Annotated in this window: 49 protein-coding genes; 25 read left to right on the top strand and 24 right to left on the bottom strand. The window is 70.5% G+C overall.

Features of this window, described 5'->3' with window-relative positions:
* The first annotated feature begins 25 nt into the window (after positions 1-25).
* From JW613_RS33925 to JW613_RS33940, 4 genes are all read left to right on the top strand, one after another.
* Positions 26-928: a biotin--[acetyl-CoA-carboxylase] ligase gene (locus JW613_RS33925; protein ID WP_209214837.1), complete on the top strand. Its 903-nt coding sequence runs from the start codon at positions 26-28 to the stop codon at positions 926-928.
* Positions 929-1,093: 165 nt separating this feature from the next.
* The gene (locus JW613_RS33930) at positions 1,094-2,446 is read left to right on the top strand and encodes an adenylate/guanylate cyclase domain-containing protein (protein ID WP_209214839.1); all 1,353 of its coding nucleotides are present in this window, start codon (positions 1,094-1,096) and stop codon (positions 2,444-2,446) included.
* Between the two features lie 19 nt (positions 2,447-2,465).
* Positions 2,466-3,266, top strand: a complete 801-nt coding sequence (locus JW613_RS33935; protein ID WP_099883630.1) for an enoyl-CoA hydratase/isomerase family protein — start codon at positions 2,466-2,468, stop codon at positions 3,264-3,266.
* A gap of 119 nt (positions 3,267-3,385) precedes the next feature.
* Positions 3,386-4,630 (top strand): GGDEF domain-containing protein, encoded by a 1,245-nt coding sequence (locus JW613_RS33940; RefSeq protein WP_372448043.1) that lies wholly within the window; start codon positions 3,386-3,388, stop codon positions 4,628-4,630.
* A gap of 79 nt (positions 4,631-4,709) precedes the next feature.
* On the opposite strand, the gene JW613_RS33945 is transcribed toward JW613_RS33940, so the two are convergent.
* A complete protein-coding gene (locus JW613_RS33945) occupies positions 4,710-5,573 on the bottom strand; it encodes an alpha/beta fold hydrolase (RefSeq protein ID WP_209214848.1) in 864 nt (287 codons plus the stop codon).
* A complete protein-coding gene (locus JW613_RS33950) occupies positions 5,570-6,184 on the bottom strand; it encodes a TetR/AcrR family transcriptional regulator (RefSeq protein ID WP_209214946.1) in 615 nt (204 codons plus the stop codon). The genes JW613_RS33945 and JW613_RS33950 overlap by 4 nt, the downstream gene beginning before the upstream one ends.
* 141 nt (positions 6,185-6,325) lie before the next feature.
* On the opposite strand from JW613_RS33950, the gene hutH reads away from it, so the two are divergent.
* Together hutH and JW613_RS33960 are read left to right on the top strand one after the other, a co-directional pair.
* On the top strand, positions 6,326-7,879 hold the full coding sequence (gene hutH, locus JW613_RS33955; RefSeq protein ID WP_209214850.1) for a histidine ammonia-lyase: 1,554 nt from the start codon (positions 6,326-6,328) through the stop codon (positions 7,877-7,879).
* 628 nt (positions 7,880-8,507) lie between these two features.
* A complete protein-coding gene (locus tag JW613_RS33960) occupies positions 8,508-9,755 on the top strand; it encodes a L,D-transpeptidase (protein ID WP_209214852.1) in 1,248 nt (415 codons plus the stop codon).
* A 92-nt stretch (positions 9,756-9,847) separates the two neighbouring features.
* On the opposite strand, the gene JW613_RS33965 is transcribed toward JW613_RS33960, so the two are convergent.
* Positions 9,848-10,291 carry an acyl-CoA thioesterase gene (locus JW613_RS33965; RefSeq protein WP_209214854.1) on the bottom strand — a complete coding sequence of 148 codons (444 nt, stop codon included), beginning with the start codon at positions 10,289-10,291 and terminating at the stop codon, positions 9,848-9,850.
* Positions 10,292-10,446: 155 nt separating this feature from the next.
* Here JW613_RS33965 and JW613_RS33970 point away from each other — a divergent pair, with 155 nt between their 5' ends.
* Complete coding sequence (locus JW613_RS33970; RefSeq protein WP_099883641.1) at positions 10,447-10,797, top strand: DUF1330 domain-containing protein; 351 nt, start codon at positions 10,447-10,449, stop codon at positions 10,795-10,797.
* Between the two features lie 16 nt (positions 10,798-10,813).
* Here the strand turns inward: JW613_RS33970 and JW613_RS33975 are convergent, their stop codons facing one another.
* The gene (locus JW613_RS33975; protein ID WP_209214862.1) at positions 10,814-11,248 is read right to left on the bottom strand and encodes a YybH family protein; all 435 of its coding nucleotides are present in this window, start codon (positions 11,246-11,248) and stop codon (positions 10,814-10,816) included.
* A gap of 77 nt (positions 11,249-11,325) precedes the next feature.
* Here JW613_RS33975 and JW613_RS33980 point away from each other — a divergent pair, with 77 nt between their 5' ends.
* On the top strand, positions 11,326-11,724 hold the full coding sequence (locus tag JW613_RS33980; RefSeq protein WP_209214864.1) for a winged helix-turn-helix transcriptional regulator: 399 nt from the start codon (positions 11,326-11,328) through the stop codon (positions 11,722-11,724).
* Positions 11,725-11,763: 39 nt separating this feature from the next.
* Here the strand turns inward: JW613_RS33980 and JW613_RS33985 are convergent, their stop codons facing one another.
* The gene (locus JW613_RS33985; RefSeq protein WP_209214866.1) at positions 11,764-12,654 is read right to left on the bottom strand and encodes a phosphorothioated DNA-binding restriction endonuclease; all 891 of its coding nucleotides are present in this window, start codon (positions 12,652-12,654) and stop codon (positions 11,764-11,766) included.
* Between the two features lie 89 nt (positions 12,655-12,743).
* Between JW613_RS33985 and JW613_RS33990 the strand changes: the two genes are divergently transcribed.
* Positions 12,744-14,249: a hypothetical protein gene (locus JW613_RS33990; protein WP_209214868.1), complete on the top strand. Its 1,506-nt coding sequence runs from the start codon at positions 12,744-12,746 to the stop codon at positions 14,247-14,249.
* On the opposite strand, the gene JW613_RS33995 is transcribed toward JW613_RS33990, so the two are convergent.
* A complete protein-coding gene (locus tag JW613_RS33995; RefSeq protein ID WP_209214869.1) occupies positions 14,209-14,802 on the bottom strand; it encodes a TetR/AcrR family transcriptional regulator in 594 nt (197 codons plus the stop codon). The two genes, JW613_RS33990 and JW613_RS33995, sit on opposite strands and share 41 nt — an antisense overlap.
* 89 nt (positions 14,803-14,891) lie before the next feature.
* Here JW613_RS33995 and JW613_RS34000 point away from each other — a divergent pair, with 89 nt between their 5' ends.
* Together JW613_RS34000 and JW613_RS34005 are read left to right on the top strand one after the other, a co-directional pair.
* A complete protein-coding gene (locus JW613_RS34000) occupies positions 14,892-15,320 on the top strand; it encodes a nuclear transport factor 2 family protein (protein ID WP_209214871.1) in 429 nt (142 codons plus the stop codon).
* Positions 15,317-16,156: an NAD(P)H-binding protein gene (locus JW613_RS34005; protein WP_209214873.1), complete on the top strand. Its 840-nt coding sequence runs from the start codon at positions 15,317-15,319 to the stop codon at positions 16,154-16,156. The genes JW613_RS34000 and JW613_RS34005 overlap by 4 nt, the downstream gene beginning before the upstream one ends.
* Before the next feature lie 99 nt (positions 16,157-16,255).
* On the opposite strand, the gene gap is transcribed toward JW613_RS34005, so the two are convergent.
* Both gap and JW613_RS34015 read right to left on the bottom strand, forming a co-directional pair.
* A complete protein-coding gene (gene gap / locus JW613_RS34010) occupies positions 16,256-17,254 on the bottom strand; it encodes a type I glyceraldehyde-3-phosphate dehydrogenase (RefSeq protein WP_209214875.1) in 999 nt (332 codons plus the stop codon).
* A 138-nt stretch (positions 17,255-17,392) separates the two neighbouring features.
* Complete coding sequence (locus JW613_RS34015) at positions 17,393-18,349, bottom strand: GlxA family transcriptional regulator (RefSeq protein WP_209214877.1); 957 nt, start codon at positions 18,347-18,349, stop codon at positions 17,393-17,395.
* 210 nt (positions 18,350-18,559) lie between these two features.
* Here JW613_RS34015 and JW613_RS34020 point away from each other — a divergent pair, with 210 nt between their 5' ends.
* The gene (locus JW613_RS34020; RefSeq protein ID WP_209214879.1) at positions 18,560-18,937 is read left to right on the top strand and encodes a UTRA domain-containing protein; all 378 of its coding nucleotides are present in this window, start codon (positions 18,560-18,562) and stop codon (positions 18,935-18,937) included.
* 355 nt (positions 18,938-19,292) lie between these two features.
* Here JW613_RS34020 and JW613_RS34025 read toward each other — a convergent pair whose 3' ends face one another.
* Together JW613_RS34025 and JW613_RS34030 are read right to left on the bottom strand one after the other, a co-directional pair.
* Positions 19,293-20,141: a hypothetical protein gene (locus JW613_RS34025; protein WP_209214881.1), complete on the bottom strand. Its 849-nt coding sequence runs from the start codon at positions 20,139-20,141 to the stop codon at positions 19,293-19,295.
* A 149-nt stretch (positions 20,142-20,290) separates the two neighbouring features.
* Positions 20,291-21,157 carry a hypothetical protein gene (locus JW613_RS34030; protein ID WP_245226808.1) on the bottom strand — a complete coding sequence of 289 codons (867 nt, stop codon included), beginning with the start codon at positions 21,155-21,157 and terminating at the stop codon, positions 20,291-20,293.
* 469 nt (positions 21,158-21,626) lie between these two features.
* Between JW613_RS34030 and JW613_RS34035 the strand changes: the two genes are divergently transcribed.
* Together JW613_RS34035 and JW613_RS34040 are read left to right on the top strand one after the other, a co-directional pair.
* Positions 21,627-22,322 (top strand): DUF4145 domain-containing protein, encoded by a 696-nt coding sequence (locus JW613_RS34035; RefSeq protein ID WP_209214883.1) that lies wholly within the window; start codon positions 21,627-21,629, stop codon positions 22,320-22,322.
* Positions 22,323-24,431: 2,109 nt separating this feature from the next.
* Positions 24,432-25,712 (top strand): NsdA family TPR-like regulatory protein, encoded by a 1,281-nt coding sequence (locus JW613_RS34040; protein WP_245226810.1) that lies wholly within the window; start codon positions 24,432-24,434, stop codon positions 25,710-25,712.
* Between the two features lie 4 nt (positions 25,713-25,716).
* Here JW613_RS34040 and cutA read toward each other — a convergent pair whose 3' ends face one another.
* From cutA to mca, 6 genes are all read right to left on the bottom strand, one after another.
* Entirely contained in the window at positions 25,717-26,049 is a 333-nt protein-coding gene (gene cutA / locus JW613_RS34045) for a divalent-cation tolerance protein CutA (protein ID WP_209214885.1), read from the bottom strand.
* Positions 26,050-26,260: 211 nt separating this feature from the next.
* Positions 26,261-26,533 carry a hypothetical protein gene (locus JW613_RS34050; RefSeq protein WP_209214887.1) on the bottom strand — a complete coding sequence of 91 codons (273 nt, stop codon included), beginning with the start codon at positions 26,531-26,533 and terminating at the stop codon, positions 26,261-26,263.
* Positions 26,530-26,883: a DUF6247 family protein gene (locus JW613_RS34055; RefSeq protein WP_209214889.1), complete on the bottom strand. Its 354-nt coding sequence runs from the start codon at positions 26,881-26,883 to the stop codon at positions 26,530-26,532. The genes JW613_RS34050 and JW613_RS34055 overlap by 4 nt, the downstream gene beginning before the upstream one ends.
* A 92-nt stretch (positions 26,884-26,975) precedes the next feature.
* Positions 26,976-27,641: a peptide-methionine (S)-S-oxide reductase MsrA gene (msrA, locus tag JW613_RS34060; protein ID WP_209214901.1), complete on the bottom strand. Its 666-nt coding sequence runs from the start codon at positions 27,639-27,641 to the stop codon at positions 26,976-26,978.
* Positions 27,642-27,706: 65 nt separating this feature from the next.
* Positions 27,707-27,991: a hypothetical protein gene (locus JW613_RS34065; RefSeq protein ID WP_209214903.1), complete on the bottom strand. Its 285-nt coding sequence runs from the start codon at positions 27,989-27,991 to the stop codon at positions 27,707-27,709.
* Between the two features lie 4 nt (positions 27,992-27,995).
* Positions 27,996-28,874: a mycothiol conjugate amidase Mca gene (gene mca, locus JW613_RS34070; protein WP_209214905.1), complete on the bottom strand. Its 879-nt coding sequence runs from the start codon at positions 28,872-28,874 to the stop codon at positions 27,996-27,998.
* Positions 28,875-29,051: 177 nt separating this feature from the next.
* On the opposite strand from mca, the gene JW613_RS34075 reads away from it, so the two are divergent.
* Together JW613_RS34075 and greA are read left to right on the top strand one after the other, a co-directional pair.
* Positions 29,052-29,483: a DUF4307 domain-containing protein gene (locus tag JW613_RS34075; protein ID WP_209214907.1), complete on the top strand. Its 432-nt coding sequence runs from the start codon at positions 29,052-29,054 to the stop codon at positions 29,481-29,483.
* A 202-nt stretch (positions 29,484-29,685) separates the two neighbouring features.
* Positions 29,686-30,183, top strand: coding sequence for a transcription elongation factor GreA (greA, locus tag JW613_RS34080; RefSeq protein ID WP_209214909.1), 498 nt, complete (start codon positions 29,686-29,688; stop codon positions 30,181-30,183).
* Between the two features lie 128 nt (positions 30,184-30,311).
* Here greA and JW613_RS34085 read toward each other — a convergent pair whose 3' ends face one another.
* From JW613_RS34085 to ilvA, 3 genes are all read right to left on the bottom strand, one after another.
* Positions 30,312-31,172 carry an ABC transporter permease gene (locus tag JW613_RS34085; RefSeq protein WP_209214910.1) on the bottom strand — a complete coding sequence of 287 codons (861 nt, stop codon included), beginning with the start codon at positions 31,170-31,172 and terminating at the stop codon, positions 30,312-30,314.
* Positions 31,169-32,197, bottom strand: a complete 1,029-nt coding sequence (locus tag JW613_RS34090; RefSeq protein WP_209214912.1) for an ATP-binding cassette domain-containing protein — start codon at positions 32,195-32,197, stop codon at positions 31,169-31,171. Before JW613_RS34090 ends, JW613_RS34085 begins: the two co-directional genes overlap by 4 nt.
* A 254-nt stretch (positions 32,198-32,451) precedes the next feature.
* Complete coding sequence (gene ilvA / locus JW613_RS34095; protein WP_209214919.1) at positions 32,452-33,699, bottom strand: threonine ammonia-lyase; 1,248 nt, start codon at positions 33,697-33,699, stop codon at positions 32,452-32,454.
* 263 nt (positions 33,700-33,962) lie between these two features.
* Between ilvA and JW613_RS34100 the strand changes: the two genes are divergently transcribed.
* The 3 genes from JW613_RS34100 (at position 33,963) to JW613_RS34110 (ending at position 35,421) form a co-directional block, all read left to right on the top strand.
* Positions 33,963-34,547, top strand: a complete 585-nt coding sequence (locus tag JW613_RS34100; RefSeq protein WP_372448042.1) for a MarR family winged helix-turn-helix transcriptional regulator — start codon at positions 33,963-33,965, stop codon at positions 34,545-34,547.
* A gap of 75 nt (positions 34,548-34,622) precedes the next feature.
* Positions 34,623-35,180: a sigma factor-like helix-turn-helix DNA-binding protein gene (locus tag JW613_RS34105; RefSeq protein WP_209214921.1), complete on the top strand. Its 558-nt coding sequence runs from the start codon at positions 34,623-34,625 to the stop codon at positions 35,178-35,180.
* A complete protein-coding gene (locus tag JW613_RS34110; protein ID WP_209214923.1) occupies positions 35,167-35,421 on the top strand; it encodes a hypothetical protein in 255 nt (84 codons plus the stop codon). Before JW613_RS34105 ends, JW613_RS34110 begins: the two co-directional genes overlap by 14 nt.
* A gap of 28 nt (positions 35,422-35,449) precedes the next feature.
* On the opposite strand, the gene JW613_RS34115 is transcribed toward JW613_RS34110, so the two are convergent.
* Positions 35,450-36,652 (bottom strand): cystathionine gamma-synthase, encoded by a 1,203-nt coding sequence (locus JW613_RS34115; RefSeq protein WP_245226812.1) that lies wholly within the window; start codon positions 36,650-36,652, stop codon positions 35,450-35,452.
* 168 nt (positions 36,653-36,820) lie between these two features.
* On the opposite strand from JW613_RS34115, the gene JW613_RS34120 reads away from it, so the two are divergent.
* Entirely contained in the window at positions 36,821-38,023 is a 1,203-nt protein-coding gene (locus JW613_RS34120; protein WP_209214925.1) for a hypothetical protein, read from the top strand.
* Positions 38,024-38,091: 68 nt separating this feature from the next.
* On the opposite strand, the gene JW613_RS34125 is transcribed toward JW613_RS34120, so the two are convergent.
* On the bottom strand, positions 38,092-38,658 hold the full coding sequence (locus JW613_RS34125; RefSeq protein WP_209214927.1) for a Uma2 family endonuclease: 567 nt from the start codon (positions 38,656-38,658) through the stop codon (positions 38,092-38,094).
* A 199-nt stretch (positions 38,659-38,857) separates the two neighbouring features.
* On the opposite strand from JW613_RS34125, the gene JW613_RS34130 reads away from it, so the two are divergent.
* Entirely contained in the window at positions 38,858-40,882 is a 2,025-nt protein-coding gene (locus tag JW613_RS34130; RefSeq protein WP_209214929.1) for a thioredoxin domain-containing protein, read from the top strand.
* A 39-nt stretch (positions 40,883-40,921) separates the two neighbouring features.
* Here JW613_RS34130 and JW613_RS34135 read toward each other — a convergent pair whose 3' ends face one another.
* Positions 40,922-41,575 carry a TetR/AcrR family transcriptional regulator gene (locus JW613_RS34135; RefSeq protein WP_209214931.1) on the bottom strand — a complete coding sequence of 218 codons (654 nt, stop codon included), beginning with the start codon at positions 41,573-41,575 and terminating at the stop codon, positions 40,922-40,924.
* Positions 41,576-41,580: 5 nt separating this feature from the next.
* Entirely contained in the window at positions 41,581-43,101 is a 1,521-nt protein-coding gene (locus JW613_RS34140; protein WP_209214933.1) for an MFS transporter, read from the bottom strand.
* A gap of 261 nt (positions 43,102-43,362) precedes the next feature.
* Between JW613_RS34140 and JW613_RS34145 the strand changes: the two genes are divergently transcribed.
* Positions 43,363-44,574, top strand: a complete 1,212-nt coding sequence (locus tag JW613_RS34145; protein ID WP_209214935.1) for a pyridoxal phosphate-dependent aminotransferase — start codon at positions 43,363-43,365, stop codon at positions 44,572-44,574.
* Positions 44,575-44,670: 96 nt separating this feature from the next.
* Positions 44,671-45,084, top strand: coding sequence for an SCO4983 family protein (locus JW613_RS34150; protein WP_099883662.1), 414 nt, complete (start codon positions 44,671-44,673; stop codon positions 45,082-45,084).
* 116 nt (positions 45,085-45,200) lie between these two features.
* On the opposite strand, the gene JW613_RS34155 is transcribed toward JW613_RS34150, so the two are convergent.
* Positions 45,201-47,075, bottom strand: a complete 1,875-nt coding sequence (locus JW613_RS34155; RefSeq protein WP_209214942.1) for a phosphoenolpyruvate carboxykinase (GTP) — start codon at positions 47,073-47,075, stop codon at positions 45,201-45,203.
* A 276-nt stretch (positions 47,076-47,351) separates the two neighbouring features.
* Here JW613_RS34155 and trhA point away from each other — a divergent pair, with 276 nt between their 5' ends.
* Together trhA and JW613_RS34165 are read left to right on the top strand one after the other, a co-directional pair.
* The gene (gene trhA / locus JW613_RS34160; protein ID WP_245226814.1) at positions 47,352-48,170 is read left to right on the top strand and encodes a PAQR family membrane homeostasis protein TrhA; all 819 of its coding nucleotides are present in this window, start codon (positions 47,352-47,354) and stop codon (positions 48,168-48,170) included.
* A 25-nt stretch (positions 48,171-48,195) separates the two neighbouring features.
* A partial coding sequence (locus tag JW613_RS34165; protein ID WP_209214944.1) for a Uma2 family endonuclease occupies positions 48,196-48,563 on the top strand: 368 nt, incomplete at its 3' end.

Below are 48,563 nucleotides of genomic sequence, written 5' to 3' on the forward strand. Positions count from 1 at the left end.
ATGGTGGGGGTCATAGCCTGGCGGTATGACGTCCAATCGCTGGTCCGATCTCGACCGCCCCCCACTCAATCAGGCGGCCCTCCGCAAAGCCCTGCTCGGCGAGGGCTCGCTGTGGACCGATCTGGAGGTGGTCGAGTCGATCGGCTCGACCAACACGGAACTGGCCACCCGCGCCCGAGAGGGCGCATCCGCCCCCGGCAGCATCCTCGTCGCGGAGGAGCAGACGGCGGGCAAGGGCCGCCTCGACCGCGCCTGGACGGCCCCGCCCCGCTCGGGGCTGTTCTTCTCGATGCTGTTCCGGCCGGAGCCCCCGCCCGAGCGCTGGGGCTGGATTCCGCTCCTGGCGGGAGTGGCCACGGCGGGCGCCCTCGCCCGCTCGGCGGGTGTGGACACCGGCCTGAAGTGGCCCAACGACGTGCTGACCACCGGCAAGGGTGCCGGCGCCCCCGAGTGCGCCGGCAAGAACAAGGGCGACGCCCCCGAGGGCGGCGGCGAACGCAAGATCGGCGGCATCCTCGCGGAGCGCGTCGGTACGGACTCCGTGGTGCTCGGCATCGGCCTCAATGTCACTCTCCGCGAGGACGAGCTGCCGGTGCCCACCGCCGGTTCCCTCGCCCTCGCGGGCGCTCAGGGCACCGACCGGGATCCGCTGCTGCGCGCGGTGCTGCGCGCGGTGGAGGACTGGTACGGCCGCTGGACGGCGGCCGACGGCGACGCGACGGCGGGCGCGCTGCTGGACGCGTACGCGGCGGGCTGCGTGACGCTCGGCAGGACCGTACGGGCGTCGCTGCCCGGCGGGGGCGAGCTGGTGGGGGAGGCTGTCGCGGTGGACGGTGACGGCCGCCTGGTCATCGCCTCGGAACAGGGCGTACAGCATCCGGTCGCTGCCGGTGACATCGTCCATCTGCGCCCCGCAACCGGAGAGTGAGGTAGCGCACAACTGCCGTATGGTGGGCAATCGGCGGTGACATCGGGTGCCACCAGGCAGCGCTGTCCCGGCCGTGAGCAGGTTGAGCAAGAGGAACGGAAGGGCTGTGCGCAGGGACGACGCGAGGCCGCGACACCACGCCGCGGAGGGTGCGGGGAGCCCGCGGTGACCGTGGACGAACCGGGTGTGCCCGAACGCAGAGCGGCCTCCGACCCGGGAAGTGCCCCGGGGCCCTCGGCACCCGCCGACACCCAGGCAACCGCCGACACCCTGGCAACCGCGGACACGGCGGACGCCGCCGACACCGGGGGCGCCCTCGACACTCCCGCGGGCGACAGCCGCGGAGCGCCTGACCCCGCCACCCCGGAGCCCTCCGAACCGAACCCCACCCGGACCTCCCCCTCCGGCGGAGGCGCCGGCGGCGGCACCGCCGGAGGCGGAGGCGGTCTCGGGGGGCCGTTCGACGAGGGGAGCGGTCCGGGGGATCCGGAGGACGAGCCGGACCCCAGCGCGCTGCGTATCGAGGAGCTCATCCTGGGCTCGCAGCGGCAGTACACCCCGTTCCAGGCGGCCCGCGCGGCCGGGGTCTCCATGGAGCTGGCGTCCCGGTTCTGGCGGGCGATGGGCTTCGCCGACGTGGGGCAGGCCCGCGCGCTCACCGAGGCGGACGTACTGGCGCTGCGGCGGCTGTCGGGTCTGGTGGAGGCGGGGCTGCTGAGCGAGTCGATGGCCGTGCAGGTGGCCCGTTCCACCGGGCAGACCACGGCGCGCCTCGCGGACTGGCAGATCGACTCGTTCCTGATGGGGCTGACCGAGCCGCCCGAGCCGGGGATGACCCGCAATGAAGTCACTTTTCCGCTGGTGCAGTTGCTGCTGCCCGAGTTGGAGGAGTTCCTCGTCTATGTGTGGCGCCGGCAGCTGGCCGCCGCCACGGGGCGGGTCGTACAGGCGCAGGACGACGAGGAGATGGTCAACCGGCGGCAGGCCATCGGCTTCGCCGACCTGGTGGGCTTCACCCGGTTGACCCGGCGGCTGGAGGACGAGGAGCTGGGTGAGCTGGTCGAGGCGTTCGAGACCACGTCGGCCGACCTGGTCGCCGCGCACGGCGGGCGGCTGATCAAGGCGCTCGGGGACGAGATCCTCTATGTCGCCGAGGACGCGGGCACGGCGGCCGAGATCGGGCTGCGGCTGATCGAGACGATGGCGAACGACGAGACGATGCCCGAGCTGCGGGTCGGCATCGCTTTCGGGACGATGACGACCCGGATGGGTGATGTGTTCGGCAACACGGTCAACCTCGCCAGTCGGCTGACCTCGATAGCGCCCAAGGACACGGTGCTGGTGGACGGGGCCTTCCGTGCCGAGCTGACGGCCTCGGGCGCCGCGCCGGAGTCGGAGAAGGAGAGCGAGGACCTGTCGGGGTACCGGTTCGCGCTGCAGCCTCTCTACCAGCGGCCGGTGCGTGGGCTGGGTGTTGTGGAGCCGTGGCTGCTGCGGCGCCGTACTCAGAAGGGTTAGCGACCGTTATCGTACGGCCATGGATCACAGCGAGCAGACGTTCGGGGAGTGGGTACGGGTCCGCAAGGACGGGCACGTCGCGGAGCTGGTGATGGACCGGCACGGCGCCATGAACGCCGTGTCGACCGCGTTCGCGGGCGCGCTCGCCGACGCGTGTGCCGCGCTCGCCCGGGACGGTGAGGTGCGGGCCACCGTGCTGACCTCCACCCATGAGCGCGCGTTCTGTGTCGGTGCCGACCTCAAGGAGCGCAACTCCTTCAGCGACGCGGAGCTGGCCGCGCAGCGCCCGCAGGCCCGGGCGGCCTACACGGGGGTGCTGGAGCTGCCGATGCCCACCATTGCCGCGGTGCACGGTTTCGCGCTGGGCGGCGGGTACGAACTGGCGCTCTCCTGCGATCTGATCGTCGCCGACGCCACGGCCGTGGTGGGGCTGCCAGAGGTGTCGGTCGGTGTGGTGCCCGGCGGGGGCGGCACCCAGTTGCTGCCGCGCCGGGTGGGTGCGGCCCGCGCCGCCGAGCTGATCTTCACGGCGCGCCGGGTGGCGGCCGGTGAGGCGCACACGCTCGGGATGGTCGATGTGCTCACCGAGGCGGGCGAGGACCGTACGGAGGCGCTGGCGCTGGCGCAGCGTGTCGCCGCCAACTCGCCGGTCGGGCTGCGGGCCGCCAAGCGGGCGCTGCGCACCGGATGGGGCATGGATCTGCGTGCGGGGCTGGAGGTGGAGGAGGCCGCCTGGCGCACCGTCGCCTTCTCCCAGGACCGCGCGGAGGGGGTCGCCGCCTTCAACGAGAAGCGCACTCCCGACTGGCCGGGAAGGTGAGTGGGGGTCTCCCAGCGGGACGGCGGCTGTCTCCGTAGAGTGATGTTCTCCGTAGGGGTCCGTAGGGGGCTGCACGGCAGGACGGGGCGAAGCCTCCTAATCTTGGCGGTATGGGCGGAATGGGAGAGGGCGGAGACGACGCGGACGCGCGCCTCAGTGCCGTCGTCGGGCTGTCCCAGGCCATGGCGGCGGCGCAGACGGCCGCGCCGGCCACGGCCCGCCCGCATCCCTACGACGAGGACGAGCCGGAGGCCACGGCCGCGCTCTCCCACCGGGACATAGCCCACGCGGCCGCATGGGGCGCCTGCGAGGCGATGGGTGGCGCCTTCGCGTCCATATCCGTCTGGGAGCGGGCGCGCGGCAGGCTGCGGGTGCTGGTCAACGTGGGGGAGCGGACCGTGGAGGAGGCCGAGTTCCCCACCGACGAGTCGTACTCCGTGCGGGACTTCCCGCAGGTCGCCGAGTTGCTGCACGAGTGGTGGGCGGGCGGCGGCAGGCCGCAGGCGTGGGTGGAGGGGGACGGCCCGAGAGAGACCGCCGAGGCCGAGGGGGAGGCCGCACACAGCTATCGCCGGGTGGCGGCACTGCGCCGCAGGGGCCGCGGTTCGTGTGTGATCGCACCGATCGTGCTGCACGGGCGGGCCTGGGGCGAGCTGTATGTGGCGCGGTCCGCCCAGGTGCCCGCCTTCACCCGCGACGACGCCGACTTCGCCGCGGTGCTCGCGGCCCTCATAGCTTCGGGCATCGCGCAGAACGAGCGTCTGGAAGAGGTCCGCCGCCTCGCCTACACCGATCCCCTCACCGGGCTCGCGAACCGCCGTGCGGTGGAGACCCGGCTGGACGAGGCGGTGGAACTCCACCGCGATCTGGGCACCGTGGTCAGTCTCGTCGTCTGCGACATCAACGGGCTCAAGGGCGTCAACGACGCGCAGGGCCACGAGGCGGGCGACCGGCTGCTGGAGCGGTTCGCGGCGGTCCTGTCCGCGGGCGCGGCGACACTGCCCGGCGCGCTGGCCGGGCGGCTGGGGGGCGACGAGTTCTGTCTGCTGGCTGTCGGGCCCACCGCCGACGAGGTGGTACGCGCCGCCGACGAGCTGTGCCGGGGCGCGGCCGAGCTGGAGCTGGGAGAGGGCGTGGCCTGCGGGGTCGCCTCCACCGGTGACCCGGTCGGCGAGGTGCGCTCCGCGCACCGGATCTTCCGGCTGGCGGACGCGGCCCAGTACCGCGCCAAGGCGCTGCGCTCGGGCAAGCCGGTGGTGGCGGGCCGGGAGGGCGGGCCCGACGACCCCACGGTGCGGATGGCCGCCGCCCCGGCTCCTGCGCCGTCCTCACCGGAGCGCCGCCGCTTCCGCCGCAGCTCCTGACGGACCGTCCTGCCGCGCCCGGCCCGCGCCCGGCCCGCGCCCGGCCCGCGCCCAGCGGCCCCGCCACAGGGTTGCCGGCCTACCGGTTCGACGAGAGTGTCGCGAGCAGCACCCGGGCGAAGGCGTCGGGGTGTTCGACACTGCCGAGATGGCCGCCGGGGAAGGTCCGGCACTCGGCGCCCACCGTCTGGGCCAGCGCCGTGGCGAGCGTGTGCGGGAGCTGTCCGCGGGACGTCCGGCCGACGGCGACCACCAGCCGGTCGGCGACGGCCTTCAGCCGGGCGGGATCCGGCGCATGGTGGGTGAAGGGCTTCAGCACGTGCCGGAGGAAGTGGGCGCTGCTCGTCTCGACGGTGGCCCGCAGCCGGTCCGGCATGGGCGCCGCCTCTGCTTCGTCCTCGGCCGGGTCCACCGGTTCCGCCTCGCCCATGGCCGTGCCCATCCGCCGGTGGGCGGGCCCGACTCCGTCGCGTACGGCGATGTCGCGGATCTCGGAGAAGGCGGCGAGGGCCGGTCCGGGTTCCGGCAGTGCCCGGGCCAGCGGCGGCTCGTGGGCGACGGCCAGGCGCACCCGCTCGGGGTGCTGTGCCAGCAGGTTGGCCGCTACGATGCCGCCGGAGCTGGTGCCGAAGACCTGGCAGGGTTCGTCGGGCGAGAGCAGGTCGATCAGGCGGTGCGCGTCGGCCGTGTGCACCTCGACGCTCTGGTCCTCGCCGGGCAGGTCGAGTCGGCTGCCGCCGATCCCGCGCGGGTCGTAGCAGGCGACCGTGAACCGGTCGGCGAGGGCGGGTGCGAGGCCGTCGCAGACCGCCAGTCCTCCGGCGCCGCCCGGTATGAGCAGCAGGAGCGGTCCCGTACCGCGTACCTCGTAGTGGAGGGTGGCGCCCGGGACGGGCAGGTTGCCGACGCGCGGTTCGGCCGGGCCGGCAGGTCGGTCGTTCATGAGTCTCCTTCTCGGTCTGCTTCGTCCTCGGTGTCGTCGGACGCTGTCGTCGGCCAGTTCTCCAGCAGGAAGTGCAGCGCTTCCAGCGAGCGGTGCCAGGAGTCGTCGAGCCGGCGGGGGTGGCTGAAGCCGGTCCGGGTCTCCAGATCGGCGTAGCCGTGGAAGGTGCTGCGCAGCAGCCGCCCGGCGTCGGTCAGATCCGGCTCCCGGAGGCCGTAGGCGCGCAGCATTCCGTAGGTGAGGTCGATGCTGCGGCGGTGGCCGACCGACTCGGCGGCCACCGCCGGGTCGACCTGGAGCTGGCCCGCGGCGTAGCGGCCGGGGTGTTCGAGGGCGTAGCCGCGATAGGCGTCGGCGAACGCGAGCAGCGCGTCCCGGCCCGCGCGGCCCGCGACGGCGGCACCGATCCGGTCGGTCATCTCCCGTGCGGCCAGTACGCACAGGCGGGTGCGCAGGTCGGCGAGGCTGCGTACATGGGAGTAGAGGCTGGCGTCCTTGACGCCGAACCGCCTGGCCAGCGCGGACAACGTGACGTTGTCCAGCCCCACCTCGTCCGCCAGTTCGGCCGCCGCCTGGACGACCCGCTCCACCGTCAGGCCCGCACGCACCATGTGCACCAGCCGCCCTTCCTTGCCGCTCCGTATCGCCCGCAGACCGTACACCTAGGGGTCCTAGGCTGGAACCTAATTACCCAAGGCAGCGCGGGGCGAGCCCCGTGACAGATGGCAATTCACTCATTAGGGTTTGTGAATATGAATATGCACACTGTGGTGGTCGGAAGCTCGGGCACCAGCCCCGAGGAGGTCATCGCCGTCGCCCGGGACGGTGCCCGCGTCGAGCTGCACCAAGAAGCCCTCGAAGCGCTGGCCGCCGCGCGCCGCTTCATCGACGACCTCGCGGCCAAGCCCGACCCCGTCTACGGCGTGTCCACCGGCTTCGGCGCCCTGGCCGTCCGCCACATCGGCCCGGACCTGCGCGCCCAGCTCCAGCGCAACATCGTCCGCTCGCACGCCGCCGGGATGGGGCCGCGGGTCGAGCGCGAGGTGGTGCGCGCGCTGATGTTCCTGCGGCTGAAGACCCTCGCCTCCGGCCGCACCGGAGTACGCCCCGAGGTCGCCCGGGCCATGGCCGATCTGCTCAACGCGGGCATCACCCCGGTCGTGCACGAGTACGGCTCCCTGGGCTGCTCCGGCGATCTCGCCCCCCTCTCGCACTGCGCTCTCGCACTGATGGGCGAGGGTGAGGCGGAAGGGCCCGACGGTGTGCTGCGGCCCGCCGCCGAACTGCTGGCCGAGCACGGCATCGCCCCCGTCGAGCTGCGCGAGAAGGAGGGGCTGGCGCTCCTCAACGGCACCGACGGGATGCTCGGCATGCTGCTGATGGCCTGCGCCGACCTCGCGCGCCTGTTCACCTCGGCCGACATCGCCGCGGCACTGTCGCTGGAGGCGCTGCTGGGGACCGACCGGGTGCTGGCGCCCGAGCTGCACGCCATCCGGCCGCATCCGGGCCAGTCCGCCAGCGCCGCCAACATGCTCAAGGTGCTGGCCGGCTCCGGACTGACCGGGCACCACCAGGACGACGCGCCACGGGTGCAGGACGCCTACTCGGTGCGGTGCGCCCCGCAGGTCGCCGGAGCGGGCCGGGACACCCTGGCGCACGCCCGCACGGTCGCCGAGCGGGAGCTCGCCGCGGCCGTGGACAACCCCGTCGTGCTGCCCGACGGGCGGGTCGAGTCGAACGGCAACTTCCACGGCGCCCCGGTCGCCTACGTACTGGACTTCCTCGCCGTCGCCGCCGCCGACCTCGCCTCGATCGCCGAGCGCCGTACGGACCGGCTGCTCGACAAGAACCGCTCACACGGTCTGCCGCCCTTCCTGGCCCATGACGCGGGGGTGGACTCGGGGCTGATGATCGCCCAGTACACGCAGGCGGCCCTGGTCAGCGAGCTGAAACGGCTCGCGGTCCCGGCTTCCGTGGACTCGATCCCCTCCTCCGCCATGCAGGAGGACCACGTGTCCATGGGCTGGTCGGCGGCGCGCAAGCTGCGTACGGCGGTGGACGGGCTGGCGCGGGTGATCGCCGTCGAGGTCTACGCGGCCACGCGGGCGGTCGAGCTGCGCTCCGGGACGGCGGGGCTGGCGCCGGGTGAGGCGGCGCGGGCCGTGATCGCCGCGCTGCGGGAGGCCGGGGCGCAGGGGCCCGGCGAGGACCGCTACCTCGCGCCGGATCTGGCGGCCTGCGAGGCTTTCGTACGGTCCGGTCGGCTGGTGGCCGCGGCCGAGTCGGTGACGGGACCGTTGGCCTAGGGACGGCTCGCGGCGGCCCGGGGGCGACCGGGCCGCCCCTGCGGGTGGCCCGGCGCTGTCCCGGCGTCGTCCCGGCGTTGACCTGGGGGTGCTGACCCGGGGTTACCCGGCGGCTACCGGCGCGTGCTCACTCGGCGCCCGCCCCCCGGTCATGTTCCAACCCCGTCACAGTGTCGCTGTGATGGGTGGGATGGTCAGGTTTTTCGGGGGTAGCGTTGGCTGTGGGCACGAACCAAAGGGCGAGCAGTAGGCCGCCGGCTGCCGCAGCGGTGGCCAGAGGACGGCGGTGGACTGACAGCTTCGAGGGTCCGGCCTCGGACACGAAACGCCCTCCTGAGTGCGTGGGTGCGACGTACGGCTCGGGGGATCGGTGACGAACTGGCCGTACGCGGGCCGATGTTACTGAGTGGCGGAGGCGAGGGGGAAGGCATACTTCCGCTTTTCCTGGGAACCGGGAGGGGTTACAAACCAGGCGGATGGGTGTCCTAGACCACAGTTTTACAGAAAGTGGAACCGGTCATAGTCCCCAGTGCGTTCTTATGCGTGGAGCTGGAGCGCACATGTCCGATTTCGGGCGCTGTGGGGGCTACGCAGCTTTTACCGGGGAGACATGGGGTTCCGAAGGCAAATGGAGAAGCCAGTGACAACGGTGGGGAAGCACCGCAGGGGTCTCGCGGTCACGGCCGCGCTGCTCGGTGGGGTGCTCACGCTGAGTGCCTGCAGCGGTGGTGACGACGGCGGCGACAAGGAGAAGTCGGCCGCGAAGAACGACATAGCCGCCGACAAGGACACCTCGGCCGCCCGAATAAAGATCGGCGCCAAGGACGGCGCGGACAACGCCAGCATCAACAACGGTGCCAATGTCTCCGTCAAGAGCGGCAAGCTCACCAAGGTCTCCCTGAAGGCGGCGCAGAGCGGCACCACCGTGGAGGGCGAGCTCGCCGCCGACGGCAAGAGCTGGAAGCCGGCGCAGCAGCTGGAGCGGGCCACCAAGTACGAGATCAGCGCTACGGCCAAGGACAGCGACGGGCGCAAGGCCGTCGAGAACCGCACCTTCACCACCGTCGCCCCCGAGAACAGCTTCATCGGCACCTACGCCGGTGAGGACGGCGCCACCGTCGGCGTCGGCATGCCGGTCTCCATCACGTTCGACAAGCAGATCCAGAACAAGAAGGCCGTCCAGTCCGCGATCAAGGTCAGCTCGACCAGCGGGCAGGAGGTCGTCGGCCACTGGTTCGGCAACGACCGGCTCGACTTCCGTCCGCAGGAGTACTGGAAGCCCAACTCCAAGGTCACCCTCGATCTCAACCTCGACGGGGTGAACGCGGGCGGCGGCAACGTCGGCGTCCAGGACAAGAAGGTCACCTTCAACATCGGCCGCAAGCAGGTCAGCACGGTCGACGTGAAGAACTACAAGATGAAGGTCGAGCGGGACGGCAAGGTCATCAAGACCATCCCGATCTCCGCGGGCAGCGCCAAGAACCCGACGTACAACGGCAAGATGGTGATCTCCGAGAAGCACAAGGAGACCCGGATGGACGGGAACACCGTCGGGTTCGGCCGCAAGGGCGCCGAGGGTTACGACATCAAGGACGTGCCGCACGCCATGCGGCTGTCCACCTCGGGCACCTTCATCCACGGCAACTACTGGGGCGCCCCCTTCGGTTCCGGCAACACCAGCCACGGCTGTGTCGGCCTCAAGGACTCCCAGGGTGCCAACAACCCCAACACCGACGGCGCCTGGTTCTACGAGAACTCGCTGATCGGCGACATCGTCGAGGTCAAGGGCTCGCCCGACAAGACGATCCAGCCCGACAACGGCCTCAACGGCTGGAACATGGACTGGGCGGAGTGGAAGGCCGGCTCCGCGCTCTGAGCACGGCAGCGAGCGCTGCTGAGCCGAGCAGCTGAACATCTGTGTGGGCCCCCGCCGCGGCGGGGGCCCACTTCGTTGTGCTGCCCGGCGGCTCACTCCAGGCCCAGCACCTTGGGGTCCGTCGCCAGCTCGCGCAGCGCCGCGCCGGGGTCGGCGACCAGGCGCCGGGCGTTCAGATCCATGATCCCGCCCACGCCGGTCAGTTCGGCGGCCAACGTGCCGTCCGCCTTGACGATCAGCTGGCGCATCCCGAAGATCTTGCGGTCGCCCCACTCGAAGGCGCAGCTGACCGTCACCTCGTCCCCGGCCCGCAGCTCCCGCTTGTAGCGCAGGGTCTGCTCCAGGACCACCGGGCCGATCCCCGAGGCCACCAGCGCGGCCTGCTCGATACCGGCCGCCTGCAGCAGCGACCAGCGCGCGTGCTCCGTGTACTGGAGGTACACCGCCTGGTTCAGATGCCCCTGGGTGTCCGTCTCGTATCCCCGCACCGTTATCGGAACGGTGAACGGCTCGCTGTCCGCCTGTGCTTGTGACACGGTGCTCCTCCGTCTCGCGGCGCGCCCCGGAGGGGACCGCCATTACCTGCGGCGTCATCGCGCCTGCCCGTCGGCACGAGGACACTGGTCACGTCACGCTACACAGCGCTCCGTACCGGTGTTCCACCCGTTTTCCGCCCGCCGAGGAGGCCCGTATGACCGCCTTTGCCGTCGCCCGGCTGCGCAACCGCGAGGTCCACTCCGACCTGATCACCTATGTCGAGCGCCTCCAGGCCAGTCTCGACCCGTACCAGGGGCGCTTCCTCGTGCACGGCGGCGATCCGGAGGTGCTGGAGGGCTCCTGGGCCGGCGGGGTCGTCGTCATCGCCTTCCCCGACCGCGAGACGGCCCGCGCCTGGTACGCCTCACCGGCCTATCAGGAACTGCTTCCCCTGCGTACGGCGCACATCGACGGGGACGTCGTCCTCGTCCAGGGGGTCGGTGACGACTACGACCCCGCCTCGATGGCCCCCGCATTCCGGCGCGCGATGGCGCGGCAGGCGTAGCCCGCGGGAGCCCGTCCTACCCCGCCGGGCGGTCGATCACATAGCGCCATGTCCCGTCCGAGCCGCGTCGCGCCACATCGGTCGCCGTGCCCGTGAGGTGCGTCGGCCGCCCGTCCGAGGCCGTGCCCGCGATCTCCCAGTCGACGACGAGGAGCGCCGTGTCCCCCGCCACGTGGACGTGCCGCGGCCGCACGGTGATCGGCAGGCCCAGCGCGAGGAAGTCCGCGTTGGCGCGGGCGATGGCCTCGGGGGAGTCGGCAACGGTGCCGTCGGGGGAGACGAAGACGGCCTCCGGCTCGTACATCTCGGCCACCGCCCGCGGCTGCCCGGTGTTGAACCGCGCCGCGAACACGGCCGGGACGTCGGCCGCCCGACGGGCGACGGGGAGGGGAGCCGGGTCGGTCGTGGCGGTCGCCCCGGTCGTGCCCGTCGTGCTGTTCTGGCTGTGCACAGTGGTGGTCCTCCTCGGACTGGACGGCGCCGTAGGCTCGGCGCGTACCGACGTTCCCGACGTTAGGACCCGCCGACGTGGCTCACCGAACGGTCAGTTGCGGCCCCGGCTCCGCGCGCCCCGGCCTGCCCGACGACCCGCGCGCCCGAACGGTGGCACCCACGCCGTCCTGCCCGGTCGAGATCACCCTCAACGCGCTGCGCGGCCGCTGGACGACGCTGGTCGTGCGCGAACTGCTGCGCGGCCCGCACACCTTCAGTGAGCTGGCCGACGCGCTGCCCGCTCTGTCCGCGAAGATCCTCACCGAGCGACTGCGTCAACTCGCCGAGGCCGGCGTCGTGCACCGGGACCGCTCCCCGGGCTGGCCCACCACCGTGCGCTACCGGCTGACCGGGCGCGGCCGGGCCCTGGGGCCCGTCCTGCAGTCGATGTGGGAGTGGGGCGCCACCGCGCCCGAGGCCGGGAGCGCCCCCTAACGGCTGGTGCCCCCCCCGGGAGCTCCTGGCCGCCGGCCGCTAGCCGCGGAAGACCTGGGTCGAGTGCCAGCGCGCGTAGCTCTCGGCGACCGGTGCCGCTGCGTCGTCGTCCGGCCCCGCCACCGGGCGGCCGGCCAACTCCCGCACCTGGCTGCGGGCCGCCGCTCCCGCGCCGGTGAACCGGCGGGAGACGGTGATGCGCAGAGCGGGGTCGAGGCCGAGCACTCCCTTGTCGAACAGTTTGTGGTGCAAGGAGCACAGGCACAGCGCGTTCGACAGATGATCCGGCCCCTTGAAGGCCCACCAGCGGACGTGCGCCGCCTCCAGCCCCACCGGACGGCCGCCCAGCGCACCGTCGAAGCCGCAGAACGCGCAGCGGTTGCCGTACGCCTCCAGCACCCGCGCGCGGAGCCGGGCGGCGTTCCCCGGGTCCCGTACCAGGCGGCGGACCGGCACCCGTGCCATGTCCGCCGTCTCCAGGTCGAGCCCGGCGTCGGCGGCGATGTCCGCGTGCAGGGAAGGCGGGAAGTGCAGATCGAGGAGGGTGTGGGCGAGCGCGGGCAGCAGGGCGGGGTCGGCGCTCAGGGCCCGGCGCAGCGGGGGCGCCAGCCGGCCGGCCGCGCCACTTGCGCGCAGTTCCCGGACGGCCGAACCGGGGCTGCCGGGGCCGGAGTCGGTACGCACCTCCCACACGCCGTCGCTCACCAGATGGTGAAACGGGTAGCTCGGTGACGTCCTGCGTGGCGGACCGTACTCGCGCAGCAGATGGGCCAGGTCCTTCTCGACCTCGGTGTACCGCAGTTCGCTCTGCGGCGCGGCCTGGAACCGGCCGAGTGCGTACAGCAGCAACAGCGGTTTGTGCGGGGCGCGTTCGTCCCCCGACGTCCACTGCCGCAGTGCGCCCACGCGTGCCACCCAGTCCTCCTCCACCCGAGCACTGTACGTCGCAAGCCCGTGCCGCTCGGCGCGCGGGCGGCGCCTGCGCCGACCGGGACGGCCTCGGCGAGAAGATGCCGCCTATGTCCTCTTCTGCGCGGAATGCCGAGCGAGTCGATCGGTGGTGGCTGGCCGGGGTCTGCGGGATCTTCGCCGTGCTCTCGCTGACCGTCGTCCACCCCGGGCTGCCGCTCGGCTGGGATGAACTCGTCTACGCCAGCCGCTTCGCCCCCTACGGGCCCGAAACGCCGTTCAGCGCGCCCAGGACGCGCGGCGTTCCCCTGCTGATCGCGCCCGTGGCGGCCGTCGGTGACTCCGTGGTGCTGCTGCGCTGCTATCTGACCGCGGCCGCCTCGCTCGCCCTGTACCTGGGGTATCTGCCCTGGCTGCGGGCGGTCGCGCGGCGCGGCGTGGTCCCGCTGGCCGCCGCGCTGTACAGCAGCGTGTGGTTCGCGCTGTTCTACGCGGGCGCCGCGATGCCCAACCACTATGTGGCGATGGGTCTGGTGGGCGCCGTCGGCTGCTGCGTACGCGGCCCCGCCTCGGCCCCGCCCCGGGCACGTACCTACGCGGCTGCCGCGGCGGCGCTCGCCGTCGCCACCCTGATGCGGCCCAACGACACCGTGTGGCCGGTGGCCGTGCTGCTCGCGGCGGTGCTGGGCGCCCGTATCAAGGGCCGGCTGTCGAAGGCCCGGGCCCTGCGGGCCGCCGGAGCGCTCGCCGGCGGGGTCGCCCTCGGGCTGATCCCCTGGGCCGTGGAGGCCCGGCTCCGCTTCGGCGGCGTACTGGAGCGGGTACGTGCCGCCGGTGAGATCCAGGGCGGGATGCGCCTCCACCTCTCCCTGGACACCGTGCGCCAGCACGCCGCGGCCCTCGACGGACCCCTGCTGTGCCGCCCCTGCGAGGGCGCGACGGTCGAGTGGGCTTCCGCCGGGTGGTGGCTGCTGATCCCGCCGCTGGTCGTGCTGGGCATCGACGCGGCACGCAAGGACGGCCGTACGGCGCTCGCCGTGGTGCCCACCGCCGCGGCCGGTTCCGTGGCCGTCCCGTACCTGTTCTTCATGGACTACGCCGCCCCACGCTTCCTGCTGCCCAGCTATGCGCTGCTGGCGCCGGTGGTGGCGCTGGGGGCGGGCAGCGCCGTGCGAAGGGCGCGCGGGGCGCGCCGGCTGCGGGTGCTCGTCCCGGCGGGCGCCGCCGTGGCGCTGCTGCACCTCGTCCTCCAACTGCACCAGCTGGAGCTCCACTCGGGTATCCAGGCGGCGGCCCGGCACGACTGGGAGCGTATGGAACGCGTCCTGCGCGCCCATGGGGTGCACCCGCCCTGCGTACTGGCCGGGAACAGCTCCACCGTTCCCGTCGCGCACACCGCCGGCTGCCGGCCCGCCCCCGGAGGCCGCCCGCACGCCCTGGTGCTGCGTGACGCCCCGCTCCCCGACTGGGCGGCACGGGCGGGCTGGCGCCTGCATCCCGTGCCCGACACCTACAACCCGGGCTGGCGCATCGCCGTACCGCCGCACCGCGACCCGCGCGACCGGCCCTCCGTGCTCAGCTCAGCGGGGCACGAGGGTCCAGGATTCTGGCGGTGAAGGCCGCCAGGTGTGCCCGCAACTGCTCGCGGGGGACGTGCTGTCGGCCGACGAGGTGTTCGACGAGGTCGGCGCGGATGGTGGCGAGCAGCGCGTGGGCGGTGAAGTCGGCGTCGGTGAGATGGGGAATCCGTTCCAGTACGGCTCGGAGTGTGCTGTGCCAGCGGTCGTAGTGCTCGGTCTGGTAGGGGCTGTCGCCGCCGGTCCCCTCCAGGGCCAGGGCGAGGTGCCGGTTGTCGAGCTTGAAGCACAGGGCGGCGTCGAGCAGGGCGGGTACGCGCTGGAGCGGCGGGGCGGTGGGCCCCAGGGGTGGCGGGCCCTGTTCGACGGCGTTCCTGATCGGTTCGAGTCGTGCTTCGTACAGCGTGTGGATCAGGCCGGTGCGATCGCCGAAGGCGCGGAAGAGCGTCGCTTTGCCGACGCCGGCCGCTGCCGCGATGTCGGCCATGGTGACGGCTTCCGGGCTCTCGCAGCCGGCGAAGAGATCGTCGGCCGCCGCCAGGACGGCCGCCCGGTTGCGGGCTGCGTCCTTGCGTGGCTTGCGCTCGGGCATGCGGTTCTCCATTTGCAAAGCGGACCCGGGGTCCGTATTGTCGTCCGCGAAACGGACCCTCGGTCCGCATTCTACGGGACGGAGTACCCATGCCCACGAACACGGCACCGGCGGAGCTGTTCCGCCACGGCCTGCGACTGCTGCTGGACAAGGACATCCCCGCCTGGGTCGACCTGTGGGACGACGACGGAGTCTTCGAGTTCCCCTTCGCGCCCGACGGCTGGCCCACGCGGCTGGAAGGCAAGGCGGCGATAGCCGACTACATGCGCGACTACCCCGACCACATCGACCTCCACGACTTCCCCCAGGTGGAGATCCACCGGACCACGGCCGCACGGACCATCGTGGTCGAGATGCGCGGCGTGGGCCGCCTGGTGGCGACCGACAGCCCCTTCGAGATGACCTATATCGCCGTGGTGACCGTCCACGACGGCCGCTTCACCCGCTACCGCGACTACTGGAACCCCCTCGCGGTGGTCCAGGACCCCGCGAGCGACTTCACGAGGAGGAGCCGATGAGTACTCCCGGCACGACCCTGGTCATCGGGGCCACCGGCACCACCGGCAGCCGCCTCGCCTCCCAACTCGCCGCCGGCGGGCACCGCGTCAGGCCCGCCGCCCGACGCGCCACCGCCGTGGCCGGCACCCGGGCCGTCCGCTTCGACTGGAACGACCCCGCGACGTTCGCCGAAGCCCTCGACGGCACGGACCGGATGTATCTCGTCCCACCGCCCGGCTCCCCGGAGCCGGCCGCCGTCATGATGCCCTTCCTCAGACAGGCCCGCGCGGCCGGGGTGCGCCGCGCGGTGCTGCTCAGCTCCTCGGCGATCCCCGCCGGCGGTCCGGCCGCCGGACAGGTCCACCAGGCCCTGCCCGGCCTGTTCGACGCATGGGCGGTGCTGCGGCCCTCCTGGTTCATGCAGAACTTCTCCTGCGGCCACCCGCACGCCCGGAGCATCCGAGCGGACGGGACCCTGCTGACCGCCACCGGCGAGGGCCGGGTCGGATTCGTCGACGCCGACGACATCGCCTCCGTCGCCGTGCACGCCCTGACCAGCGCCCAGGCCCCGAACACCGATCTGGTCATCACCGGGCCGCAGGCGCTGAGTTACGCGGACGTCGCCGCCGTCCTCACCGAGGTCACGGGCCGGACCGTCACCCACCGGCAGCTGACCTACGAGCAGCTGCGCGACCGCCTGGCCGCCTCGCTGCCCGGCGAGTTCGCCGCGCTGCTCGCCGGCCTGGACCGCGCCATCGCCGACGGGGTCGAGGACCGCACCACCGACACCGTCCAACGCCTCACCGGCCGCCCACCGCGCAGCTTCCGTGCCTTCGCGGAGCGGGAGATGACGTGAAGCAGCTGCCGCATGAAGCTGTTGCTCATGAGGCAGTTGCTCATGAGGCGGCTGCAGGCCGGTGCGGTCGCCGGAGGCGGGTACCGGCCCCGGCGCCGGTCAGCGGGCGGCGAGGAGTTCCAGCGTGTCGATCACGCGGTTCGAGAAGCCCCACTCGTTGTCGTACCACGCGACCACCTTCACATGGCGGCCGTCGACGCGGGTGAGGGCCGAGTCGAAGATCGCCGAGGCGGGATTGCCCGTGATGTCGGACGAGACCAGCGGCTCCTCCGAGTACTCGAGGATGCCGACGAGCGGCCCCTCCGCCGCGGCGCGGTACGCCGCCAGCACATCGTCGCGCGTCACCTCACGGGCGACGGTCGTGTTGAGTTCGACGATCGAGCCCACCGGCACCGGTACGCGGATCGAGTCGCCCGACAGCTTGCCGTCGAGACCCGGCAGCACCAGGCCGATCGCCTTGGCGGCGCCCGTCGTGGTCGGCACGATGTTCACGCCGGCGGCCCGGGCACGACGGGCGTCGCGGTGCGGACCGTCCTGCAGGTTCTGCTCCTGCGTGTAGGCGTGCACCGTCGTCATGAACCCGTGCTCGATGGCGGCGAGTTCGTCGAGGACCGCGGCCAGCGGCGCGAGCGCGTTGGTGGTGCACGAGGCGTTCGAGACGATCGTGTGCACGGCCGGGTCGTAGGCGTCGGTGTTGACCCCGAACGCGAGCGTGACGTCGGCGCCGTTTGACGGCGCGCTGACGAGCACCTTCCGCGCGCCCGCTTCGAGGTGGGCGCGGGCGGCCTCGGCGGAGGTGAAGCGGCCGGTGGCTTCCAGGACGATGTCGACACCGAGTTCGGCCCACGGCAGCCGCGCCGGCTCCCGCTCGGCCGACACCGTGATCCGGCGGCCGTCGACGACCAGGGCGTCCCCGTCGGCGGTCACCGGGCGCCCGAGCCGGCCGGCCGTGCTGTCGTAGGCGAGCAGCCGGGCGAGCGCGGCGGGCTCCGTCAGATCGTTGACGGCGACGATCTCAAGGTCGCTGTCGCGCTCCAGCAGCGCGCGCAGCACATTGCGTCCGATGCGGCCGAATCCGTTGATGGCGATGCGAGTCATGAGTGAGATCCCTTCCTTTCGCCACCAGGCTCCTGCGCGGTCGTCGCCGCTGACAGTGGCGGTATCGCCAGGGTTCACAAGGATCCCGCCACCTGGCCACCCGGTGCCGGGCGGGCCGCTTCGGCGGTGCCGGGCGGGTCACTCACCCCGGGTGAAGGTGTGCCGGTACTCGCTCGGTGTGGTGCCGAGGATCCGCTGGAAGTGCAGGCGCAGATTCGTGCCGGTGCCGAGCCCGACGTCGGCCGCGATCTGCTCGACGCTGCGCTGCGAGCGCTCCAGCAGCTCGCGGGCCAGGTCGATGCGGGCGCGCATCACCCACTGCATCGGCGTGCAGCCGGTCTCCTCGACGAACCGCCGGGAGAACGTGCGCGGCGAGACCCCCGCCTGCCGCGCCAGTATGTCGAGGGTGAGGGGCTCGCCGAGCCGGTGCAGCGCCCACTCGCGGGTGGCGGAGAACCGCTCGCCCAGCGGCTCGGGGACGCTGCGCGGCACGTACTGGGCCTGACCGCCGCTGCGGTAGGGAGCCGCGACCAGCCGCCGGGCCGCGTGGTTGGACGCGGCCACCCCGAGGTCGCCGCGCAGGATGTGCAGGCACAGATCGATCCCGGAGGCGGCCCCGGCGGAGGTGAGCACGCTGCCCTCGTCGACGAACAGCACATTCGCGTCGACCTGGACGAGCGGGTGCCTGGCAGCGAGCGCCCGCGTGTAGTGCCAGTGCGTCGTGGCGCGTCTGCCGTCGAGCAGGCCCGTGGCGGCGAGCGCGAAGGCACCCGTCGAGATGGCGGCCAGCCGCGCGCCCCGGTCGTGGGCGGCGACCAGTGCGTCGATGACGGCCTGCGGCGGCTCGTCGCGGTCCGGGAACCGGTAGCCGGGCACGAAGACGATATCGGCCCACGCGACCGCGCCGAGACCGTGGCCTACGTGGTACGCGAGGCCGTCGCCGCCGGTCACCAGGCCGGGTGCCGCCCCGCACACCCGCACCTCGTACGGCATGCTCGCGCGGGTCGTGAAAACCTGCGCGGGAATTCCGACATCGAGCGGCTTCGCCCCCTCGAGAACGAGTACGGCGACGCGACGCAGGCGGGAGGCTGGCACAGGAAGAGGTTACGTGGGGCGCGACCTCGCGATACGCCCCCTGCGCGCACCGGACCGCCGACAGCCCTACCGGCCCGGCGCACCGGGAGGGAGAAGCGCCTCGACGAGCGCTGCCGCACCGTCGAAGAGACCGACGCCTCAGACGTCGTTCGGCGCCACACCTCGCTCGAACTCGGCGATGGGCTAGAGCCCGAGGAAGCCGCGTTCGGTGTGGACCGCCTATGGGTTGACCCGGACACCGGTGTCCGCATCGCGCACCGTACCCTCATTCCGTTCCGCACGGCAGATGGCACCGAGCTGGAACAGGCACCGGACACAGCACCGGAGAAGATCTACGCCCTCCTGGTAGAGGCCGGGCACAAGCTCCGATGGACAGAGACCGCCCGAGCCCGCATGCCGCTCCCGGATGAGCGCACCACGCTCCAACTCCCCGACGCCACACGCGTTCTGCACACCACCCGCACCACGTACGGCCGCAAGAACGCCGCTCTGCTGCGCGAAGAGTTCCGAGTCAACGGCGACCGCGCACAAGCCGCCTACCGCATCACGACCGAGAGCACCCGCCAACTGCGCACCGTACGCGACTGAGCCGCCGCGGGGTGTCGAAACCTGTCTTCACTTCCTCAAGGCGGCTCGCTCCGCTCACCGCGCGCGGCCCGGCCGCCGAGCGGGCCTGCGCTCCTGCCTCCGTCCCGCTCCAGCCCGGCCGGCCGGGCCGCGCGCACAGCAACCAGCCACCTGATGCCAGAGAACGGGTACGTCGTGGCTGGGGCGGTCGGCTCCACGGCTTTACGGAGCCACTTCGGCGCGAGCCTCGAAGATCATGGCCCCAACGTCGTGCTTTACCGGGCAGGTCCACAGACTGCCCGATGCGCCGGAAGCTTACGGGGCCATGATCACTCGCGCCGAGGTTCGACAGTAAAGCTGACAGCTGGGTATTCCCTTACTGCCACTGACGCGCGATCCACCGTTCTCGCTCAGCCAAAAGCTCAGTCTTCGTGACCTTGATCGGGCTAAAGTCAACACCACCAAGCGGAAAGATCCACTGTTCCAGGGCAAGCCGTACATCCACTTGCGTCAGGTCGTTGCTGTATAGACCGGCAGTGCCCAACTTCTCCAGGATGCTTTTGTTGATCGTTTCAACCTTCACCCAGTGGGTGTCGTCGTCCAGAGATACGCCTTCCCACTCCTTGGCAATGATCTCCAGCCCCTCCTTGCTCGTGCAGCCGAAGCGATGCAGCGCAAGAGCCAGGTCGACCACCATGCTTGGCCAAGAGGAGAGCTTCAGGTCACTCAGCCTTGCTGGCGTGATCCAGGCGCTGTCACCCTCGCTCGTGACGTAGTCGACGTACAGACTCTCTTCACGATCTGCCTCAACGCGATTGCGGAAGATCCAGTCAACATCGTTGGGACCGTCGAGATAGAGACTGTGGCGTAGGGACTCCGCGTAGCCACGCACCTCTGCCAGATCTGCCGGTCGGCCTTCAACCAACCGCGCATAGATCCCTCGGGCCAAGTGGCTGTAGAAGATCCTCAACTGCCCCCGTACCGCATCGATGTCAGTCCAGCCCATACGAACGACATCCCAGAGGATGAGCATCTTCGCCGCTTCCTCGCTGGCGAGACCGTCGATCACTGCTGCGCCTCGACTGCGCCCGGCCTCTTGAAGGTGGATGAGGTCATCCCGCAGCGTGCTGACGTGTTCGGCGAGCAGTTTAAGGCCCTCGGCAATGAGGTCAAGCCGCTCATCCTTGGGGACGTTGAGGACAGCAACTAGATCTCTCGGCTTCATCCCAGCAGGCTACGGCGCCAAGAGCCGCTGGACTAGCGAGTAGTTGCCGACGTCGATCCGAGCGAAGCATCACTCGTAGATCACGTTTCCAAGCGGCAGTGGCCGGCCAAATTGATGATCAAATCCTAGCTTGCGGGAAGGCTCGCACCTCAACTATTGGAAGGTGGTGGCTGCTCACTGGCTACACGAACGATCCTGAAGATGGCGACAGTCCCCAGGAATGGCGATGGACCACCGGTAAAGGGGTAGTCGTCTGTCGTTGCGGCGTAGAGGGCAAGCCGCTTCTCGGCGAGCTCGTCCAGGATGGCAGTGATGCTTCGCTGTGCGTCCCGCACTGAGGAGCGAGAGAATTCGATGTCTCCTGAGATGTCGCTCCAGTCTCGGAAGCTTTGGACCGCACTGTCGATGAGGTCCTGCTCGTCGTCGGTACAGTCGTTTGGTTCCTCATGAGGCAACCATCCGAGGCAGTCTGAGAGGACTGGCCAGAGGTCACGCCCCGTCTTCATGTGGTTGAGCACTACGACTTCGAACTCTGGCTCGTCCACCGTGATGACGTCGATGATCCTTTCGACCTGCCCCTGCTTAAGCTTGCTGATCTCATCGGCAAGCGTCTTGAGTCCCCAGACCTCGATGGTGACGTCGGGGTACAGGGGGCGAAGCGTGTTATCGATGAACTGGTCGACCTCGCCGGGCAACGTGTCGTTGGTGAGGAAGCGCCACACCTTCACGTCCCGGTGCTCCTGGAGGCAGCCCTGCAAGTCACCGCGGATCTTGCCCTTGGTCTTGGCAAACGTCTCACCGCGAGTTGCATGCGCCGCGAAAAATACCCGGGCCTTCGGGCAGTAGCCGTCGTTCTTGGTGTCGCCCTTCGGCCCGGCTGCCCGCACGGGTTGGTAGTCGCCGGGGTACAACACGAGGCCGAGCCGATCCATGCAGTCTTGGAAGGCGTTGCCTTCCAGTCGAAGGAGCTGGCCTTCCACGAGCTTCCGTAGCGAGTTTTGATCCACAGCAGCCATTACCGCAAAGCTCCTACGTCCTGCGCAGCTAGGTCAGACGGATCAAACGGCCGTAGCCGGCTGCTGGCTGATGGGCTCGGCCTACGCGACGAGCGTGGTGTCCTCACCCTGGTGTCTTTGACAGCAACGCTCGTGACAGGGGAGCTGCCCGAGCGCTGGCACCGACGCCGACGAAGAACGACGTTGGGAAAGTCCCCAAGTGCAACCACCGAGACGGTCCGCACCACAACCGCACCAGATCGAGCGGGGAGCAGCGGGGAACCACGGTGAATTCAGCCGGGCCCGACGAGGCCGTATCGTGGCCGTTCCACCAGGTCAGCAGCCGAACCGACCGCAAAATGATCGCAGCTCCCCAAGCTGAGGGCTCCGAATGTGTCGGCACGGTCCTGTCCTGCGGCTTGCTCTGGTCCGCGAGCGCAACGTTCACAAATCTCATGCCCATCGGGGTGTTGCGCACTAGTCTCCGACTATGGCGAGCACGACATGCGGATGGTGCGGACGGCTGGCTCACATGAGACCGGTCGGTGGTGCCGAAGTGGTCCCGGATCAGGACAGCCGTCTCAACGTGGGATTCGAAGCCTATCGATGTGCCAACTGCCGCCGGCTGGTCCTCGCCTATGGGTGGACCGACTTCAAGCGTACGAATGATTGGGACGACGCACCTTCTGATCTCTGGGACCATCCTCAGGCCCAGCAGCCACGATGGCTTCCCCCGGCGAAGTCCAACAGGACGTTCCCAGACGTCCCCGCAGCGATCGAGTCGCTCGCGGTTGAGGCGCACGACTGTCTGAGTATCAAGGCTGACCGAGCTGCCGTTGCACTTGCCCGTGCAGTGGTCGAAGCGTCCGCGAAGGAAAAGGGTGTCACCAGAGGGAGCCTGATCGCGAAGATCGATGAGCTCCATCAACTAGGTCTGCTACGTGGGCACATCAAGGAAGCAGCACACGAGGTGCGCTTCGGCGGCAATGAGGTAGCCCATGGCGATCTCACCCCCGTTGATCACGAGGCGGCCGAAGAGATCTTGACACTCATGGATGAGGTGCTGAACGACCTGTTTCAGTCCCCGGCTCGCGTGGCCCGTGCCCGTCAGCGACGCCTGGAGCGGCCCCAAACAGGCCCTGCGTCAGTGAGCACCACCGCGTCAGAAGGACAGCCCAGCATCTGAGCTCCTGACACAGCACTCACGGCAAGGCTCCACGGACCATCGCAGCCACTCAGTGGTGTATCTAGCCGCGAAGAGGTCGCGTGCCACAACCGTGCCAGATGCAGGGGTCAGCAGCGGTCAATGGGGGTGTCTCGAAGCTCCAGGTCAGCGCCCCCACTCCCCCGCCTCTCTCCTAAAGCGGGTGTCGCCTCTCGGAATGATGGCCTGGCCTGCCCACTGGTGTCCTCAGAGAGCGCTCCGAGTGCGCCCTGGGGGACGGCTTAGCCGCTCCGGCCGGGCGTGCGGCCTTCGGCCGGTCCCGGCCGGGCGGCAGCCGCCCCCAGGCTGACAGACGACATGAGCTCATGAGGAGCCCCACTGATCGCAGGTCTGTCGTCGTCCCCAGTGCGCCCACGAGGCATTTCAGCAGCGCCGGCTCTCGGGCCCCAGCCCGAGCTGGAGTCCGCACTCTGTCGTTGGCGGAGGTGACCACGAGCAGCAGCCGGCGTCAGGGAATTGCTTGCGCGTCGTGGTACAAGGGGAGCTACAGTGCGCCCCCCACCCCGCCCGAGCGGCACGTCCTCAAGCGCGGATGCGGGCACCGTTGTGGCAGAGATCCGTACGCGCTTGAGAACGTCCCGCCTGTACCTCCCTTTGCACCCCCGTGTAGGGCCTCAGCCTGCTTCCCGCAGTCGGGCAGACGCGACCCGCACCAGCATGGCCAACTCCCGAGCAGTTTCCACCGGGACCGCCAGCCGGACCACGCCCGAGCCGTCCGCAGTTGCATCAGCCCGCGCCCGCAGATCACCAGTGTCGAGTCCTGCGGCTCTCAGTGCGTGCAACAGCTCTTCGCTCGTGTCCTCCGCGTCCCGCCATCCACCCACGTAGTCCAGTCCGCGCACCCACAATTCTTCGTCCAGACTGGCAGCCGCCTCACCGTCGAACCTACCGTTCCCAGGGCCGCACATCCGTCTCAAGTCCCCTTCTCCGCATGCCGTCTGACGTTGACCGTGTGGGCCGTGCCGAACGAGAGCACGATGACGACCCCGGTACCACGGCACTGGGGTCCGTGAACGATCCCCAGCCGGACCACCCCGGATGCTGTCCAGGCGAGGGGTGGTCCGGTATTGCGTATGCGGTTGTTCCGCGTGGCCCGACTCCCCGTCCATCGACGGGAACGGGGAACGCGGGCGTCGGGCCGTCTCAGGGCGACAGCGGTTTCAACGCCCGCCACCACCCGACGACCACTTGTTGAGCTTGCGCACGGCCGCCTCCAACTCTTCTCGCTTCGTCGCCTGATCTTTCTGCCCGTGGCCGCGGCTTTGCTGCTTTCCTTGGGCCTCCGCCATCAGTACGGCCTCCAAGGACTCAGTGCGCCCTTCCGCCCCTGTGGTGCCAGGCCCGCTCTCTCGCACAGGAGCCGCGTCAACTGTGCTTCCAGCAAGGCGGCATCATCCACGGACAGCACAGCCGACTCGGTCGAGACGTGAACGTCACCCCGAAAGACCTGAACCGGGATGTGGAACCGGTCATCGACCAAGCGCACATCGCCAGCCACCTTGAACCGGCGCGGCACGTCCTCATGCCGGTGGCCGCTCACCTCATCACCGCCATGTCGTACCGCTGTACGCCAGCACCCCACGACGAAGCCGCTCCCGCTGCTGTGCTTCCCGCTTCTCGTGTGCCACGACATAGGGCCGGACCAGGCCGACATTTTCGCCACGCAGCGAAGACCGATCGAAGACCCGATGTACGCGCGGAAGCATCAGGGTCGGGGTGTCGCCAGGAATCGCCGGGGATGCTGTCTCGACTGTGCGATGACGACCCGCACCGGGCAGCAAGAGTTGCAACAGCCATCGCACGAATTGAGGGATAGGGTTTGCCACGTTGACGCTCCTACACAGCGTTGACCACGCCCCCGGACCGTTCGCATCGGTCGCGGGGGTCTCTCGCGTGCCAACTGTGCTGGGAGGGAACGGCGATGGCTTCCCGCCCGTGGCTATCCCCATGATGGGTAGGCTGACGGTCAGGCTTCGCGACACACTGTCACCAGCAGGCGCAACGGGGCAGACGATGACTGGTTATCAACCGCCGACCGCACTACCGCGAGAACTCCTCAGCCACCCCGAGATGCGCGCCGCGATCGTGGCTCACGACTTCGGCGCGGTTTTCTCCCTTGCCCGCCAACTGGCCAAGATCAGCTATTCCAAGATCGCCGCCGAATGTGACATCAAGCCCGAACGTGTCGGCACCCTCGCCCGTGGCCAGGGTCGCATCACGTCATTCGACAAGATCGCGGCAATCGCCGACGCCTTACGCATTCCCGGAGACCTACTCGGCCTCGCCCCCCGAGACTGGGAAGCAGCAACCGTATCCGATCACGCCCCTACCGCCTCAGCACGCTCCACGCCCGCCACGCGAGAGGGAAGCGAATCAGTGCTGCGCAGGGAATTCTTCAAAAGCTCGGCCGGAGCAGGCCTGGTACTCGGCCTGCCCGAACTGACCCAGATCAAGGCAGGCCGACACATCGGCCGAGACGTGCCGGACCAGTTGCGCCACCGCACGGCACGACTGCGGCGCCTCGATGACGTCCTCGGCGGTGGAGACACCTACCGCGTCTACCTCGGCGAGTACCAAGCAACCAAGACGATGCTGCGAGAGGGCAGCTATACGGAGGAGACCGGGCGCGCGCTTCTGTCAGTGCTCTCCGAGCAGGCGCAGCAAGCAGGATGGGCCGCGTTCGACGCGGGCAATCACACCGATGCCCGGAGCCTCTACGAGGACAGCCACCAGGCCGCCACCGAGGCGAAAGACGCCGCCCTGGCCGGGAACGCCCTGGCCTTCCTCGCCTACCAGAAGATCAACACGGACCGTTCCGCCGGGATGAAGACCGCCGTCCAGGCATGCCGCACCGCAGGCCCCGACGCCCCGCCCGGGGTACGCGCACTGCTGCATGAACGACTGGCATGGGCCTATGCCGTCGCAGGGAACGCCAGCGAGACCGAACGCGCTTTGAACGTCGCGGAAGGTGCCCTCAGCGAGAGCGACGGAAGCCCGCAGCCCGACTGGTCATCATGGGTCGACCGTAACGAACTCCAGATCATGACCGGCCGCTGTTGGACCGAGCTGCGCCGGCCACTGCGCGCGGTCCCCGTCCTCGAAGACGTGCTCACCCGGTACGACGACGCCCACGCACGGGACAAGAGCCTCTATCTGTCGTGGCTCGCGGACTCCTACCTCGCTGCGGGAGAGATCGAGCAGGTCACGGCAATCATCAGCCGGGTACTGGAGCTGTCAGCCGGAGTGGCGTCCGTCCGCCCACGGCAGCGCCTCGCCCCGATCCTCCAGCAGCTCAGCGATCACCACGACCTTCCGGCCGTCGCCGAAGTGCTGGAGAAGGCCAGAGCGTGAGAGGTCAGTCCGCAGGGTTCGGGTCAGTGGTCCGCTCCACCCAGCGCAGGTAGGCATCCGAACCTGCCAAGATCGGCACGGCCGACACCTCCGGGTTCTTCCACGGGTGGTGTTCCAAGAGGTGCGCCTCAAGATCTGCGTACCGGTCGGCACGGGTCTTGAACAGCAGTTGCCACTCTTCCCCCGTGCCGAACTCGCCCAGATGCCAGAAGACGGAGACCACCGGACCGACGATCTGCGCACTGGCCGCAAGCTGGGCCGTCACCACCGACCCCGCAAGCGTCGTGGCTTGCTCGCGAGTCTCCGTCGCCGTCGCCACCTGAAGGAAATCAGTCATGCCCGCGACCCTAGTTCGCGTCACCGGTCACCGCTCCAACACGGGTGGAACTGGGTCGCCCAGCCCGTGAAAACGGCGCGTCTCACTCGCCGTGGGCATGATCCCCGTGGGGCAGGAGCCACCCTCGGGTGGGCCACTTAGCTTGACGCCCGTGCCTGTGAGGGTGCGCTGCCAGGTGCCCCCGTCCGCCGTGCGACGGTGGCGGGTCGGTCTAGATGTCGAGGAACGGCGGCATGATGCGGACGATCACAATCAAATGGTCTCTGGGTGATACCAGGAAGTAGAACCAGCCGTCGGCCGCGTCCATGCGACGCAGACCGCCCGGTCGCGGGCCGTTGCCGAAGTCGCTGACGTCGATCCCCATCCCGGCCAGGTCGGTCAGTTCCCCCGCGAGACGCTCCACTTCGGTCACCACGTGAGCGGGGGTGCCGCCTGCCACATGCGCGTGGTCGGGGTCGTACTCCCAGCGCCAGTCGGTGCTCACCGGGGTGGTAGGCCGAGCGCGGCGTGTGCGTCGTCGAGGATCTTGCCGATGGCGGACGCGGCGCGTCGGGCCTGCGGCGCGTTACCAGTCTGCGCGGTGTCCTCCCAGCGACGGAACTCTTCCGCGAGACCCGGCTGCCGCTGAATGTGGACGTGGACGGCCCACTGAGCGATGAACCGCTGGAGGGGAGCAAGGTCGGAAGCCTGACGGGACTGATCGGCGGCCTGATCCAGTTCCCGGGTGAAGGCCGGCAGGGCGGCAGGCGCGATCTGCGCGATGGCCTGGCGGAGGGCCGTGACGGTGGCAGGCGGCTGAGGGATGAGTGGCTGCCCGGCGCTGGAGGTGGTCATTGCTGCTCCCATGGGCGAGATTCTGATCCCTGGGAGCAGCGTATCGAGTGCGGGACCGACCACGTCGCCCGAACGAGTGAGAAGGCGGTCCTTCAGCTTCCAGCGGGGGCGATCCCAGTGGGGCAGCTCACGCCCGTGCCGCCGATGCCGCAGTAGCCGGCCGGGTTCTTGTCCAGGTACTGCTGGTGGTAGCCCTCGGCCGGGTAGAAGGGGCGGTCCTCGGCGGGGAGGAGCTCCGTGGTGATGTCGCCGTGGCCGGAGGCGGTGAGGACCTGCTGGTAGGCGGCGCGGGAGGCTTCGGCGGCGGCAGCCTGCGCGGGGGAGTGGGTGTAGACGGCCGAGCGGTACTGGGTGCCGGTGTCGTTGCCCTGGCGGAAGCCCTGGGTCGGGTCGTGGGCCTCCCAGAAGCGCTTGAGCAGGGCTTCGTAGGAGACCTTCGCCGGGTCGAAGACGACCCGTACGACCTCGGCGTGGCCGGTGAGGCCCGAGCAGACCTCCTCGTACGTCGGGTTGGGGGTGGAGCCGCCCTGGTAGCCGACGAGGGTCGTCCAGACGCCCTCCGTCGTCCAGAAGACGCGCTCGGCGCCCCAGAAGCAGCCCATACCGAAGTCGGCGACCTCCAGGCCTTCCGGGTACGGGCCCTGCAGAGCCGTGCCGAGCACGGTGTGACGCTCGGGCACCGCGTAGGCCGGTTCCGGGCGGCCCTTCAGGGCCTCCTCGGCGGTGGGGACGCGGTTTTTGAACCTGCCGAACAGCATGTCGTTCTCCAGACGGACTCAGGTCGCAGGCGACGGGGCGGGAGGAGTGTGCGGGCCCGCCGGGTTCAGCCCGTTCGCTTCGGGGGTGCCGAGGCGGCGGTCCGGGCGGGGGCGTCGTCGTCCGCCCCGGTCTTCTCGGGGCCGTCCCCCGGCGCGGGCTGCTCCTGGGCGGGCTGCTCCTCGAAGTCCACGCGCTTCATGTGCTTGTTCATCGACTTCATCAGCATCCACACGGCGGCGCCGATCACCGCGAAGACGATGAAGCCGAGCACACCGGGGGTCACCTTGTTCTCGTCCAGGTCCTTCGCCAGCGGGAGGACCTGGACGAGCGTTGTCTGCGTCGGGCTCATACCATCAATTCTCGCGGATCCCCGCGAAGAGGTCGTCCTCGGGGAGGGAGGTGGCCACGCGCGACTTCGCCAGCTCGTACTCCTCGGTCGGCCACACGTCCCGCTGGATCTCCAACGGAACGCGGAACCAGCCGCCGTCGGGGTCGATCTGGGTGGCGTGCGCGATCAGTGCCTTGTCGCGGATCTCGAAGAAGTCGCCGCAGGGTACGTAGGTGGTGATCCGGCGCTCCTTGATCCCCATCTTCTCCCAGCGCTCCAGCCACTCCGTGTACGGCGACTCCAGTCCGCGCTCCAGCATCGCGTTGTGCATCGCCTCGGTGCGCTGCCGGTTGAAGCCCTGGTTGTAGTAGAGCTTCTGCGGCTGCCAGGCCGGGCCGAACTCCGCCTCGGGGTACTTCTCGGTGTCCGCGGCGTGCTCGAAGGCGACCATCGAGATCTTGTGGGTCATGATGTGGTCGGGGTGCGGGTAACCGCCGTTCTCGTCGTAGGTGGTGATCACCTGCGGGCGGAACTCGCGGATGAGCCGCACCAGCGCGCCGGCGGCCTCGTCCACGTCCTGCAGGGCGAAGCAGCCCTCCGGCAGCGGCGGCAGCGGGTCGCCCTCGGGCAGGCCGGAGTCGACGAAGCCCAGCCAGGCCTGCTTCACGCCCAGGATCTCCCTGGCCTCGTCCATCTCCTTGCGGCGCACCTCGTGGATGTGCTCCTCGACGTAGGTGTCGCCCTGGAGCTTCGGGTTGAGGATGGAGCCCCGCTCACCCCCCGTGCACGTCGCGACGAGCACGTCCACCCCCTCGTCGACGTACTTCGCCATGGTGGCCGCGCCCTTGCTCGACTCGTCGTCGGGGTGCGCGTGCACAGCCATCAGTCGCAGTTGCTCAGTCACAACTCAATCCTCATAGGTCAAAGCGGCTCCGCCATCGGCCCGGCCCGCCTTCGGCGGTTTCGCGAGCGGCTTCTATAGTGACCGAATCAGAACCGCGATGTATTCCCGGTAGGACCCCGCTCAGCTCCGGCCGGGTCCGCAGCCCGCCGCCGGAGCATCTGCCGAGAGGAACGGACCATGGTTGACCTGCGCCAACAGGTCCCCGAAGGGCGTTACGGGCGTACGGCGGGCCGCTCGGCGGGCGGGAGCGCGGACGCCGAGGCGCGCACGGACCGTCGATTGAAGATCACCGGCGGTGTGCTCGGTGTGCTGATGCTCGCGCTGATCGGCTGGATCGGGATCTCCTACATCTCGGGCCAGGATGTGAGCGGCGAGCTGATCAAGTGGAAGGCCGTCTCCGACCGCGCGGTCGAGGTGCACCTGGAGGTGCGCAAGGACGCCGGTGCCGAGGGCGTGTGCACGCTGCGTGCCCGTGCGGAGGACGGCAGCGAGGTCGGCCGCAAGCAGGTCGAGTTCCCCTCGGGAAGCTCCCGCATCGACAGGGTCTTCACGATGCGGGTCACGGACCGCGCCACCACCGCCGAGCTGGTGGGCTGCGAGAAGAGGTAGCCCGGCCGCGGCCCGGCTCCGGCTGCGACCCGGCTGGGCGGCAGGCTCCGCGGACCTCGCTGACCTGCGACGGAGACAGGGCCTTCTTCCCTTTTCCGCCGAAATTGTTAAGCTCGTGGTTTCGCCCACCAGTGAAGGCGCACCCTTTCTGGTAGGGCGTTTGCTGCATCAGCTGATATCCCAGTACCGACGAGGAGCACCTGTGACCCAGACCAGCGACAACGTCACCTGGCTGACCCAGGAGGCGTACTCCCAGCTCAAGGCCGAGCTGGAGTACCTGTCGGGTCCTGCACGCACCGAGATCTCCAAGAAGATCGAGGCGGCTCGCGAAGAGGGCGACCTCCGCGAGAACGGCGGGTACCACGCGGCCAAGGAGGAGCAGGGCAAGCAGGAGCTGCGGATCCGGCAGCTTCAGCAGCTCCTGGAGAACGCGAAGGTCGGTGAGGCTCCGGCGGACGACGGTGTGGTCGAGCCCGGCATGGTGGTCAAGATCGCCTTCGACGGCGACGAGGACGACACCATCACCTTTCTGCTGGCGTCCCGCGAGTACGCCAGCTCGGAGATCGAGACCTACTCTCCGCAATCGCCCCTGGGCTCCGGTGTGATGGGCAAGAAGGTCGGCCAGGACGCCGAGTACGAGCTGCCGAACGGCAAGATGGCCTCCGTGCGCATCCTGGAGGCCAAGCCCTACCAGGGCTGATGGCGGAACCTCCGCGCCTTCGGCCGGAGGTGCCCTTTGCGACGACGAACGGCGGACGGCCCGCGCTGCGGCGCGGGCCGTCCGCCGTTCGACGGTAGGTGGTGGGTCGTGCGGCGTGCTGGGTGGGCTCACCCCGTCGCCGAGCGGTATTTGCGGACCGCCAGGGTGCGGAAGACCACGATGATGGCGACCGACCACAGCAGCGAGGCCCAGGCCGGGTGCTGCATCGGCCAGGCGTCCGGGACCGGGTAGCCGGGCGGCAGGTTGCCGAACAGCTCGCGGCAGGCGACCACCGTCGCGCTGAACGGGTTCCACTCCGCGACGTGCTGCAGGAAGGCGGGCATGTTCTGCGAGGGCACGAACGCGACGGAGATGAAGGTCAGCGGGAACAGCCAGATCAACCCGCCGGAGGTGGCCGCCTCCGGAGTGCGTACGGACAGTCCGATCAGGGCGCCGATCCAGGTGAACGCGTACCCGAGCAGCAACAGCAGACCGAAGCCGGCCAGGGCGTCGAGGAGCCCGTGGTGCGGGGCCCAGCCGACGAGCGCCGCGACGATGGCGAGGACGACCAGGGTCAGCGCCGTCTGCACCAGGTCGGCGATGGTGCGCCCGGTCAGTACGGCGCCGCGGGTCATCGGCAGCGAGCGGAACCGGTCGACGAGGCCCTTGTGCATGTCCTCGGCGATACCGGCGCCGGCGCCCGCCGTCGCGAAGGTGACGGTCTGCGCGAAGATGCCGGCCATCAGGAACTCGCGATAGGAGCCGGCGTCCGTCCCGGCGCCGGGGACCTTGATGGAGCCGCCGAAGACATAGCTGAACAGCACCACGAACATGATCGGCTGGATCAGTCCGAAGATGACGACCTCGGGGATGCGCACCATGCGTATCAGGTTGCGCTTGGCCATCACGAGTGAGTCGGTTATCGACTGTGTGATGCCGCCGCGGCCACGGGGGGTGGTGGGCGACGCGGCCGGTGCTGTGGCCGTCACTTGGTGGCCTCCTGGGGCTCGGGCGTGTCTTCGGTCGCGTTCTGCTCGGCTGCCTTCGGCTCCCGCTCGCCTTCGGCGGCGTGGCCGGTCAGGGAGATGAAGACGTCGTCGAGGGTGGGGCGGCGCAGGCCGATGTCGTCGATCTCGATGCCCCGGGTGTCCAGCTCCCTGATGACCTCGGCGAGCAGCTTGGCCCCGCCGGTGACCGGGACGGTCAGCTTGCGGGTGTGCTGCTCGACGGTGCAGCCCTCGCAGGCCGTGCCGCGCATCCCGTGGCTGTCGAGGACCTGCTGGGCCGCGGGGATGTCCTCGCGCTCGTGGACGACGACCTCGATGCGCTCACCGCCGGTCTGGGCCTTGAGCTGGTCGGAGGTGCCGCGGGCGATGACCGTGCCGTGGTCCACCACGGCGATGTCGTGCGCGAGCCGGTCGGCCTCCTCCAGGTACTGCGTGGTCAGCAGCAGCGTGGTGCCGCCCGCGACCAGTTCCTCGATGACCTCCCACAACTGCTGCCGGTTGCGCGGGTCGAGACCGGTGGTCGGCTCGTCCATGAACATCACGGGCGGGCTGACGACCAGCGCGGCGGCGAGGTCGAGCCGGCGGCGCATGCCGCCCGAGTACGTCTTGGTCGTACGGTCGGCGGCGTCGGCCAGGTTGAAGCGCTCCAGCAGTTCGTTGGCCCGCTTCTTCGCGTCGCGTGCGGACATCTGGTAGAGCTGCCCGACCATCTGCAGGTTCTCGCGGCCGGTCAGATACTCGTCGACGGCGGCGAACTGGCCCGAGAGGCCGATCGAGCGGCGCACCGCCGTGGGGTTCTTGAGCACGTCGATCCCGGCGACGACGGCCCGGCCCGCGTCGGGCCGCAGGAGGGTGGTCAGCACCCGGACGGTGGTGGTCTTGCCCGCGCCGTTGGGCCCCAGCAGGCCGAGCACGGTGGATTCGGGGACGTCGAGATCGACGCCGTCCAGAGCCCTCACCTCGCCGAAGGTCTTCACCAGCCCCTCGGCGTAAATGGCACCTGGCATGGATGGACTCCCAGAGTGTGGAGCGTGACGCTCTAAGAAGATGCTAGATCCGCCGGACAGTTCCGGCATGTACAGATACGCGACGGGCTTCAGCCCGTCGCACAGCAGTATGAAAGGACGCGATGTATCGCGTCAAGCGATACGCGATAGTCCGCGTTCGTCGCGGCCGTCCGCGTCTTCCTGCGGCTCCTGCGTCTTCCTGCGTCTTCCTGCGGCTCCTGCGCCTCTGTCCGCCGTCGCGCCGGAGGACCGGGTCAGCTCATCACCGTGTACCCCGCCGCACGCAGCCCGGAGGCGACCTCCACGCAGTGCTCGGGGCCCTTGGTCTCCAGGTGCAGCTCGACCTCCACCTCGTCCAGGCCGAGCCGCGGGTCGGTCCGCACATGGCTCACGTCCAGCACGTTGGCGTCCATCACCGACAGCTCCCCCAGCAGCGCCGCGAGCGCTCCGGGCCGGTCCGACAGCCGCAGCCGCAACGAGAGGTAGCGCCCCGCCGCCGCCATGCCGTGGCGCAGCGTCCGCTGCATGACGAGGGGGTCGACGTTCCCACCAGAGAGCACCGCCGCGACCGGACCCTCGAAGCTGTGCGGCGCCGACAGCAGCGCCGCGACCGAGCTCGCCCCCGCGGGCTCCACCACGAGCTTGGCGCGCTCCAGGCAGAGCAACAGGGCGCTGGAGAGGGCGTCTTCGGAGACCGTGCGGATGTCGTCGACCAGGGTGCGGATGATCTCGAACGGCACCTCTCCCGGCTTGCCGACCTTGATGCCGTCCGCCATCGTCGAGACCGAGTCCAGCGCCACCGGGCGCCCGGCCCGCAGCGACGGCGGATACGCGGCCGACCCCTCGGCCTGCACTCCGATCAGTCGCACGTCGGGGCGCAGCGACTTGATGGCGACGGCCATTCCGGCGAGCAGCCCGCCGCCGCCGACACCCACCACGACGGTGCGCACCTCGGGGCACTGCTCCAGCAGTTCCAGGCCCAGCGTCCCCTGGCCCGCCACCACGTGCGGGTGGTCGAAGGGGTGGATGAGGACGGCGCCGGTGGCGTGCGCGTACTCCTTGGCGGCCTCCAGCGTCTCGTCCACGACCTGGCCGTGCATCCGCACCCGCGCCCCGTACTCGCGGGTGGCGGCGACCTTGGGCAGCGGGGCACCCACCGGCATGAAGACCGTGGAGGTCACCCCCAGCAGTGAGGCCGCCAGCGCGACACCCTGCGCGTGGTTGCCGGCGCTCGCCGCGACCACCCCGCGCCGCCGCTCCTCGGGTGCGAGTCCCGCGATCCGCACATAGGCGCCGCGCAGTTTGAACGACCCGGTGCGCTGGAGGTTCTCGCACTTGAGGTGGACGGGGGAGCCGACCAGCGAGGAGAGGTGCCGGGTGCCCTCCACGGCCGTCGTGCGGGCGACTCCCGCGAGGGTCTTGTGGGCGTGGCGTACATCGTCCAGCGAGACGGGCAGTTCGCGGTGGTGGGAGGTGGCAGCGGGGGGTGCACTGGTGACCATTCCGCCAGTCTGGCAGTCGACCGGCCGGTGGGCGGGCCGCCGGGCAGCCGGCCGCCGGGGTGAGGGGCGGCGAGGGCGTGCCGGGCTCGGTGCGGGGTGGTCCGCGTGGTCCGCGTCACTGGTTTGTGCACTGGAGGTACGTCACCGGCCCGCTCCGCGTACTCTGTGGCCACCACCTCAGGTCGATGCACCCAACAGACCACCCCAAAACTGTCAAAACTCCACAAAAAATCCCGCAGATCGACGAAGTGAGCGCACCTGCCATGCCCACGCACCCGGACATGACGACAGACACCCCCGACGCGCCGGACGAAGACCCCGCGGTGCCTGCCGACCACGGTGCCGCCTTGGAAGCCGCTTCCGGCCCCACCTCCGGAGCCGCCGTACTGGATGCCATGCAGCACCAGCTGGCCGTGTACGCGCGGCGTGCGGAGCAGACCAGGCTCGGCGGGCTCGGCCAGGCCCGCAACTCGATGGACCGTGCGGCCTACCTCCTGCTCAACCGCCTCGACCAGGAGGGCCCCATGGGCGTCAAGGCGCTCGCCGCCGGTATGGGCATCGACTCCTCGACGGTGACCAGGCAGGTCGCCCCGCTGGTCGAGTCGGGCCTGGTCAAGCGCACCTCGCACCCCGAGGACGGGCGCGCGGTCGTCCTCCAGCTCTCGCCGCGCGGCGAGGCACGGCTGGAGGAGGTCCGCTCCTCGCGACGCAATCTGATGCAGCTCATCACCAAGGACTGGTCGGAGGACGAACGCGGCACGTTCTGCAAACTTCTCACCCGCTTCAACAAGGCGATGCTCGAACTGAACCCGAGCAGCCTCGCGCAGCCCCCCAGTACCGACTCCTGAGCTCCCGAAAGCCCTTGACGCGCCTCTTGATTTGATCTGCAGCCCTGCCGTCCTATAGGCGGCACGGGAGGCGGCGTGCGAGAGCGTCAGGCACGGCAGGAGCGCCTCCGCGCCCGGGAGTTCGAGGCGTTCGTCGCGGGCGCGGGTGGCCGACTGCTGCATGCCGCCACGCTGCTGACCGCCGAACCGCCCGGCGCCGCACCCGAGGCGGAGCGGCTGCTGGTGCGGGCGCTCGCGCGGACCCGCGCCGACTGGAGCCGGTTGCGCGGCGAGGACCCCTACGAGCGCACCCGGCAGACGCTGGCCGCACGGTTCGCCCACACCGGCCGACGGCACCGCCGTCCGCGCGGCGGACTGCTGGGCGTGCTGCCCCCGCAGGAACGGCTGGTGCTGGTGCTGCGGCTGTACGAGGGGGTGGCCGAGGAGCAGGTCGCCGCCGGGCTGGGACTCCCCGTCGAACGGGTGCGCGCACTGCACACCCGCGCCATGGCCACGCTGCTCAGCCGCCCGCCTGACGCCCCGCACAGCGGCGGGCACAGCAGGAACGGCCCGGACAGCGGGCACAGCGGGTACGGCAGGCGCAGCAGGAGCGGCCCGCGCGAGGAAGCGGAGGCGGCGCATGAGCCTGCCTGACCGCAAGGAGGCCGAGGTACGGCGTCTGCTGGAGCAGCGCACCGCCGAACCCGTGCCCGCCGACCTCGCGGAGCGGGCCCTCGCGGAGGGGGCCCGTCTGCTGCGGCGGCGTCGGGCCCTGCGGACGGCGCTGTGGACAGGGGTGTTGGCGGGACTGCTGGCACTGGCCGTGTGGAGCCTCGTCATCCAGCCCTGGTCCGACCCGCCTCCGGTGACGACTCCGCCCGCCGGGGGCTGGTGACCCGCCCCGCCACACCCCTGCGGAGTGCCTACTCCAGCGCCCGGGTCAGGTCCGCCAGCAGATCGTCGGCCGATTCGATGCCCACCGAGAGGCGGACCAGATCGGCCGGCACCTCCAGCGCGGAGCCCGCCGCCGAGGCGTGCGTCATCCGCCCCGGGTGCTCGATCAGCGACTCCACCCCGCCCAGCGACTCGCCCAGGGTGAACAGCTGCGCCCGGTCGCACACCCGCACCGCGGCCTCCTCGCCGCCCTCGACCCGGAAGGACACCATCCCGCCGAAGCCGCGCATCTGCTTGGCCGCGATCTCGTGCCCGGGGTGGGTGGGCAGCCCGGGGTAGAAGACCTCCGCCACCTTCGGGTGCGCGGTCAGCAGCTGCACCACGCGGGCCGCGTTCTCCCCGTGTCGGTCCATCCGGACGCCCAGTGTCTTGATGCCGCGCATCACCAGCCAGGAGTCGAAGGGCCCGGCGATGCCGCCCATCGCGTTCTGGTGGAAGGCCAGCTCGTCACCGAGCGCGGGATCGGCGACGACCAGCGCGCCGCCCACCACGTCGGAGTGGCCGCCCATGTACTTGGTCGTCGAGTGCACGACGACATCGGCGCCGAGCGCGAGCGGCTGCTGCAGATAGGGGCTGGCGAAGGTGTTGTCGACGACCAGCCGCGCGCCCGCGCCGTGCGCCACCTCGGCGACCGCCGCGATGTCGGTGATGCCCAGCAGCGGGTTGGAGGGGGTCTCCACCCACACCGCCTTGGTGCGCTCGCGCAGCACGGCCCGTACGGCGGCCGGGTCGGAGGAGTCGGCCACCGACCACTGCACCCCCCACCGCTCGGCGACCCGCGCGAAGAGCCGGAAGGTGCCGCCGTACGCGTCGTCGGGGATGACCACATGGTCGCCGGGGGTGAGCAGGGTGCGCAGCAGGCAGTCCTCGGCGGCCAGCCCCGAGGCGAAGGCGAGGCCGCGCCTGCCGCCCTCCAGCGCGGCCAGATTCTCCTCCAGGGCGGTGCGGGTCGGGTTCGCCGAGCGGCTGTACTCGTAGCCGCCGCGCAGCCCCCCGACGCCGTCCTGTTTGTAGGTGGAGACCTGGTGGATGGGCGGTACCACCGCCCCCGTGCTCTCGTCGGCGGCCTGGCCCGCGTGGATGGCGAGGGTCTCGAAGCCGTGCTGTGTCTGCGGGGTCTTCGGGGTGTCGTCGGCCCCGCTGCCGATGCCGTTGTCGCGCTGCTCACTCATGGAGGCGAGACTAGTGGGCCGTACGGTGGAGTGGGGCGGGCTCAGGCCGAGCCCGGCCCCTCCGCACGGTCCCGACCCAGCCTTCCCTTCCGGGGGCGCCTCCCAGCGGTAGCCGGGGGACTTTGGCCGGGAGATGCCCAGCCCGTCACAGCGTGGAGATCCGACGTCATGGAAGCCCTGCTCCTCCTGATCGCACTCGTCGCCATCTTCGGTGTGGCCGTCTACCCGGCGATGCGCCGCAGGCGGCTGCGGCAAAGCCTCGGGCAGGGCGGCGCGGGGCCGCTCCGCGCGGTCGATCCGAGTGCCGGATACGGCTTCGTCCCCGCCGACGAGCTCGACGTACGGCTGCCCGGCCCCGACCGGGAGCTGGTCGAGGCGCTGGAGGAGACCCAGCGCACCCAGGACTATCAGCCGGTGGCACGGCTGCTGGCCTTCACGGGGGACGAGTACGAGCTGCGCTGGCAGCGGGTGCAGTCGCTGGCGGGCGCGGCGGCGATGGAGCTCGCGAGCTCCCGGGCGCACACCGGGGAAGCGGGCGGCAAGGCGGCGGGAGCCGAGGGGCCGCCCGACGCCGGTGCCGCAGGCGTGTCCTTCAGCAAGGACCGGCCCACCGCGCTGCCGGACGCCCGCTGGCTGCGGGAGTGGCGCGCCCAGCAGCCGCGCGACCACGGGGGCGCGCAGGTGTACGCGCAGTTCCTGGTCTTCCAAGCGCTGGCCGACGCCAACTCCAGCGCCTACCGCATCATCCTGGAGGAGGCCCGCGAGGTGGCGCGCGACGCCGCGAAGCTGGCCCCCACCGACCCGACGCCGTACATCACCGAGCTGTTCATCGCCCGCCACCTCGGCTACCGCGAGGCCGATTTCGAGTCCCTGTGGGCCACCGTCCGCCGACTGGCGCCCACGCACATGGGCGCCCATCTCGCGGCGCTGCCCTACTGGTCGGCCAAGGCCGTGGGGTCCAAGCAGCAGGCCGACGACTTCGCCCGCACCGCCGCCGCGCACGCCCCCGAAGGCACCCTGCTCCCCGCGCTCCCGCTGTTCGCGGCCTACGACCACCTGCCCGAGGTGAACATGGTCCGCGGCCTCTACCGGAGCGAGGAGATCAGCAAGGCCGTCGAGGCCGCCGAGTACGCGGTCGACCAGGTCGAGGACGACCACCCGGTCCGCCCGCACGTGCTCCATCTGCTCGTCTGGTTCCTCGTCCGCGCCGAACGCTACGGCGAGGCCATGGAAGCCCTCGCCGCCGTCGACGGGCACGTCGGCGCCGTCCCATGGGTAGACGAGGGCGATCCCGCCGCCGCCTACGCCGCCTACCGTGCCCTCGCGGTGGCCGGCTGGGAGGCGACGGGCGGCGCACGGGCCTCGCACTGACGGCGGCCGGTCGCCTGCGGCCCAACCGGAGTGCGCCCCGCCGTGCGCGGTGCGTCACTTCGGCGCTGTCAGAGGGTTCCCAGATCGACAGTGACGGAGAAGGGCGCGGTGGCCTTGATGACGCCGGTGAACACCTCGCCGTCCCTGTACGTTTCGGTAGCGGGATCGAGAACGTAGGTGTAGACGATCGGGACACCGGTGGCGGCCTGTTCGATCCGCCAGTAGAAGCAGATTCCCGCTTTTGCGTACTGGTCCACCTTCACGATCCGGTCGGTGGTCTCCGAGCCCGGCGACACGACCTCGACCACGAGGAGCACATGCTCCGGACGTGTGGGCGTCAGGTCGAGAGTCTCCGCCCGGTACACGATGACATCCGGACGCCGGTTGGTGAGCGGAACGTCCTGCAGGCGGACGTCGAAGTCCGTGTCGGCGTTCCAGTCCGGGCCTGCGGCGGCGTCCAGGGCGTTGGCCAAGATCCGGGCGAGCCGGTTGTGCCGCTTGGACGCGCTCGGGCTCACGACAACCATTCCGTCCACGATCTCGATGCCGGCGCACTGCTCCTCGGACCAGGAGTCGTACTGCTCCGCGCTGATCTGCGTGTGCATCCACGCGGGCGCGACCATCTCGGCGGCCATGATGTACCTCCTCGAGGAGCCTCGGCAGTTCCGCGCTGCTGGGTTCAGCCTACTGGCGTGTGCTGCCGGGGCGCCCGGTTCGGAAAGGAGCCGACAGGACCTTCCCCGTCGGCTCCGGCGGCCTCGCACTGACGGCGAGCGGTCGCCTGTGGCCCAACCGGAGTGCGTCCCGCCGTGCGCGGTGCGTCACCATGGCCGTATGGCGAATCGACTCGCGGATGAGACCTCTCCGTATCTGCTCCAGCACGCGGAGAACCCCGTCGACTGGTGGCCCTGGGGGGAGGGAGCCTTCGAGGAGGCGCGGCGGCGCGGGGTGCCGGTGCTGCTGAGCGTGGGGTACGCGAGCTGCCACTGGTGCCATGTGATGGCGCACGAGAGCTTCGAGGACGAGGCGACGGCGCAGCTGATGAACGCGCACTTCGTCAGCGTGAAGGTGGACCGCGAGGAGCGGCCGGACGTGGACGCCGTCTACATGGAGGCCGTGCAGGCGGCGACCGGGCAGGGCGGCTGGCCGATGACGGTGTTTCTGACGCCCGGCGCCGAGCCGTTCTACTTCGGGACGTACTTCCCGCCCGAGCCGCGGCACGGCATGCCCTCCTTCCGGCAGATCCTGGAGGGCGTACGCACCGCGTGGCAGGACCGGCGCGAGGAGGTGGCCGATGTCGCCTCCCGGATCAGCGCGGATCTGGCCGGGCGCAGCATCCGGCTGGGCGCCCCGCAGGCGCCCGGCGGTGAGGAGATGGGAGCCGCGCTGCTCGGGCTGACCAAGGACTTCGACGCCCGGCACGGCGGGTTCGGCGGGGCGCCGAAGTTCCCGCCGTCGATGGTGCTGGAGTTCCTGCTGCGGCACCATGCGCGCACCGGCTCCGAGGGTGCGCTGCAGATGGTCGAGGCGACGTGCGAGGCGATGGCCAGGGGCGGGATCTACGACCAGCTGGGGGGCGGTTTCGCCCGCTACTCCGTCGATGCGGAATGGGTCGTTCCGCACTTCGAGAAGATGCTCTACGACAACGCGTTGCTGTGCCGCGTGTACGCGCATCTGTGGCGTTCCACCGGGGCGGAGCGGGCCCGCCGCGTCGCTTTGGAGACGGCGGACTTCCTGGTCCGCGAGCTCGGCACCGCCGAGGGCGGCTTCGCCTCCGCGCTGGACGCCGACAGCGACGACGGGCACGGCCGGCACGCCGAGGGCGCCTACTACGTATGGACCCCGCAGCAGCTCGCCGAGGTGCTGGGGGAGGACGACGCCCGGTCGGCGGCCGACTGCTTCCGTGTCACTCCGGAGGGCACGTTCGAGGGCGGCGCGTCCGTACTGCAGCTCCCGGACCGGGCCTCGCCGCTGATGGACGCGGCCCGCTTCGAGTCCGTACGGCGCAGGCTGTTCGAGGCGCGTTCGCAGCGGCCGCGGCCCGAGCGCGACGACAAGGTCGTGACGGCGTGGAACGGGCTGGCCGTCGCGGCGCTCGCCGAGACGGGCGCCTATTTCGAACGGCCCGATCTGGTGGAAGCAGCCGTCCGTGCCGCACGGCTGCTCGCCGAGGTGCACTCGTTCGACGAGGGGCGCCGCCTGGTGCGGACCTCGCGCAACGGGGTGCCCGGCGGCAGCGCGGGCGTACTGGAGGACTACGCCGACACCGCGGAGGGCTATCTGACGCTGTACGCGGTGACCGGCGACGCCGAGTGGCTGACGCGTGCGGGAACCCTCCTGGACACGGTGCTGGAACGGTTCGCCGGCGAGGACGGCACCCTGTACGACACGGCCGACGACGCCGAGCAGCTGATCCGGCGCCCCCAGGACCCCACCGACAACGCGGTGCCCTCCGGATGGAACGCGGCTGCCGGGGCGCTGCTGACCTACGGCGCCTACACGGGCGACCACCGCTACCGGGAAGCCGCCGAGCAGTCGCTCGGCGTCGTACGGGAACTCGCCGCACGGGCACCCCGCTTCATCGGCTGGGGGCTGGCTGTCGGCGAGGCGCTGCTGGACGGTCCGCGAGAGGTCGCCGTGGTGGGCGGCGAGGAGGCCGCCCCGCTGCACCGGGCCGCTCTGCTGGCCGGCGCACCCGGCGCCGTGGTGGCCGTGGGCGCGCCGGACACCGCCGAGGTACCGCTGCTGCGGGACCGGGGGCTGGTCGAGGGCCGCCCCGCCGCCTATGTGTGCCGCGGCTTCGTGTGCGCCGCGCCGGTCACGGACGTGGCGGCGCTGGAGGCGGCCCTGCGCGACTGAGGGGCGGAGGGGAGTCCGGGGCCGCGCCGCCGCCGGAGGTTACAGCGTCAGCCCGCGTTCCAGTACGCCCAGCGCGCGGGTCACCAGAGCGCGCAGGTCCTCCAGGGTGCCCGCCGTGCCGGTGTCCACCCAGGAGTACATCGCCTCCATGAGGGCCCCGAGCATGGCCCCGGTCACGATCCGCAGTTCGAGGTCGTCCTCGGCACGGCCGGTGCGCTCGGCGAGGGCGCGGCGCAGCAGCCACGCCGTCTCCGCCGAGTGCTCGCTCATCCGGCCGCGCAGTGCGGGCACCTCCCGGATGAGACGGATGCGCTGCAGGGTCTCGGCGGCGTCGGCCTGGTAGATACGGGCGATCGAGGAGTACAGGGCTTCGCGCAGTGCGGTGACCGGGGGCTCGTTCGGCGGGCGCTGCCGCAGCGTCTCCTCGATAAGCGGGTCGTACTCGTCGGTCAGCACGATGTCTTCCTTGGTGGGGAAGTAGCGGAAGACGGTGCTGGGGGAGACCTCCGCCTCCTCGGCGATCTGGTCGACGGGCGTGGCGTCGTACCCCTGTTTCTCGAAGAGGCGGTATGCGGTCCGCCGGATGGCCTGCCGGGTCTGGATCTTCTTGCGCTCGCGCAGACTCGGCTTGGCCGGGGGAAGGTCGGTGTCCGCCGCGGTGTCGTCGGCGGGTTCTGTACGTGCGGGGGCCATACATCTCATTGTCGGCCATCGTCCCCTGGCAGGACCATGTCCGGGACGCTGCCGGTGTCCTCGCGGCGCCGACGCGGCAGTGCGCCGGGTGCGGTCGCCAGCAGCAGCGCGCCCGCCACGGCCGCGGCGCCGCACACCAGCAGCACCTGGCCCATCCCGGCCAGGAAGGCCTTGTCCGCGGCGTGGGCGAGTTGCGGCAGACCGAGCCGGTCGGCGATCTCGTGCGCGGTGACGACGGACTCCTCGGCCTCCGGTACGGCCGCGGCGGCCCGACCGCCCGCCGCCCGGGGGTCCGCATCCAGCCGGGTGGCGTACGTCTGGGCGAGCAGGCTGCCCAGCAGCGCGATACCCAGTGCCGTGCCCACCTGTCGCACCGTCATCAGCAGCCCGGAGCCGCTGCCGGTGCGCTCGGCGGGGAGTGTGGCGAGGGCGGCGTCCATGGCGGGCACCATGGCCAGCCCGGCACCGAGCCCGGTGACCGTCAGCCAGGTGGCGGCCAGCGCGTACCCGTCGGCGGTGCCGGTACGGGCACCGAGGAACGCGGCGAACGCGAGTGCCGTGAGGCCCGCACTGATCACCGGTCGCGGCCCCAGCCGTGCGGTCAGCGGGCCGGCGGCCCGGGCGGCGACCACGATCCCGGCCATCATCGGCAGCAGGCGCACACCGGTGCCGAGCGCGTCGTGGCCCAGGACCGTTTGGAGGTACTGCGGAACGATGAACAGCAGTCCGGCCAGCACCATCGTCACCAGCGTCACCGCCAGGGCGCTCCAGCGGAATCCGGGGGCGCGCAGCAGCGCGAGGTCGAGCATGGGCCGGGCGCCGCGCTGCTCGCCGCGCCGCTCGCGCAGCAGCAGCCACACCAGCAGCAGCACCGAGCCGGGGAAGAGTCCCATGACCAGCGGATCGCTCCAGCCACGCGTCGGTCCCTCGATGATCGCGAAGACGAGCAGGGCGAGTCCGGCCACACCCAGTACGGCGCTCAGCGGGTCGACGCGGGTGGCCGACGGGTCGCGGGACTCGGGCAGGAGCAGCAGGCAGGCGAGGATGCCGAGCGCCGCGAGCGGAACGTTGACGAGGAAGATCGAGCCCCACCAGTAGTGGTCCAGCAGCCAGCCACCGATGATCGGTCCGAGCGGCATCCCGCCCGCGACGGCCGCGGTGACCACTCCGATGGCCTTGGTGCGCTCCTTGTCGTCGGGGAAGAGCGACGGCAGCACGGCCAGCACCAGAGGGGAGACCAGGGCCGCACCGAGTCCCATTCCGGCGCGGGCCGCGATCACCCAGCCGGGCCGGTCCGCGAGGGTGCCCAGCAGCGAGCCGACGAGGAAGACGGCCAGTCCCGCCATCAGCAGCAGTCGGCGGCCGTAGCGGTCGCCGAGCAGGCCGGCGGGCAGCATCGTGGCGGCGAAGACGACGACGTACGCGTCGACGATCCACTGCATGTCGCCGGTGTCGGCGTGCAGTTGGGAGGCCATCTCGGGCAGTGCGACGTTCAGGATCGTCAGGTCGAAGCCGAGGGTGAGCATGCAGGCGCCGAGGGCGCCCAGCGCCCACCAGCGGCGTGCCGGACTGGGGGTGCGGTGGTCATGGGAGCCCCTTCCTTCTGGCCGACCGTCCTGACAGTAACTCTCAAGTGGGAGTGACTGTCAATGCAGGAGGAGGGGGGTGGAGCCCAGGGATTCTCCGCGAGGTGGGGCGAGGGGGGTGGGGTCCCCGAGGTGGAGGGGGGTCCCCGAGGTGAGGGAAAACATAGGGCGCCCTGTCAACGGCGCCCGTAAGGTGGCGCTATGCAGGTCATCCAGTCGACGAAGCTCGCCAACGTCTGTTACGAGATCCGGGGCCCGGTCCTGGAGGAGGCGACGCGGCTGGAGGCGGCAGGGCATCAGATCCTCAAGCTGAACACCGGGAACCCGGCGGCATTCGGCTTCGACTGCCCGCCCGAGATCCTCGAGGACATGCTCCGCAACGTCGGCACCGCGCACGGTTACGGCGACGCGAAGGGGCTGCTGTCCGCCCGCCGAGCGGTGATGCAGCACTACCAGAACCAGGGCATCGAGCTGTCGGTCGACGACATCTACCTGGGCAACGGGGTCTCCGAGCTGATCCAGATGTCGATGCAGGCGCTGCTGGACGACGGCGACGAGGTGCTGGTCCCCGCGCCCGACTACCCGCTGTGGACCGCCTCGGTCTCGCTGGCGGGTGGCACCGCGGTGCACTACCGCTGTGACGAGCAGTCCGACTGGATGCCTGATCCGGCGGACATCGAGCGCAAGATCACCGACCGCACCAAGGCGCTGGTGATCATCAACCCGAACAATCCCACCGGCGCGGTCTACGGCGAGGAGGTCCTGCGCGAGCTCACCGACATCGCCCGCCGTCACCAACTGACCGTGTGCTCCGACGAGATCTACGACAAGATCCTCTACGACGGCGCCACGCACACCCCGACCACGCTGGTCGCGCCCGACCTGCTGACGCTCACCTTCAACGGCCTGTCCAAGTCGTACCGGGTCGCCGGCTACCGCAGCGGCTGGCTCGCGGTCTGCGGTCCCAAGGCGCACGCCGCGAGCTATATCGAGGGACTGACGATCCTCGCCAACATGCGGCTGTGCGCGAACGTGCCGGCCCAGCACGCGGTGGCCGCGGCGCTGGGCGGGCGGCAGTCGATCGAGGACCTGGTGCTGCCGGGTGGCCGGCTGTGCGAGCAGCGTGACGCTGCCTACGAACTGCTGACCCGGATTCCGGGTGTCACCTGTGTGCGGCCCAAGGGTGCGATCTACGCTTTCCCGCGGCTGGATCCGAAGGTCTACAAGATCAAGGACGACCGGCAGATGGTGATCGACCTGCTGCGCGCGGAGAAGATCATGATTGTGCACGGGACCGGGTTCAACTGGCCCGAGCCCGATCACTTCCGGATCGTCAACCTGCCCGGTGTCACCGAACTGCGCGACGCCGTAACCAGGATCGGTCATTTTCTGGACGGTTACAGTCAGCCGTAACCGTTCGTGAGCACATGGAGCTGCCCGATGAATGCGGGCCAACTTTAGACGATGTCTAAGTTAGGATGGTCTCCGGAAAGCATCAGGAGGCCATCCATGTACGAACCGATCCGCACCAAGTCGGTCCACACCGTGGCCGACAGCACCCACGCCGGACTGCCGCGCCGCACCCGCGAGGAAGAGCTGGACATCCGTCTGGCGGGGCACCTGACCGCGCTGCTGACGGTGACGGACGAGCTGCGGGCGCTGACGCCGAGCGCTTCGCTGGATGCCGCCGCGCAGCAGCTCGCCGCCCACGCGGCTCGCCTGTCCGGCGGGCGGGCACCGCTGCGTGCCGAGCCCTCGGCCCTGCGGGCCGACGCCGCGCATGTGGCCTCCCTCCACGCGCGGGCGCGCACCCTCGCCGGCAACGCGCTCGCGGTCGCCACCTCTCGCGGCGACGAGGCGGTCACCGCACTGATGACGGCCCGCATCGAGGCCCACGCCGGCGCCGAGGGCGTACTGGTGTAGGCGCCGCACCCGCGCGACGGACGCACCCCGCACCCGCGGCGTGGTCCGTCGCGGGTGCGGCCCGGTGGCCGGTGCTGCGCTTGCCCCCCTGCTCCCCCAAGCAGGGGGGCGCGGCGTCACTTCAGGCGCTGTACAAGTGCGCGGTACTCGTCCCACAGAGCGCGCGGCGTGTGGTCGCCGAAGGTGTTCAGATGCTCGGGGATCAGTGCCGCTTCGTCGCGCCAGACGTCCTTGTCGACCGCCAGGACGAAGTCCAGCTCCGACTCCGAGAGGCCCAGCCCCTCGGTGTCCAGGTCCTCCTTGCGCGGCAGGATGCCGATGGGGGTCTCGACCCCCTCGACCTGACCGTTCAGCCGCTGGACGATCCACTTGAGCACGCGGCTGTTCTCGCCGAAGCCGGGCCAGACGAACGAGCCGTTCTCGTCCTTCTTGAACCAGTTGACGTAGTAGATCTTCGGCAGCTTGGCGGGGTCGGCCTGCTCGCCGACCTCCAGCCAGTGGCCGAAGTAGTCGCCCATGTTGTAGCCGCAGAAGGGCAGCATCGCGAACGGGTCGCGGCGCAGCTCACCGACCTTGCCCTCGGCGGCGGCGGTCTTCTCGCTGGCGACGTTGGCACCGAGGAAGACGCCGTGCTGCCAGTCGAAGGACTCGGTCACCAGCGGGACGGCGGTGGCGCGCCGGCCGCCGAAGAGGATGGCCGAGATCGGCACGCCGCGCGGGTCCTCCCACTCGGGGGCGATGATCGGGCACTGTCCGGCGGGGACGGTGAACCGCGCGTTGGGATGGGCCGCCGGGGTCTCCGACTCCGGCGTCCAGTCGTTGCCCTTCCAATCGGTGAGGTGTGCGGGGGGCTCCTCGGTCATGCCCTCCCACCACACGTCGTTGTCGTCGGTGAGGGCGACGTTGGTGAAGATCGCGTTGCCCCACAGGGTCTTCATCGCGTTGGCGTTGGTGTCCTCGCCGGTGCCGGGGGCCACCCCGAAGAAGCCCGCCTCCGGGTTGATGGCGTAGAGGCGGCCGTCCTCGCCGAACCGCATCCAGGCGATGTCGTCACCGATCGTCTCCACCGTCCAGCCGGGGACGGTGGGCTGCAGCATGGCCAGGTTGGTCTTGCCGCAGGCCGACGGGAACGCGGCGGCCACGTACTTGGCCTCCCCGCGCGGCGGCGTCAGCTTGAGCACCAGCATGTGCTCGGCCAGCCAGCCCTCGTCGCGGGCCATCACCGAGGCGATGCGCAGCGCGTAGCACTTCTTGCCGAGCAGCGCGTTGCCGCCGTAGCCCGATCCGTAGGACCAGATCTCGCGGGTCTCGGGGAAGTGGGAGATGTACTTGGTCGGGTTGCAGGGCCACGGCACATCCTGCTCGCCGTCGGCGAGCGGGGCGCCCACGGTGTGCACGGCCTTCACGAACCGGCCTTCCTCGCCGAGCTCTTCCAGCACGGCGCTGCCCATGCGGGTCATGGTGCGCATGGAGACGGCGACGTAGGCGGAGTCGGTGATCTCCACGCCGAGTGCGGAGAGCGGGGAGCCCAGCGGGCCCATGCAGAACGGGACGACGTACATCGTGCGGCCGCGCATCGCACCGCGGAAGATGCCCTGTTCCCCGGCGGAGCCCCCCTTGTCTCCCATGAAGACGGCCTTCATCTCCGCGGGGTCCTTCCAGTGGTTCGTGGGGCCCGCGTCCTCCTCCTTCTCGGAGCAGATGAACGTACGGTCCTCGACCCGGGCGACGTCGGACGGGTCGGAGGCGGCGTAGTAGGAGTTGGGGCGTTTGACCGGGTCGAGTTTCTTGAACGTGCCCCTGGCGACCAGCTCTTCGCACAAGCGGTCGTACTCGGCCTCGGAGCCGTCGCACCACACGACGCGGTCCGGCTGGGTCAGCTCGGCGATGCCGTCGACCCAGGAGAGCAGCTCCTGGTGGTTGGTGGGGGCGTCCCCGGAAGTCGAGGTGGACGAGGTTGAGGTGAGGGGAGCCGCAGAACTGCGCGCCACGATCGCTCCAGACGTTTGAGGGTTTTGTTTCCACTTTCAGCGCGCCCCTTGGGGGCCGCGACCCGGATGCTTTCGTGGCGGTTTGTCTCGTCGCTCATCCGGTGCCGCTTGTGCTCATCTGATCATGCGATGCGAATGGTTGTCTGTCCAGACGGGGTGTGTGTGTCCGTCGACACGTAGGGTCTTCCCAGGCGGCACGCAGGGTCATTCCGGCCGGCGGCGACCCGTAACCTACGGGAGCGTAGGTCGCACATATGTCGTGGGTACGATGGCCTGATGACCGACTCCGCGTCCCCGTCTTCGGAGCCTGCCGCTGTGACCTCCCCACCCTCCAGCGCACCGTCCTCGCACGACTCCCCCTTGTACGACCCCGCTGCGGCCTCCCCCACGGCCGCCGCCTCCTCCCACCCGCACTCGGCCGCCGCCCGGCTGTCCGCCTCGGCGCACTCCGCGGCGGAGGCCATCAAGCCCAAACTGCGGGGCTGGCTGCATCTGGGCATGTTCCCTGCCGTGCTGGTCTCCGGCATGTTCCTGACCGCTCTCGCCGACAGCACCCGCGGCCGAGTCGCCTGCGCCATCTACACGTTGACGGCCTGCCTGCTCTTCGGGGTCAGCGCGCTCTACCACCGCGGCGACTGGAGCCCCCGTGTCAACGCCGTGCTGCGGCGTCTCGATCACGCCAACATCTTCTTGATCATCGCCGGCACCTACACCCCGCTGACGATCCTGCTGCTGCCCGACGGACGCCGTGACCTGCTGCTGTGGGGCATCTGGATAGCCGCGGGGCTCGGTATCGCCTTCCGGGTCTTCTGGGTGGGCGCCCCGCGCTGGCTCTACACGCCCTGCTACATCGCCATGGGCTGGGCCGCCGTCTTCTTCCTGCCCGACTTCATGCGGCAGGGCGGGATCGGGGTGATGGTGTGCGTCATCGTCGGCGGCGTCCTCTACAGCGCGGGCGGCGTCATCTACGGCATCAAGCGGCCGAACCCGTCACCCCGCTGGTTCGGCTTCCACGAGGTGTTCCACTCCTTCACGCTGGCCGCGTTCGCCGTCCACTACGTGGGGATCTCGCTGGTCGCCTACCAGCACACGTAGTCCCTCCGGGGTCGGCCGGGATCGCGTGTTCAGCGACGTCCTGGTGAGATTTCCCGGTGAGAACGACGCGGCACCAGATCTCACGATTCTCGCTCAGGGAGCGGAGCGTCTCGGCAACGGCTACTCCTGCAACGAAGTGCTCGCTGTTGCCGCAGTGCCCTCCCGGCCCGACGACGACAAGGACTACGTCCGCAACGTCGCCAAGTACGCACGCTTCGGGATCGAGCTCTATCTGATCGCCGACCCGTTCAAGCAGCTCTGCACGCTGATGACCGAGCCGCACGCCATGGGATACGCCAAGGTCCAGGAGATCCCTTACGGGGAGCCCCTCACGCTGACCCTCAGCACCGGCGAGCGGATCGAGATCGACACCTCCGACTTCCCCGTACGCGA

Source organism: Streptomyces smyrnaeus (assembly GCF_017676345.1).
GTDB classification, from domain to species: Bacteria; Actinomycetota; Actinomycetes; order Streptomycetales; family Streptomycetaceae; genus Streptomyces; species Streptomyces smyrnaeus.

Bases quoted from the DNA above. Each gene is read 5' to 3' on its own strand.
- JW613_RS33925 (WP_209214837.1), top strand. From the start codon at position 26: ATGACGTCCAATCGCTGGTCCGATCTCGACCGCCCCCCACTCAATCAG.
- JW613_RS33935 (WP_099883630.1), top strand. From the start codon at position 2,466: ATGGATCACAGCGAGCAGACGTTCGGGGAGTGGGTACGGGTCCGCAAG.
- JW613_RS33940 (WP_372448043.1), top strand. From the start codon at position 3,386: ATGGGAGAGGGCGGAGACGACGCGGACGCGCGCCTCAGTGCCGTCGTC.
- JW613_RS33945 (WP_209214848.1), bottom strand. From the start codon at position 5,573: ATGAACGACCGACCTGCCGGCCCGGCCGAACCGCGCGTCGGCAACCTG.
- JW613_RS33950 (WP_209214946.1), bottom strand. From the start codon at position 6,184: ATGGTGCGTGCGGGCCTGACGGTGGAGCGGGTCGTCCAGGCGGCGGCC.
- hutH (WP_209214850.1), top strand. From the start codon at position 6,326: ATGAATATGCACACTGTGGTGGTCGGAAGCTCGGGCACCAGCCCCGAG.
- JW613_RS33960 (WP_209214852.1), top strand. From the start codon at position 8,508: ATGGAGAAGCCAGTGACAACGGTGGGGAAGCACCGCAGGGGTCTCGCG.
- JW613_RS33970 (WP_099883641.1), top strand. From the start codon at position 10,447: ATGACCGCCTTTGCCGTCGCCCGGCTGCGCAACCGCGAGGTCCACTCC.
- JW613_RS33990 (WP_209214868.1), top strand. From the start codon at position 12,744: ATGTCCTCTTCTGCGCGGAATGCCGAGCGAGTCGATCGGTGGTGGCTG.
- JW613_RS33995 (WP_209214869.1), bottom strand. From the start codon at position 14,802: ATGCCCGAGCGCAAGCCACGCAAGGACGCAGCCCGCAACCGGGCGGCC.
- JW613_RS34000 (WP_209214871.1), top strand. From the start codon at position 14,892: ATGCCCACGAACACGGCACCGGCGGAGCTGTTCCGCCACGGCCTGCGA.
- JW613_RS34005 (WP_209214873.1), top strand. From the start codon at position 15,317: ATGAGTACTCCCGGCACGACCCTGGTCATCGGGGCCACCGGCACCACC.
- gap (WP_209214875.1), bottom strand. From the start codon at position 17,254: ATGACTCGCATCGCCATCAACGGATTCGGCCGCATCGGACGCAATGTG.
- JW613_RS34025 (WP_209214881.1), bottom strand. From the start codon at position 20,141: ATGAAGCCGAGAGATCTAGTTGCTGTCCTCAACGTCCCCAAGGATGAG.
- JW613_RS34030 (WP_245226808.1), bottom strand. From the start codon at position 21,157: ATGGCTGCTGTGGATCAAAACTCGCTACGGAAGCTCGTGGAAGGCCAG.
- JW613_RS34035 (WP_209214883.1), top strand. From the start codon at position 21,627: ATGGCGAGCACGACATGCGGATGGTGCGGACGGCTGGCTCACATGAGA.
- JW613_RS34040 (WP_245226810.1), top strand. From the start codon at position 24,432: ATGCGCGCCGCGATCGTGGCTCACGACTTCGGCGCGGTTTTCTCCCTT.
- cutA (WP_209214885.1), bottom strand. From the start codon at position 26,049: ATGACTGATTTCCTTCAGGTGGCGACGGCGACGGAGACTCGCGAGCAA.
- JW613_RS34055 (WP_209214889.1), bottom strand. From the start codon at position 26,883: ATGACCACCTCCAGCGCCGGGCAGCCACTCATCCCTCAGCCGCCTGCC.
- msrA (WP_209214901.1), bottom strand. From the start codon at position 27,641: ATGCTGTTCGGCAGGTTCAAAAACCGCGTCCCCACCGCCGAGGAGGCC.
- JW613_RS34065 (WP_209214903.1), bottom strand. From the start codon at position 27,991: ATGAGCCCGACGCAGACAACGCTCGTCCAGGTCCTCCCGCTGGCGAAG.
- JW613_RS34075 (WP_209214907.1), top strand. From the start codon at position 29,052: ATGGTTGACCTGCGCCAACAGGTCCCCGAAGGGCGTTACGGGCGTACG.
- JW613_RS34090 (WP_209214912.1), bottom strand. From the start codon at position 32,197: ATGCCAGGTGCCATTTACGCCGAGGGGCTGGTGAAGACCTTCGGCGAG.
- ilvA (WP_209214919.1), bottom strand. From the start codon at position 33,699: ATGGTCACCAGTGCACCCCCCGCTGCCACCTCCCACCACCGCGAACTG.
- JW613_RS34100 (WP_372448042.1), top strand. From the start codon at position 33,963: ATGCCCACGCACCCGGACATGACGACAGACACCCCCGACGCGCCGGAC.
- JW613_RS34110 (WP_209214923.1), top strand. From the start codon at position 35,167: ATGAGCCTGCCTGACCGCAAGGAGGCCGAGGTACGGCGTCTGCTGGAG.
- JW613_RS34115 (WP_245226812.1), bottom strand. From the start codon at position 36,652: ATGAGTGAGCAGCGCGACAACGGCATCGGCAGCGGGGCCGACGACACC.
- JW613_RS34120 (WP_209214925.1), top strand. From the start codon at position 36,821: ATGGAAGCCCTGCTCCTCCTGATCGCACTCGTCGCCATCTTCGGTGTG.
- JW613_RS34125 (WP_209214927.1), bottom strand. From the start codon at position 38,658: ATGGCCGCCGAGATGGTCGCGCCCGCGTGGATGCACACGCAGATCAGC.
- JW613_RS34130 (WP_209214929.1), top strand. From the start codon at position 38,858: ATGGCGAATCGACTCGCGGATGAGACCTCTCCGTATCTGCTCCAGCAC.
- JW613_RS34135 (WP_209214931.1), bottom strand. From the start codon at position 41,575: ATGGCCCCCGCACGTACAGAACCCGCCGACGACACCGCGGCGGACACC.
- JW613_RS34140 (WP_209214933.1), bottom strand. From the start codon at position 43,101: ATGCTCACCCTCGGCTTCGACCTGACGATCCTGAACGTCGCACTGCCC.
- JW613_RS34145 (WP_209214935.1), top strand. From the start codon at position 43,363: ATGCAGGTCATCCAGTCGACGAAGCTCGCCAACGTCTGTTACGAGATC.
- JW613_RS34150 (WP_099883662.1), top strand. From the start codon at position 44,671: ATGTACGAACCGATCCGCACCAAGTCGGTCCACACCGTGGCCGACAGC.
- trhA (WP_245226814.1), top strand. From the start codon at position 47,352: ATGACCGACTCCGCGTCCCCGTCTTCGGAGCCTGCCGCTGTGACCTCC.